Annotated in this window: 35 protein-coding genes, 1 pseudogene and 1 riboswitch; of the genes and pseudogenes, 23 read left to right on the top strand and 13 right to left on the bottom strand. The window is 63.5% G+C overall.

Going from position 1 to position 41,195, the window contains the following annotated elements:
* Positions 1-331: 331 nt before the first annotated feature.
* Together L630_RS0116385 and phaR are read right to left on the bottom strand one after the other, a co-directional pair.
* Positions 332-763 carry a heme-binding protein gene (locus L630_RS0116385; RefSeq protein WP_024849318.1) on the bottom strand — a complete coding sequence of 144 codons (432 nt, stop codon included), beginning with the start codon at positions 761-763 and terminating at the stop codon, positions 332-334.
* Between the two features lie 138 nt (positions 764-901).
* Positions 902-1,501: a polyhydroxyalkanoate synthesis repressor PhaR gene (gene phaR, locus L630_RS0116380; protein ID WP_024849317.1), complete on the bottom strand. Its 600-nt coding sequence runs from the start codon at positions 1,499-1,501 to the stop codon at positions 902-904.
* A 226-nt stretch (positions 1,502-1,727) separates the two neighbouring features.
* Between phaR and L630_RS0116375 the strand changes: the two genes are divergently transcribed.
* Both L630_RS0116375 and L630_RS0116370 read left to right on the top strand, forming a co-directional pair.
* Positions 1,728-2,906: an acetyl-CoA C-acetyltransferase gene (locus tag L630_RS0116375; protein WP_024849316.1), complete on the top strand. Its 1,179-nt coding sequence runs from the start codon at positions 1,728-1,730 to the stop codon at positions 2,904-2,906.
* Between the two features lie 115 nt (positions 2,907-3,021).
* On the top strand, positions 3,022-3,744 hold the full coding sequence (locus tag L630_RS0116370; protein ID WP_024849315.1) for a beta-ketoacyl-ACP reductase: 723 nt from the start codon (positions 3,022-3,024) through the stop codon (positions 3,742-3,744).
* Positions 3,745-3,958: 214 nt separating this feature from the next.
* On the opposite strand, the gene aqpZ is transcribed toward L630_RS0116370, so the two are convergent.
* Entirely contained in the window at positions 3,959-4,648 is a 690-nt protein-coding gene (gene aqpZ, locus L630_RS0116365) for an aquaporin Z (protein ID WP_024849314.1), read from the bottom strand.
* 711 nt (positions 4,649-5,359) lie between these two features.
* On the opposite strand from aqpZ, the gene L630_RS0116360 reads away from it, so the two are divergent.
* The 5 genes and pseudogenes from L630_RS0116360 to L630_RS0116340 all read left to right on the top strand — a co-directional run bounded on the left by L630_RS0116360 (position 5,360) and on the right by L630_RS0116340 (position 11,233).
* Positions 5,360-8,443 (top strand): helicase-related protein, encoded by a 3,084-nt coding sequence (locus L630_RS0116360; RefSeq protein ID WP_024849313.1) that lies wholly within the window; start codon positions 5,360-5,362, stop codon positions 8,441-8,443.
* Positions 8,444-8,707, top strand: a pseudogene (locus L630_RS21635) (RNA-binding S4 domain-containing protein); the annotation flags it as partial.
* A gap of 149 nt (positions 8,708-8,856) precedes the next feature.
* The gene (gene fdxA, locus L630_RS0116350) at positions 8,857-9,195 is read left to right on the top strand and encodes a ferredoxin FdxA (RefSeq protein ID WP_024849312.1); all 339 of its coding nucleotides are present in this window, start codon (positions 8,857-8,859) and stop codon (positions 9,193-9,195) included.
* A 386-nt stretch (positions 9,196-9,581) separates the two neighbouring features.
* Positions 9,582-10,154, top strand: a complete 573-nt coding sequence (locus L630_RS0116345; protein WP_024849311.1) for a CarD family transcriptional regulator — start codon at positions 9,582-9,584, stop codon at positions 10,152-10,154.
* A gap of 221 nt (positions 10,155-10,375) precedes the next feature.
* The gene (locus L630_RS0116340; RefSeq protein ID WP_024849310.1) at positions 10,376-11,233 is read left to right on the top strand and encodes an RNA polymerase factor sigma-32; all 858 of its coding nucleotides are present in this window, start codon (positions 10,376-10,378) and stop codon (positions 11,231-11,233) included.
* Between the two features lie 11 nt (positions 11,234-11,244).
* On the opposite strand, the gene L630_RS0116335 is transcribed toward L630_RS0116340, so the two are convergent.
* The 4 genes from L630_RS0116335 to thiB form a co-directional block, all read right to left on the bottom strand.
* Positions 11,245-12,657: a M48 family metalloprotease gene (locus tag L630_RS0116335; RefSeq protein WP_051473310.1), complete on the bottom strand. Its 1,413-nt coding sequence runs from the start codon at positions 12,655-12,657 to the stop codon at positions 11,245-11,247.
* A 248-nt stretch (positions 12,658-12,905) separates the two neighbouring features.
* Positions 12,906-13,616 (bottom strand): thiamine ABC transporter ATP-binding protein, encoded by a 711-nt coding sequence (gene thiQ, locus L630_RS0116330; RefSeq protein WP_024849308.1) that lies wholly within the window; start codon positions 13,614-13,616, stop codon positions 12,906-12,908.
* Positions 13,613-15,256: a thiamine/thiamine pyrophosphate ABC transporter permease gene (gene thiP / locus L630_RS0116325; RefSeq protein ID WP_245263771.1), complete on the bottom strand. Its 1,644-nt coding sequence runs from the start codon at positions 15,254-15,256 to the stop codon at positions 13,613-13,615. Before thiP ends, thiQ begins: the two co-directional genes overlap by 4 nt.
* Positions 15,232-16,233 (bottom strand): thiamine ABC transporter substrate binding subunit, encoded by a 1,002-nt coding sequence (thiB, locus tag L630_RS0116320; RefSeq protein ID WP_024849306.1) that lies wholly within the window; start codon positions 16,231-16,233, stop codon positions 15,232-15,234. The genes thiP and thiB overlap by 25 nt, the downstream gene beginning before the upstream one ends.
* 35 nt (positions 16,234-16,268) lie before the next feature.
* Positions 16,269-16,394, bottom strand: a riboswitch (TPP riboswitch).
* Positions 16,395-16,468: 74 nt separating this feature from the next.
* Between thiB and L630_RS0116315 the strand changes: the two genes are divergently transcribed.
* A complete protein-coding gene (locus L630_RS0116315; protein WP_024849305.1) occupies positions 16,469-17,128 on the top strand; it encodes a thiamine diphosphokinase in 660 nt (219 codons plus the stop codon).
* 3 nt (positions 17,129-17,131) lie between these two features.
* Entirely contained in the window at positions 17,132-18,943 is a 1,812-nt protein-coding gene (locus tag L630_RS0116310) for an ABC-F family ATP-binding cassette domain-containing protein (protein ID WP_024849304.1), read from the top strand.
* 186 nt (positions 18,944-19,129) lie between these two features.
* On the opposite strand, the gene L630_RS0116305 is transcribed toward L630_RS0116310, so the two are convergent.
* Both L630_RS0116305 and L630_RS0116300 read right to left on the bottom strand, forming a co-directional pair.
* Positions 19,130-19,501, bottom strand: coding sequence for a cell division protein ZapA (locus tag L630_RS0116305; protein WP_024849303.1), 372 nt, complete (start codon positions 19,499-19,501; stop codon positions 19,130-19,132).
* A gap of 11 nt (positions 19,502-19,512) precedes the next feature.
* Positions 19,513-19,785 (bottom strand): DUF4164 domain-containing protein, encoded by a 273-nt coding sequence (locus tag L630_RS0116300; RefSeq protein ID WP_024849302.1) that lies wholly within the window; start codon positions 19,783-19,785, stop codon positions 19,513-19,515.
* A 249-nt stretch (positions 19,786-20,034) separates the two neighbouring features.
* Here L630_RS0116300 and tkt point away from each other — a divergent pair, with 249 nt between their 5' ends.
* From tkt to L630_RS0116275, 5 genes are all read left to right on the top strand, one after another.
* Positions 20,035-22,026: a transketolase gene (gene tkt / locus L630_RS0116295; protein WP_024849301.1), complete on the top strand. Its 1,992-nt coding sequence runs from the start codon at positions 20,035-20,037 to the stop codon at positions 22,024-22,026.
* A gap of 153 nt (positions 22,027-22,179) precedes the next feature.
* On the top strand, positions 22,180-23,190 hold the full coding sequence (gene gap, locus L630_RS0116290) for a type I glyceraldehyde-3-phosphate dehydrogenase (RefSeq protein WP_024849300.1): 1,011 nt from the start codon (positions 22,180-22,182) through the stop codon (positions 23,188-23,190).
* Positions 23,191-23,282: 92 nt separating this feature from the next.
* Positions 23,283-24,188 carry a bestrophin family ion channel gene (locus tag L630_RS0116285; protein WP_024849299.1) on the top strand — a complete coding sequence of 302 codons (906 nt, stop codon included), beginning with the start codon at positions 23,283-23,285 and terminating at the stop codon, positions 24,186-24,188.
* 80 nt (positions 24,189-24,268) lie between these two features.
* Complete coding sequence (locus L630_RS0116280; RefSeq protein ID WP_024849298.1) at positions 24,269-25,465, top strand: phosphoglycerate kinase; 1,197 nt, start codon at positions 24,269-24,271, stop codon at positions 25,463-25,465.
* A gap of 647 nt (positions 25,466-26,112) precedes the next feature.
* Positions 26,113-27,021 carry a fructose bisphosphate aldolase gene (locus L630_RS0116275; RefSeq protein WP_024849297.1) on the top strand — a complete coding sequence of 303 codons (909 nt, stop codon included), beginning with the start codon at positions 26,113-26,115 and terminating at the stop codon, positions 27,019-27,021.
* 76 nt (positions 27,022-27,097) lie between these two features.
* Here L630_RS0116275 and L630_RS23200 read toward each other — a convergent pair whose 3' ends face one another.
* A complete protein-coding gene (locus L630_RS23200) occupies positions 27,098-27,259 on the bottom strand; it encodes a hypothetical protein (protein ID WP_186441313.1) in 162 nt (53 codons plus the stop codon).
* Positions 27,260-27,384: 125 nt separating this feature from the next.
* On the opposite strand from L630_RS23200, the gene L630_RS0116265 reads away from it, so the two are divergent.
* The 4 genes from L630_RS0116265 (at position 27,385) to L630_RS0116250 (ending at position 32,715) form a co-directional block, all read left to right on the top strand.
* Positions 27,385-29,292 (top strand): propionyl-CoA synthetase, encoded by a 1,908-nt coding sequence (locus L630_RS0116265; protein ID WP_024849296.1) that lies wholly within the window; start codon positions 27,385-27,387, stop codon positions 29,290-29,292.
* A 326-nt stretch (positions 29,293-29,618) separates the two neighbouring features.
* Positions 29,619-30,515, top strand: a complete 897-nt coding sequence (locus tag L630_RS0116260; protein ID WP_024849295.1) for a DMT family transporter — start codon at positions 29,619-29,621, stop codon at positions 30,513-30,515.
* Between the two features lie 161 nt (positions 30,516-30,676).
* On the top strand, positions 30,677-31,936 hold the full coding sequence (locus tag L630_RS0116255; protein ID WP_024849294.1) for an Hsp70 family protein: 1,260 nt from the start codon (positions 30,677-30,679) through the stop codon (positions 31,934-31,936).
* An 89-nt stretch (positions 31,937-32,025) separates the two neighbouring features.
* Positions 32,026-32,715: a YafY family protein gene (locus L630_RS0116250; protein WP_024849293.1), complete on the top strand. Its 690-nt coding sequence runs from the start codon at positions 32,026-32,028 to the stop codon at positions 32,713-32,715.
* A 3-nt stretch (positions 32,716-32,718) separates the two neighbouring features.
* Here the strand turns inward: L630_RS0116250 and L630_RS0116245 are convergent, their stop codons facing one another.
* The 3 genes from L630_RS0116245 to L630_RS0116235 all read right to left on the bottom strand — a co-directional run bounded on the left by L630_RS0116245 (position 32,719) and on the right by L630_RS0116235 (position 34,977).
* Positions 32,719-33,408 (bottom strand): DUF1013 domain-containing protein, encoded by a 690-nt coding sequence (locus L630_RS0116245; RefSeq protein WP_024849292.1) that lies wholly within the window; start codon positions 33,406-33,408, stop codon positions 32,719-32,721.
* A gap of 128 nt (positions 33,409-33,536) precedes the next feature.
* The gene (locus L630_RS0116240; RefSeq protein WP_024849291.1) at positions 33,537-33,959 is read right to left on the bottom strand and encodes a GFA family protein; all 423 of its coding nucleotides are present in this window, start codon (positions 33,957-33,959) and stop codon (positions 33,537-33,539) included.
* A 13-nt stretch (positions 33,960-33,972) separates the two neighbouring features.
* Positions 33,973-34,977: an NAD(P)H-quinone oxidoreductase gene (locus tag L630_RS0116235; protein ID WP_024849290.1), complete on the bottom strand. Its 1,005-nt coding sequence runs from the start codon at positions 34,975-34,977 to the stop codon at positions 33,973-33,975.
* Positions 34,978-35,050: 73 nt separating this feature from the next.
* Here L630_RS0116235 and L630_RS0116230 point away from each other — a divergent pair, with 73 nt between their 5' ends.
* The 5 genes from L630_RS0116230 (at position 35,051) to L630_RS0116210 (ending at position 41,063) form a co-directional block, all read left to right on the top strand.
* Positions 35,051-35,242 carry a DUF1192 domain-containing protein gene (locus tag L630_RS0116230; protein ID WP_024849289.1) on the top strand — a complete coding sequence of 64 codons (192 nt, stop codon included), beginning with the start codon at positions 35,051-35,053 and terminating at the stop codon, positions 35,240-35,242.
* A 342-nt stretch (positions 35,243-35,584) separates the two neighbouring features.
* Positions 35,585-36,613 (top strand): putative 2-aminoethylphosphonate ABC transporter substrate-binding protein, encoded by a 1,029-nt coding sequence (locus tag L630_RS0116225; RefSeq protein ID WP_034330607.1) that lies wholly within the window; start codon positions 35,585-35,587, stop codon positions 36,611-36,613.
* A gap of 187 nt (positions 36,614-36,800) precedes the next feature.
* On the top strand, positions 36,801-37,928 hold the full coding sequence (locus L630_RS0116220; protein WP_024849287.1) for a putative 2-aminoethylphosphonate ABC transporter ATP-binding protein: 1,128 nt from the start codon (positions 36,801-36,803) through the stop codon (positions 37,926-37,928).
* Positions 37,925-39,640: a putative 2-aminoethylphosphonate ABC transporter permease subunit gene (locus tag L630_RS0116215; protein ID WP_024849286.1), complete on the top strand. Its 1,716-nt coding sequence runs from the start codon at positions 37,925-37,927 to the stop codon at positions 39,638-39,640. The genes L630_RS0116220 and L630_RS0116215 overlap by 4 nt, the downstream gene beginning before the upstream one ends.
* A gap of 229 nt (positions 39,641-39,869) precedes the next feature.
* Positions 39,870-41,063, top strand: coding sequence for a 2-aminoethylphosphonate--pyruvate transaminase (locus tag L630_RS0116210; RefSeq protein ID WP_024849285.1), 1,194 nt, complete (start codon positions 39,870-39,872; stop codon positions 41,061-41,063).
* The last annotated feature ends 132 nt before the right edge of the window (positions 41,064-41,195 follow it).

The raw sequence follows: 41,195 nt of genomic DNA, 5'->3' as shown, positions 1-41,195 counted from the left end.
GTTCCTGCTGGTGCAACGCGCGACGTCGTCGCTGTTCTTCATCCTGATGACGATCGCCTTCGTTGACGTGCTGGCGGGCTTCGTCGTCTCGTTGCGCGCCTCCTCACGCGACATCAATCTCCGCTAGTCAGAAAAAGAAAGAGCCCGGAACCCGGGCTCAGACTGCTGACAAAGTTCCGCGAGCCTTCAAATCAGACTTGTTGATTCCGATCCGTTCTCACTTTGAATCTGAGACGTTCCGTGAATCTCGGTCTCCGGAAAGGTGCGTCGAGGGTTTGTCAACAAACTGAGCCCGGAACCCGGGCTCTTCTTGTGTCTGCTCGCGGCAGGATCAGGCGTTGTCGCTGACGAAGCCGGCTGCCTCGATGCCGACCTTGGCGACGAGCTCGTCATTGTCGGATGTGTCGCCCGACACGCCGACCGCGCCGACAAAATCGCCGTCCTTCGTCTTGATGGCTACGCCACCTGGCACCGGGATCATGTTGCCGCCCGTCAGCGCGACAAAGGCGTTGACGAAGTGCGGGCGCTCGATCGCCGCCTGGTTGAGCTTGCGGGTATCGGCACCGGTTGCGGCTGCCCCGAACGCCTTGCCGCGGGCAATTTCAATTCGCATGAAGGGCGAACCGTCCTGGCGCTGCGCCGAGATGGTGTGGCCACCGGCGTCGACGACGACGACGCAGAGCGGATTGAGCTTGAGCTCGGCAGCCTTCGCCAGGGTTGCCTCGATGATGGTGTTGGCCTGAGCCAGCGAAATTTGCGTCATGCGGGTGATCCTCCTCATTCCATCGCGGCTCTGACTTAAGGGAACATTGCCGCTTTGGTAATGGGCTGCGTGGATGCGGACGCGCAAAAGGCCGCGCCATTCACAGGTTGCGAACAGGGGATTGAGGCTTCGGTCGGATCAGCTGCTCAGCTGGTCGAGCTTGCGCTGCATCGCAGCGATCTGCTCCTTGAGCTCCTGCAGGTCGTCCTTCTGGCTGGACTCGGAGCGCGGTGCCGGCTCCTCGCGCTGCGGGGGCTGCGGCGGGAACGGCGTGAACATACGCATCGCGTTCTGGAACAGCTCGATGTTGCGGCGGGTCTGCTCCTCGATCGCCTTCATCGGCATCGCGGCTTGCATCATCTCCATCGGCGTCTTGCCGATCGCTTCCTTCATCTGCTCGCGGAAGCGCTCCTGCTCCTTGGCAAAGGCGATCATCGATTGCTCAAGGAAGCTCGGTACGACCATCTGCATCTGGTCGCCATAGAAGGAAATCAGCTGCCGCAGGAACGAGATAGGCAGCATGTTCTGCCCTTCCTTGTTCTCCAGCTCGAAGATGATTTGCGTCAGCACCGGGTGGGTGATGTCCTCGCCCGTCTTGGCGTCCTGCACGGTGAACTCCTCGCCGCGCTTCACCATCTGGGCCAGGTCTTCCAGCGTCACATAGGTACTTGTCCCTGTGTTGTAGAGCCGTCGGTTGGCGTATTTCTTGATGACCACAGGGTCCTGTTTTGCTGGCATTCGTGACCTCCCGGTTGGGATGCTGCGTAAGCGGGCAATTACCCTCGGCCTCTCCCCCGACGCCGAAGCCTGAGGATATGCCCAAACGGCAGATGATGGGAAGGGGTTTGGTGCAGTGCAGTGAAACTATACCGCTTTGCACTTTGGGGTTTGACTCGCTCGCGCGAAAGGGGACAACATCGCCTCAAGCACCCCAACTCCCAAAGCTTCACAGCGAGGAAACCCGATGTCCGAAATTGTTGTCGCGAGTGCCGCTCGCACTCCCGTTGGCTCCTTCAATGGAGCGTTCGCCGATACGCCGGCCCATGTGCTTGGTGCGACGGCCATCAAGGAGGCGCTGGCTCGCGCGGGCGTCGCCGGCGAGGAAGTCGACGAGGTCATCATGGGCCAGATCCTGACCGCTGGTCAGGGCCAGAACCCGGCACGCCAGGCGGCGATGGGCGCCGGCATCCCGCAGGAAGCGACCGCATGGGGCCTCAACCAGCTGTGCGGCTCGGGCCTGCGCGCGATTGCGGTGGGCATGCAGCAGATCCTGACCGGTGACGCGAAGATCATCGTCGCCGGCGGTCAGGAATCGATGTCGCTCGCGCCGCACTGCCAGCACCTGCGCGCCGGCACGAAGATGGGCGACCTCAAGTTCATCGACACAATGATCAAGGACGGCCTGACCGACGCCTTCTTCGGCTACCACATGGGCAACACGGCGGAGAACGTCGCCCGCAAGTGGCAGCTGACCCGCGACGAGCAGGATGCCTTTGCGGTTGCTTCGCAAAATAAGGCCGAGGCCGCTCAGAAAGCCGGCCGCTTCAAGGACGAGATCGTTCCGGTGACGGTGAAGACCCGCAAAGGCGAGGTGATCGTCGACCAGGACGAGTACATCCGCCACGGCACCACGCTCGAGGCGGTGCAGAAGCTGCGCCCGGCCTTCGACAAGGAAGGCACCGTCACCGCGGGTAACGCGTCGGGCATCAATGACGGCGCCGGCGCGGTCGTCCTGATGACCGAGGAAGAGGCCGTACGCCGCGACATCACCCCTCTGGTCCGCATCGTCTCCTGGGCGACCGCCGGCGTTGATCCGCAGGTGATGGGCACCGGTCCGATCCCCGCTTCGCGCAAGGCGCTGGAGAAGGCCGGCTGGTCGGTCGACGATCTCGATCTCGTCGAGGCCAATGAGGCCTTTGCCGCGCAGGCTTGCGCGGTCAACAAGGAATTGGGCTGGAACCCCGACATCGTGAACGTCAATGGCGGCGCAATCGCGATTGGTCACCCGATCGGTGCATCGGGCGCACGCATCTTCAACACGCTGGTGTACGAGATGAAGCGTCGCTCGGCGAAGAAGGGCTTGGCCACCCTCTGCATCGGCGGCGGCATGGGCGTCGCCATGTGCGTTGAGGCGATGAACTAGTTTTCCTGATCACCAATTTGAGGCAGATACGCGCGGCCGGACGCCAGGGGCAGACAGAACAAGGGGAACCTCCTGTCGGCCCGTCCGTGCGATCAGAGAAGGGGGGACAGCCCTTATGACAAGAACTGCACTCGTGACCGGCGGGTCGCGCGGTATTGGCGCTGCAATCTGCGTGGCGCTGAAGAACGCCGGATACAAGGTTGCCGCTAACTACGCCGGCAACGACGAGGCCGCGCGCAAGTTCAACGAGGAGACGGGCATCCCTGTTTACAAGTGGTCGGTTGCCGACTACGAGGCCTGTGCGGAAGGCGTGAAGCAGGTCGAGGCCGACCTTGGGCCAGTAGACGTGCTGGTAAACAACGCTGGCATTACCCGCGATGCCATGTTCCACAAGCTGACGCCGCAGCAATGGCGCGAAGTGGTCGACACCAACCTCAACGGCATCTTCAACATGAGCCACCAGGTGTGGCCGGGGATGCGCGAGCGCAAGTTCGGACGCATCATCACGATCTCGTCGATCAATGGCCAGAAGGGCCAGGTCGGCCAGGCGAACTATGCCGCCGCCAAGGCAGGCGAGATCGGCTTCACCAAGGCGCTGGCGCTGGAAGGCGCGCGCTTCGGCGTCACCGTCAACGTGATCTGCCCGGGCTACATCGCGACCGAGATGGTGATGGCGGTGCCGGAGAAGGTGCGGGAGTCGATCATTGCCCAGATACCCGTCGGCCGTCTCGGCGAGCCTGAAGAGGTCGCGCGCTCGGTGCTGTTCCTCGCCTCCGACGAGGCGGGCTTCATCACCGGCTCGACGCTGTCGGCGAATGGCGGGCAGTACATGGCCTGAGCTTGAGGCTGAGAGCGGAAACGGAACGGCCCCTTTTCGGGGCCGTCAGACTGCTGACAAAGTTCCGCGAGCCTTCAAATCAGGCTTGTTGATTCCGATCCGTTCTCACTTTGAATCTGAGACGTTCCGTGAATCTCGGGCTCCGGAAAGGTGCGTCGAGGGTTTGTCAACAAACTGACGGCCCCTTTTCGGGGCCGTTTTTATCGGTGCGTCACTATTCGTCGGTAAGCAGCGCCTTGTAGACGACACCCGCAATCGCAGCGCCGACGATTGGCGCGACCCAGAACAGCCAGAGCTGAGCGAGCGCTGGCCCCTCGGCAAAGAGGGCGACGCCGGTGGAGCGCGCCGGATTGACCGAGGTGTTGGTCACCGGGATCGAGATCAGGTGTATCAGGGTCAGCGCAAGGCCGATTGCGATTGGTGCAAAACCGGCCGGGACGCGCCCGCTGGTCGAACCCAGAATGATCAGCAGGAAGAAGAAGGTCAGCAATACTTCAGTAATCAGCGCCGAAGTCATCGAATAGCCGCCGGGCGACGCCTCGCCATAGCCGTTCGAGGCGAAGCCGCCGACCGAAGTGAAATCGGCCTTGCCACTGACGATCAGGTAGAGCGCTGCGCCAGCAAGTACCGCACCCACCAATTGCGCGATGACATATGGAATGAGGTCTTTACCGTCGAAGCGGCCGGCGACCAGCAGGCCAACGGATACCGCCGGGTTGAAGTGGCCGCCCGAGATGCCACCCGCTGCATAAGCCATCGTGAGGACGGTCAGTCCGAAGGCGAGCGCTACGCCTGAGAAACCGATACCAAGTTCCGGAAAAGCCGCGGCGAAAATCGCGGAGCCGCAACCACCAAACACCAGCCAGAAAGTGCCGAAGAACTCGGCCACAAGGCGCCTTGTCATGAAAATCCCTCCTAAGACGCACGAGCCCCCACGCTGGAAGATGTGCGCCCAAGCTTCGGCGGTTGACAATCCGACTGGTTGCAGTCGGCGAGCCACTGCAGGGAAAACTTGCGGGAATTTCCGCTCAACTGGCGGAAATTGTTAACGCGAGCGCGAAAAAGTCTGTGCGATTCGCTGTGCGTAACCTGTGGATTAGTTGTGGGGAGGTTGGGGATAATACCAGATGTTGTGGAGAACAAACCGGGAAACTGGGCGCGGCAGTGATTCGTCGCTGATTCGTTCCGGCTTTGGCCTGAATGTTAACAGGGATGAGCGGTGCGGCCGCAACAGGTAAATTTCACGTAAATGAAACCCTAATGAATTCTTAAAGTTGAAGGGCGGAGGGGAAGGCCTTGTTGGTGGCCTGCAAAGGGCGAAGGTTGGCGTCGTTAACGATTCCAGCCGCTCCCTGCGGTTGTTCCCTGCGCGGTCGCACGAATGCGCATGCATATGGTGGTTAATATCGCCAAGGATCTACATATAGCGGTGAACGCAACGGGAACGACGCCGAGTCAGCGATTCGTCGCTGATTCGTTCCAGACTCGTTCCGTTGATTAACAGCGGTAGTTTCCGCCGCCCTTTTTGCTACAAAACACTGCGGTATCTTCCGCTTGTGGGGTGGGGTGTGCTAACGGAGGCATCCGCCGCGCCGAGGAGAGCGAACCCCGCATTATGAGCCTCCAGAAAAGACACGACGCTCCGCTCGTCCTATCCGGCCGGGACGTGACCGCCGTGCTCGGTCCGACCAACACCGGCAAGACGCATCTGGCTATCGAGCGCATGGTGGCGCATTCGAGCGGCATCATCGGCCTGCCGCTGCGCCTGCTCGCGCGCGAGGTCTATACCCGGGTTGTCGAAAAGGTGGGTGCCGCCAACGTCGCCCTCATCACCGGCGAGGAAAAGATCGTCCCGCAGGGTGCGCGCTATTCGGTCTGCACCGTGGAGGCGATGCCGCGCGAGGCGGACGTCGCTTTCGTCGCGATCGACGAGGTGCAGCTCGCCGCCGACTTTGAGCGCGGCCACATCTTCACCGACCGCCTGCTGCATTTGCGTGGGCGCGAGGAGACTCTGCTGCTTGGTGCCGCCACCATGCGCGGCATTCTCGAAATGCTCCTGCGCGGTATTTCGGTCATCACCCGCCCGCGCATGTCGCACCTTGCCTATGCGGGGCAGAAGAAGCTCACCCGCCTGCCTCGCCGCTCGGCCATCGTGGCCTTCTCGGCTGACGAGGTCTACGGCATCGCCGAGCTGGTACGCCGTCAGCGCGGTGGCGCGGCGGTGGTGCTGGGCGCGCTGAGCCCGCGCACCCGCAATGCGCAGGTCGAGCTCTACCAGTCCGGCGACGTCGACTATCTGGTCGCGACCGACGCGATCGGCATGGGTCTCAATCTCGACCTCGACCATGTCGCCTTTGCCCAGAACCGCAAGTTCGACGGCCACCAGTACCGCGAGCTGACGGCAGCCGAGATCGGCCAGATTGCTGGCCGCGCCGGCCGTCACGTTCGCGACGGCACCTTTGGCGTCACCGGCCAGGTCGATCCGTTCCCGGATGAGCTCGTCGAGCGGATCGAGTCGCACACCTTCGATCCGGTGAAGGTGTTGCAGTGGCGCTCGGCAGCGTTCGATTTCTCAAGTCTTGATGCGCTTCGCCGCTCGATCGACGTGACGCCGCCGGTCGAAGGGCTGACGCGCGCGCTTCCGGCTGTTGACCAGCGGGCGCTCGAGCATCTGGCGCAGGATGAGGCCGTCCGCCGCCTTGCCACGACGCCCAAGCGGGTCGAACTTCTTTGGGAAGCATGCGCTCTGCCCGACTACCGGCGTATTGCTCCGGCACAACATGCCGACATAATTGGCAGTATCTATTTTGATCTGGCCCGGAAAGGCCATGTCGATGAAGATTACATGGCCGAACAGGTGCGACGGGCCGATACGACAGAAGGCGATATCGACACGCTGTCGCACCGGATTGCGCAGATTCGTACCTGGACCTTCGTTTCACACCGCCCTGGCTGGCTTGCCGATCCGGCACACTGGCAAGAAAAAACACGCGAGATAGAGGACAGGTTGTCCGATGCGCTTCACGAGCGATTGACGAAACGCTTTGTAGATCGCAGGACTTCCGTGCTCATGAGGCGCCTGAGAGAAAATGCAATGCTTGAAGCTGAAATAAATCCGTCCGGCGACGTTACTGTCGAGGGGCATCATGTTGGCTCCCTTCAGGGCTTCCGTTTTACGGTTGACCAGACAGCGGCGGGCGAAGACGCAAAGGCGATGAAGGCGGCTGCGCAGAAGGCGCTGGCTGCCGAGTTCGAGGCGCGTGCCGAACGGTTCGCCAACGCCCCGAATGGCGACTTCGCGCTTGCTTCGGACGGGCTGCTGCGCTGGATCGGTGCTCCGATCGCGACTCTGGTTGCTGGCGATGATCCGCTTGCACCGCGCGTAATCCTGCTCGCCGACGAGCAGCTGACGGGCCCGGCTCGCGAAAAGGTCGTGGCGCGTGCCGAGCGCTTCGTGCGCTTCCAGATCGAGACGCTGCTCAAGCCGCTGTTCGACCTCAAGGCTGCCGACCAGCTGACGGGCATTGCGCGCGGCATCGCGTTCCGCCTCGTCGAGAATTTCGGCCTGATCAATCGCCGCGAGATCTCTAACGACGTCAAGTCGCTCGATCAGGAGGCCCGCGCCGCGCTGCGCCGCCTGGGCGTGCGTTTTGGCGCCTTCCACATCTTCACCCCGGCGCTGATCAAGCCGGCTCCGGCGGGTCTCCTGACGCTGCTGTGGGCGCTGGTCAATGACGGCAAGGAAAAGCCGGGCTTCGGCGACGTCGTCACCGCCCTTGCCTCGGGCCGCACCTCGATCGTGGTCGATCCGTCCTTCGAGCCGATGTTCTATAGCCTTGCCGGCTACCGCGTCCTTGGCCGCCGTGCGGTGCGCGTCGACATCCTCGAGCGCCTTGCCGACCTGATCCGTCCGGCGCTTGCCTGGCGTACCGGCTCCGGCCAGCGTCCGGACGGCGCCTTCGACGGGGCGTCGTTCTACGTAACGCCCGCGATGATGTCGATTCTCGGCGCCACTTCTGAGGACATGGAAGAGACGCTGAAGGGCCTCGGCTACCGCGCTGAAGCGAAGCCCGCAGCGGAAGTCGCTGCGAAGCTTGCGGAGTTCGACGCTGCTGCTGCCGAGGCCAAGGCTGCTGCCGAGCAGCCGGCTGAGGCACCTGCTGAAGCAGCTGTCGAGGCTGAGGCTGGCGAAGCCCCCGCTGCAGACGCAGCTACGGACGATACCGCCACGGATGCCGCAAGCGAGGCGCAGGAAGCTGCTCCTGAGGCTCCCGCCGCCGAGGCCGCACCGGTTGAGGCCGCTGCGGAGGAAGCTCCTGCTGCAGAGCCGGCCGAAGAGCCGAAACCAATCCTGCTGTGGCGTCCGGCGCGCTTCGAGGGCCGCCAGCAGCGCCAGCACCAGAACCGCAACCAGCACAGTCGTGGGCCGCGCCGCGAAGGTGAGAGCCAGGAACGCGGCGAGGGCAGGGGCGAGCGCCCCGCTCGCGGCAAGTTCCAGGGCAAGCCTGGAGAGCAGCGAGGTGAGGGCAAGCCGCGCCGCGAAGGCGGCCGTGGTGACCGTCGCGAAGGTGGCAAGCCGCAGTTCGCCGACAAGCAGGCACGTCCGCAGAAGCCGCGCGAGGAGCGCCCGGTCAAGCTCGATCCGGATTCTCCGTTCGCCAAGCTCGCGGCCCTGCGCGAGCAGCTGACCAAGAAGTAGATGAACGGCGTCGAGCGGCAACGCATCGACAAGTGGCTGTTCTTCGCGCGCGCGGTAAAATCCCGCTCGCTAGCAGCAAAACTGGTTCAGGCGGGGCATGTCCGCCTGAACCGCGAAAAGATCGACCAGGCCGCGCAGCTGGTGAAAACCGGCGACGTGCTGACGATGAAGCTGGAACGCGGCGTGGTCGTCTGGCGGGTGCTTTTGCCCGGCAAGCGGCGCGGCCCGGCCGAAGAAACGCGTACTCTCTACGAAGACCTGACGACGCGCGAGGAACCGCCAGCCTGAGGCGCGATGCGCAAATGCATTCCTGCATTGCGCACTTGCGCGGATTGGTCACCCTTGCGCACATCCGGCGAAGGGTTTACCTCACCGCCGGACCCTAGCAGACTGAAAGCCGGGCGGAGCCACTCATGACCTATGTCGTCACAGACAACTGCATCCGATGCAAATACACCGACTGCGTGGAAGTATGCCCGGTCGATTGCTTCTATGAAGGCGAGAACATGCTCGTCATTCATCCGGACGAGTGCATCGACTGCGGCGTTTGCGAACCGGAGTGCCCTGCAGACGCTATCAAGCCGGATACCGAGCCCGGCCTCGACAAGTGGCTGCAGATCAATGCCGAATATGCGGCAAAATGGCCCAACATCACGGCGAAGAAGGACGAGCTTCCGGAGGCCAAGGAATTCGACGGCGTTCCGGACAAGTTCGACCAGTACTTCTCGCCCGAACCCGGCTCAGGTGACTGAAATCCGAGGATTTTTAGGGCTTCCTTACGCAAGGTAAGGTTGTGCCGCCCGACCTGCGATTGATTCGCCCTATAGCGCGAAATGCGGCAACGCAAGTTCGCGCATGCGGCAAATTGTTGAATCTCGCGACTTTTTATGCTACATATCTAGCAACATGCCGATGACAAATTGTCGATTCATGGCGCTAGCGCTTTAATCTCGAAAGGCTGCAACTCATCCGAACCAGGGCGACCCTGGGTCGGGCCGGTTCTTTGACCTTGCCCGACACAAAGGCTTCCTTCGGATGATGCGGCCTTTTTGTCATGCGTGGCAGTTGGCTGGCCGGCTTGTCGGCCGCGAATCCACGCGCTCTCGATAGCGCGTGATAAAGAAGGAGTACAGGGCGTATGGCAACCCAGCAGAAGAAAACCGCGACTAAGCACGGCTTCAAGACCGGGGAATTCATCGTATACCCGGCTCACGGCGTCGGTCAGATCACTGCCATCGAAGAGCAGGAAGTCGCGGGACACAAGCTGGAACTCTTCGTCATCGACTTTCAGAAGGATAAGATGCGCTTGAAGGTGCCGGTGGCCAAGGCCGCCACGATCGGCATGCGCAAGCTCTCCGAGACCGACTACGTCGACCGCGCGCTCAAGGTTGTTCAGGGACGTGCCCGCGTGAAGCGCACCATGTGGTCGCGCCGGGCCCAGGAGTATGACGCGAAGATCAATTCGGGCGACCTCATCTCGATCTCCGAGGTTGTCCGCGACCTGTACCGCGCCGAAAACCAGCCCGAGCAGTCCTATTCCGAACGCCAGCTCTACGAGGCCGCCCTTGACCGCATGGCGCGCGAGATCGCTGCCGTGAACAAGATGTCGGACACCGAGGCTATCCGCCTGATCGAGCTCAATCTCGCCAAGGGCCCGCGCCGCGGCGCGAAGGCGGACAACGAGGAGTCCGAGCAGGAAGAAGCCGCATAAGCTTTCCAAAGCTTCAAGTACTTCCAAAAGACCCGGTCGCTCACGGCCGGGTCTTTTCTTTTGCTCCTGCTGCGCCACCTTTGGAACTTATGGACCGGGATCTGCGTATTTACTGACGCAGCATCCGGCCACCCCTCATGCTGCGCTGGCCGATCTCCCGATCGGTCCCATTTCCTGTGCGCGAGCTTTTCCCCGCTCGCCCGCGACGAATGGAGCGCGACATGGACGATTCCGCACGCCGCAGCATGGTTCGCGAGGCCATGAAGGCCCCCTATCTCGAACGCGAGCAGGAACACCAGTTGGCCCTGCGCTGGCGCCAGGGCGACCAGAACGCCATGCATCAGATCGCCACCGCGCACATGCGGCTGGTCATCTCCATGGCTGGGAAGTTCCGCCACTTCGGGCTACCGACTGCAGACCTGATCCAAGAAGGCCATGTCGGCCTGCTGGAGGCAGCCTCCCGATTCGAACCAGACCGGCAGGTCCGCTTCTCGACCTATGCTACCTGGTGGATCCGTGCCTCGATGCAGGACTTCATCCTGCGCAACTGGTCGATCGTGCGCGGCGGCACCTCATCGGCGCAAAAGGCGCTGTTCTTCAATCTCCGGCGCTTGCGGGCTCGGCTCGCGCAGGACAATCGCGAGCTGACCGGCGAGGCGCTTTATCGCGAACTCGCAGAAGCGCTCGGTGTGCCGGTGAGCGACGTCGAGACGATGGACGCGCGGCTGTCTGGCTCCGACACCTCGCTTAATGTGCAGGTGGGTTCGGAAGGTGAGGGCACGGCAGAGCGCCAGGATTTTCTGGTCTGCGATAAGCCGCTACCGGATGAGGTTGTCGGCGACACGATCGACACCGAGCGGCGGCTCCAGTGGCTGCAGCGGGCGCTGAAGACGCTCAACCCGCGCGAGTTGCAGATCATCCGCGAACGCCGGCTGCGTGACGAAGGAGCTACACTCGAGTCGCTCGGCACGACGCTTGGGATTTCCAAGGAGCGTGTGCGGCAGATTGAGGGTCGCGCCATCGAAAAGTTGCGGTTTGCCCTGAGCCACAACGAGCCGCGCAACCGCAACGCTGCCTAGGCAGCGCCCCGCTACCTGTCCGTGATGATCTTCACCTTGCCGCCGGCTGAAACGGTGGCGCTTTCGCTCATCCCGTTGATCAGGCGGAACATGTCGACCTTGCGATCGACGCCTTCCATGCGAGCCGCGAGCGTTGCCACCGTATCGCCCGGGCGGACCGTCACGATCCTCACCCGCAGCGGGTTGAGCGACTGGCGCTCGGCCGCGCTGAGTACGCGGAAGCTGTTGCTGACGGCGCTTGCCGTTGACTCCAGCCGGGTGCTGGCGGCCGGGGCAGCCGTCAGGAGGCGGTAGACCTCGCCCTCGGCCCGGATCACGGTCACGTCGAACTGCCAGCCCTCGGCGCGCGCGCGGGCGGAGACGGCTTCGTTGCCGTTGATGGAGCGCTTGCGGATGCTGCTTGGATCGAGCCCCGCCACCCAGCCGGACTGGATGTAATCGGTAAGCGGCACGCGCCGGTCGATCGACACGCCGTCGAAGCGGATGGCGATGTCGCCAGGGCCGGCCGCCGTTACCGCTGCCGCCGAATTGTCGATGACGAAGCCTTCTGGTACCGAGAATGAGATGCCCAGTTTCGGATGCAGGAAGGTGCGGCCGCGCACGAACCCTTCCTGCGGCGTGTCGCCGAAGAGCATGCCGTCGATGCCGGCAAGGAAGGAGTCGCGGTCGCGGTTGCCGGTTCCGGGCGGCGCATACTGGCGAGCATGGCGAAGCGCCAGTTCAATGCGCTGCGGCGCGGTCGGGTGACTTGCAAGGAAGTCGAGACCCTGGTCCTCCTGGCCGGTTACGCTGCGCGAGGCGCTATAAGCGGCCATGGACTGCAGGAAGCGGGCTGCGGCGAACGGATCGTAACCGGCGCGAGCGATGGAGCGGATGCCAACGGCGTCGGCCTCGAGTTCCTGATTGCGCGAGAACTGGGCAAGGCGCAGCTTGCCGCGCACCAGCGCCACGCGTGCAGCCGGGTCACCGCCAAGCACTTCCGTCGCTACCTTGGTCGCAAGAACTTCCTCGGCCTCGCGCTGCTGGCGCTGGACGCCGTGATTTGCGGTCACGTGCGCCATCTCGTGCGCCAGCACCGCCGCGAGCTCGGCCGAGTCATTAGCGAGCGCGAGCAGGCCGCGCGTAACATAGAGATAGCCGCCGGGTAGCGCGAAGGCGTTGATGTTCGGCGAGTTGAGAATGGTGATCTGGTAGGTCTGGTTCGGGTTTTCCGGATCGAGCGTCAGCGACCCGACGACCCGCGCGACCATGCGTTCCAGCTTCGGGTCCGAATACTCGCCGCCATAAGTGGCAAGGATGCGTGGATGCTGCTCGCGCGCCAGCGCCGTCAGGCGGTCGCCGCGGGTGACGGTGTCCACGGTGACGGGATTAGCGGATGGCTTGAAGGCGCTTTCGTCGCCGCTCAGGACTTGGCAGCCAGCCATGCTGACGCCAAGCGCAAGGGCAATCAGCCCGCGCCGCAGGAGGCGGGCCGGCGACTGCGAAGTCCGGTCCCTCATCGGATCAACCAATGCTGTCGGCAGATTCCAGCCCTTTCCTCTAACCATCATGAAACGAAGCGGATCGGGAAGGGTTGCTCCGTTTCCAAGCCAATTTCGCAAACGCACACATACCATGTAGTCAGCGAGCAATGCGTGGCAAATATGTCCGCATCCGGGCGAAATGGATGCAGTCAGGCACCAATGTAGGCACGGAAAGCGTCAGGCGCAGCGCGCGAGAACATGGTGGTGGTGTCCTCGAATGCCACGATGCGACCCGCCTCGATGAAGGCGATTCGATCGGCAATCAGCTGCGCATCTTCGGGGTGGTGGGTGACCATCAGGATCGTCATCCCATGGTCGAAGTGGAGCTGACGGACGAGCGCCAGCATCTCGCGTCTAAGCGCAGGCCCAAGCGAGGCAAAGGGCTCGTCAAGCAGTAGCACCGGGCGGTCGCGAACCAGCACGCGCGAGAGCGCCACGCGCTGGCGTTCGCCGCCCGAAAGCTCCGACGGCAGACGGCGCTCCTTGCCGGCAAGCCCAGTCTGCGCCAGCGCCTGGGCGATGTCGGCGCGGTCAGCATCGGTCAGGCGCAGGGAGGGCGAGCGACCGAGGCCGACATTGTCCTCGACGGTGAGGTGGGCAAACAGGTTGTTTTCCTGAAACACCATCGAGACGGGGCGTTCAGCGGGCTCGAGGCCGGTGACATCCCTGCCGTCGATCAGCACCTTGCCAGAGACAGGCTTCTCGAAGCCGGCAATCAGGTTGAGCAGGGTGGTCTTGCCCGATCCGCTCGGCCCCATGATCGCGATCACGGAAGATGCGGGAACTGAGAGGTCGAACTCCATGCGCGTCTCGTCGTAGCTGAAGACGAGATTGCGGAGTTCGATCGATGCGCCACTCATGCGCTTCTCCGTGTGCGGTCAACGAGCATCATCAGCGCAAGGCAGACGATGCCGAGAAAGAGGGCAATGCCGGCGGCATCGGCGGTGCGATAGCTGCCCATGCGCTCGAACAGCAGATAGGGCAGGGTCTTCACCACGTCGCTGCCGAACAGCGCAATGACGCCAAGATCGCCAAGCGACAGAGCCATGGCGAAGGCAAAGGCGGTGAAGGCCGGGCGGCGGATCGACGGCCAGTCGATCAGGCGCAGGCGGTTGAAACCGGAAATGCCAAGCGAGGCGCAGAGCCGGTCGTGGCGCTCGGCTGCACCGTCCCAGGCGGGGCGGATGGCGCGGAGGGCAAAGGGCATCGCCATCACGGCGTTGACGGTCACCACCATCACCGGTGCGAGCGAAAAGACGCTGCCGCTGTCGATGAGGAGGATGAACCAGCCAGCACCTACCACGACCGGTGGCACGACAAGGACGAAGCCGGCGCCGGTGTCGAACAGTCGCTCGAGGAAGGATGGCGAGGCCGTGCGGTTCCGGCTGTGCTCCATGGCGCTGCGGGCCATGGTGAGCGACAGCGACAGCAGCAAGCTGAGCGCTGCGGCAATGAAGGCAAGGCCAAGACTGGTGAGCGTGGCGCGATGGACAGCCGGATCGCTCGCCAGCCGGACAAGGTCAGCCTGAACGCCGGAAATGATAGTCGAGACGAAGGGACCTGCGACGAAGGCGAGGGCGGCGATGATCACCAGCGCGTTGAACACGGTCTCGGGTGCGCGCGCCATATTGGGGCGCCGGCGCGCGACCGGCATGTTGGCGTCGGCAACCATGTCGGCGCCCGCGCGCACCAGCAGGATTACGACGACAACGGTTAGGGCGATCTGCAGCGCGGTCAGCGCCACGGCCCGCGCCGGGTCGAAGTCGAAGCGCAAGGCCTGGTAGATCGCGACTTCCAGCGTCGTTGCCCGCGGACCGCCGCCGAGAGTCAGCACGATCGTGAAGGAGGTGATACAGAGCATGAAGATGAGCCCTGCAACGCCCGGCAGCGCCGCGCGCATCACCGGCCATTCGATCAGGCGGAAGGTTGTCCTAGGCCCCATGCCAAGCTGGGCGGCGAGCCGCCACTGATCTGTCGGCACCGTCTCCAGCGCATGCAGCAGAAAGCGGGTGGCAAGCGGCAGGTTGAAGAAGACGTGGGCAACCAGAATGCCGGAAAGGCCGTAGATGCCCTGCCACGGCTCGCCGGTAAGCCAGGCGAGCGCATCGGCGAAGATGCCGGCGCGGCCGAGCAGAGCAAGGATGCCGAGCGATGCAACGATCGCCGGCACTGCCAGCGGCAGCGCAAACAGCCGCAGGATAAAGCTGCGGCCCCAGAAGACTGGGTGGCGTGCAAGAGCGCGGGCGACGAGGATTGCCGGGCAGACCGACAGCAGCGTCGACAGCAGCGCCTGCCACAGCGTGAAGCGGGTGATGCGGAAGAGGTAGGAGTCAAACGCAGAAGCAGCGCCCGACCAGTCGTCGAGCGCCTCGCTGATCAGCCCTGCGAATGCCCCGCCAATCAGCAGCCCGACCGCCGCGAGACCGGCGATGCCGGCAAGGACGCGGCTGTCGCGGTAGACTCCCATCGGCGCGCTCAGCGGCTCATGACGTCGAGCCATTCCCGGATCCAGGCATCGCGGTTGGCCGCGATCTCCTCGGGCGAGAAGGCGAGCGTCTTCGCCGGTTTCACCGCGCGGTCGAAAGCCGGGTTGAGCGGGCCGGACGTCTCGCCGGCCGGGAACATCCAATTGGTCTTGGGGATCGCGTCCTGGAAGCCGGGGCCAGTCATGAATTCAAGGAACTGCTTCGTCAGCGGGTTCTCCGCGCCTTTGGTGGTCGCGGCGGCGACTTCCACCTGCAGGTAATGGCCTTCCTCGAAGGCCATCGCCTTATAGCGGGTCGAGTCTTCGTTGATCTCATGATAGGCGGGCGAGGTGGTGTAGGACAGCACCATCGGCGCCTCGCCACTGGTGAACAGGCTGTAGGCCTCACTCCAGCCGGGGGTGACGGTCAGCACGCGCGAGCTGAGATTCTCCCAGGCTTCGATCGCCTTGTCGCCATAGACCGCCTTCACCCACAGGAGCAGGCCAAGGCCCGGCGTCGAGGTGCGCGGGTCCTGGATGACGATCTTCTGTTCCGGATAGCCGTCGACGAGGTCCTTCAGGCTCTTGTAGGGCGTCGAAAACGCCTCGGTGTCCTGGATGATGGCGAAATAGCCGTAGTCGAAGGGGACGAAGGTGTCGTCGCTCCAGCCGCCGGGGACGTCGACCTTGTCGAGCGAGATACCGTGCGTCGCGAACAGACCGGTTTCCTTCGCCTCGTGGGTGAGGTTGGTGTCCAGGCCGAGCACGATGTCGGCTGAGGTGCTCTTGCCCTCGAGCTTGACGCGATTGAGCAGCGCAACGCCGTCCGCCACGGCGACGAAGTCGACGGTGCAGTTGCAGATTTCCTCGAAGTTCTTCTTCACCACCGGGCCGGGACCCCACTCAGAGGTGAAGCTTTCGTAGGTGTAGATGGTGAGCTTGTCCTGCGCCGCGGCCGGAACGGCCACGAGAGCGGTCGAAAGAGCAAGTAGCGAAAGAAACTGTCTGCGCATCGGCGCCTCCTCTGGTTGTTGCAAGGGAATTGGCGCCATGTCGAGCGTCTAATCCCTCCGCCGGTACGAGCCGGATCAGGTTCAGCGGGTTGGCTGGACTTGCGTCCCTTGCCTCTCAGCCCGGACACGCCTTCGCGTACCGGGCACCCCGTTAGAGCAGGGAAAGAGATAGAGCGGGTCCTGTGCACATGCAAGCGGTTTAACTTCCGCTGCGTGGCGTGGTAGAGGCGAGCCCATGACGCATCCGACCACCCGTTTCGCGATCCTCCTTGGCGGCGATCTCGTCGTGACTCCGCGCCTGCTTGCGCAAGTGGAGGGCGCGCGCGTAATCGCAGCAGATTCCGGCATGCGGCATGCGGCGGGGCTGGGTGTTGCGCCGGAACTGTGGACCGGAGACTTCGACTCCGTCGACGAGGCGATGCGCGCCGAGCATTCGGCAACGCCAGTCGAAGAGTTTCCGCGCGACAAGGACAAGACCGACGGCGAGATCGCGGTGCAGGCGGCGCTGAAGCGCGGCGCGCGCGAACTCCTGCTGGTAGGCGCGTTCGGCGGCGCGCGGGCCGACCATGCTTTCCTGCATCTGGCGGCCGCGATGCGTCTTGCCGAAAGCGGCGTTGGCTGCCTGCTTACCAGCGGCGTGCAGGAAGGCGTGCCGTTGCTTGTGGGCAAGGACCGCAGCTTCGACTACGACGACGGCACGCTGTTCAGCGTGCTCCCCTTTTCCGAGCTCAACGGGCTCACCATATCGGGCGCGAAGTGGCCGCTGACGGACCATCACGTTCCGTTCGGTTCGTCGCTTACCCTATCCAATGAAGTGCGCGGTACCCTCACTGCGCGTCTTGCTTCCGGCAGGGCCCTGCTGGTCGCTCATCCCGTTTCCTCCTTCTCGATGTGACCCATGGCACCACCGCTTCTTTCCCTTGACGGCATCAGGCTGACCTTTGGCGGCACGCCGCTTCTCGACGGCGCCGATCTCGCGGCTTCGGCCGGCGACAAGATCGCGCTGGTAGGGCGCAACGGCTCCGGCAAGTCCACCCTGCTGAAAATCGCGGCGGGGATGGTCGAGGCGCAGGACGGCGAGATCTTCCGCCAGCCCTCGGCGACGATCCGCTACCTGCCGCAGGAGCCCGACATGGAGGGCTTCGATACGGTCCGCGCCTATGTCGAGGCGGGGCTGGGGCCGGCGGATGACGTCTACCGTGCAGCCTATCTCATCGAGAATCTCGGCCTCACCGGCGACGAGAACCCGAAGACGCTGTCGGGCGGCGAGGCGCGCCGCGCCGCGCTTGCGCGCGTCATGGCGCCGGAGCCGGACATCCTTCTCCTCGACGAGCCGACCAACCACCTCGACCTCACCACAATCGAGTGGCTGGAAGGCGAGTTGCAGCGCACCAAGTCGGCGCTGATCATGATCTCGCACGACCGCCGCTTCCTCGAGCGCGTCTCTCGCGCCGTCATCTGGCTCGACCGTGGCGTCACCCGCCGTCTCGAGAAGGGCTTTGCGCATTTCGAGGAGTGGCGCGACAAGATCCTCGAGGAAGAGGAAAAGGAGCACTTCAAGCTCGGTCGCCAGATCGTTCGCGAGGAGCACTGGCTGCGCTATGGCGTGACCGCCCGGCGCAAGCGCAACATGCGCCGTCTCGGCGAGCTGCAGACGATGCGCGTGCAATACCGCCAGCGCAAAGGGCCGGAGGGTCTCGCAACCATGACGGCGGCGGATGCGAACGAGTCCGGCAAGCTGGTCATCGAGGCGAAGAACATCGAGAAGCGTTTCGGTGACATGGTGGTCGTCCAGGGCTTTTCGACCCGCATCCAGCGCGGCGACCGCGTCGGCTTCGTGGGACCGAACGGAGCAGGCAAGACGACGCTGCTCAAGATGCTGATCGGCGAGCTTGCGCCCGACGGTGGTACGGTGCGCCTTGGCGCCAACCTAGAAATCGCCACGCTCGACCAGAAGCGCTCGCTCGATCCGCAGGAGACGCTGACGCATTACCTCACCGACGGACGCGGGGAGAACCTGATCGTCAACGGCGAGCAGAAGCACGTCGTCTCTTACATGAAGGATTTTCTGTTCAAGCCGGAACAGGCGCGCACGCCGGTGCGGGAGCTTTCGGGCGGCGAACGGGCAAGGCTGGTGCTGGCCAGGCTTCTGTCGCGGCCGGCGAACCTTCTGGTGCTCGACGAGCCCACCAACGACCTCGACATGGAGACGCTGGACCTTCTGCAGGAGCTCGTCGCGAACTTTCCCGGCACGGTGCTGCTGGTCAGCCACGACCGCGACTTCCTTGACAGGACCGTGACGAGCACGATCGCGCCGGCGGGCGATGGCCGCTGGATCGAATATGCCGGCGGCTACACCGACATGCTCGCGCAGCGCGGCGGCGAGAAGCTCGACGAGCGCGCTCCGCGTCAAAAGAAGGAAGAGCCGGCGGCGAAGAAGGAAGCAGCCGCGTCCGCAAAGCCGGCATTGGCGAAGAAGCTGTCCTACAAGCAGAAGTTCGCGCTCGAGAACCTGCCCAAGCAGATGGCGGAACTCGAGGCGAAAATCGCCGGGCTTGAGCAGAAAATGGCCGATCCGAATTTCTACAACCGCGACCCGAACGGCTTTGCCAAGGTGGCGGCTGAGATCGACGCCCACCGCGCCAAGCTGGCGGCCATGGAAGAGGAATGGCTGGAACTCGAGATGCTGCGCGAGGAGATCGAGGGCTGACGGCCGTGCTAAAGGCCGGTAAGATTCGCCGCGATCGAGTGCATCATGTCCGGCAAAACTCGCTCAACTGACCGAGACGAACACGCAAAGCGGTGGGTTGAGGAAAACCGCGATGCGTTAGAAAGCTGGAACAAGTGGACGAAAGAGGAATGCATTCCTCTTTCCCACTACCGCTACTTCTGACTGTCAGCTTCCCGCGCGGTCGGCGTTGAGCCGGGCTGCGAGATTTTCCATCCGCTCGGCGAGGTTGGCCAGCGCGCCGGTGAGTGCCGCATCGTTCTTGTCGGCCTTGGCGAGCGCGTCGTCACGCGTCTTGCGTAGCGTCGCGATCTCGGTCTCCATGCCCTTCACGCGCTTCTGCAGCTCGACAAGCTCGTCCATGACCATAATGCCGGCCATGACGGTCAGTCGCTGGTCGCCGATCTCGCCGAACGAGTTGCGCAGGTGGGACACGTAACGGTCGAAACTGGCGGCGAGGTCCATCAGGTGCTGTTCCTGGCCCTCGTCGCAGGCCATCCGGTAGGCCTTCCCGTCAATGCTCACCGTGACCTGTGGCATCTTGCGTGTTCCTATCTGTCGAGCACGGCCCGGATGGTTTCCATCGCCGTCACGAGCCGGCGTGAAACTTCCTTGTTCGCTTCCTCAAGTCTCTCGGCACGTGCTTCCGACGCGTCAAGTTCCTGCGCAAGGCGTGCGCGGTCAGCGTTCATCCGCTGAACCTCCGCCTCTGCCTCGCCGTAGTCCTGATCACGCTCAAGCCTTGCCGCCACAGCGTCTTCCAGCAGGTCGATCGCCTTCCCGAGGCGGGCAATTACTTCCTTGAGGGTAGCTTCCCCAGTCATGGTCTTCGCTCCAGCGCCGATCCGGTGCCGAATCGCACGCTTTCCCAGCGTGTTTAAAGTGAAACATTAGGCAGCGCGCGGAGGAACCGTCAACGCGTGACCTTAACTGTCCCCTTGAAAGCGTAGCGACCACATTCCTTCGACTGAGGCTCTCCGTTGACTCGCGCGGCACGCCTGCTATGTGTCCCATCGCTCTTTCAGGGTTAAATTTGCCCTTTCCCTTTCGCAGGAACGACAAGCGAGCCACTCATGACTACACGTGAACAGCATGACCGCATGGCCAATGCGATCCGCTTCCTTTCCATGGATGCGGTCGAGAAGGCCAACTCAGGCCACCCCGGCCTTCCGATGGGCGCAGCCGACATTGCCACCGTGCTGTTCAGCAAGTTCCTGTCGTTCGACCCGAAGGCTCCGAACTGGGCCGATCGCGACCGCTTCGTGCTGTCGGCGGGCCATGGCTCGATGCTGCTCTACTCGCTCCTCTACCTGACCGGGTACGAGGACATGACGATCGACGAGATCAAGAACTTCCGCCAGCTGGGCTCGAAGACCGCTGGTCACCCCGAGTGGGGCCACGCGTCCGGCATCGAGACGACGACCGGCCCGCTCGGCCAAGGCATCGCCAACGCGGTCGGCATGGCGATCGCGGAGCGCATCCTCAATGCGCGCTTCGGTGATGACCTCGTCAATCACTACACCTACGCCCTCGTCGGCGACGGCTGCCTGATGGAAGGCATCAGCCAGGAGGCGATCTCGCTCGCTGGCCACCTGCGGCTCAACAAGCTGATCGTCATCTGGGACGACAACAACATCTCGATCGACGGCGCGATTTCGCTGACCGACTCGACCGACCAGCGCGCCCGTTTCGCAGCTTCCGGCTGGAATACGCTGAGCGTCGACGGCCATGATCCGGAGCAGATCGCGACCGCGGTCCAAACCGCGAAGAAGTCGAACCGCCCGACCCTGATCGCCGCAAAGACTACGATCGGCTTTGGCGCCCCGACCCGCGCCGGCACCAACAAAGCACACGGTTCGCCGCTCGGCGCAGAAGAGATCGCCGGTGCACGTGCCAAGCTGCACTGGGAATATGCGCCGTTCGAGATCCCGAGCGACATCCTCGAGGCATGGCGCGCCACCAGCGCACGCGGTGCCGAGAAGCGCGAGGCCTGGGAAGCGCGTCTTGCTGCTGCCGATGCAGCAACCCGCGCCGAATTCGAGCGCCGCATGCGCGGCGAGCTGCCGGAAGGCCTCGATGCAGCGATCGAGGAGTACAAGCGCAAGCTTTCCGCCGACAAGCCGAAGGTCGCGACCCGCAAGGCTTCGGAGATGGCGCTCGAGGTCATCAACGGCGTCGTGCCGGAGACCATCGGCGGCTCGGCTGACCTGACCGGTTCCAACAATACCAAGACCAGCCAGACCGGCCCGATCAAGGCAGGCGACTTCTCCGGCCGCTATGTCTATTGGGGCATCCGCGAGCACGGCATGGCTGCTGCCATGAACGGCATGGCGCTGCATGGCGGTGTCATCCCCTATGGCGGCACCTTCCTGACCTTCTCGGACTATGCACGCCCGTCGATGCGCCTTGCCTCGCTGATGGGCATCCGCTCGATCTTCGTCATGACGCATGACTCGATCGGCCTTGGCGAGGACGGCCCGACCCACCAGCCGGTCGAGCACCTCGCCGTTCTGCGCGCGATTCCGAACCACATCGTGCTGCGTCCGGCAGACGCCGTCGAGACGGCGGAAGCATGGGAAGTTGCGCTGAAGTCGACCCGCACTCCTTCGACCCTGGCGCTCACCCGTCAGAACCTGCCGACGCTGCGCACGGAGCACACCCCGGAAAACCTGACCGCCCGCGGTGCCTACGAGCTCGCTGGCGCGGAAGGCGAGGCCAAGGCGACGATCTTTGCTTCGGGCTCCGAGGTCGAGATCGCACTCGCTGCCAAGGCCGAGCTCGACAAGCGCGGCGTTCCGGCTCGCGTCGTCTCGGTTCCGTCGTTCGAGCTGTTCTTTGCGCAGGACGAGGCCTACCGCCAGGCAACGATCGGCAATGCGCCGGTCAAGATCGCCATTGAGGCCGGCCTGCGTCTCGGCTGGGATGCCATCATCGGTTCCGACGGTCTGTTCGTCGGCATGACCGGTTTCGGCGCCAGCGCCCCGATTGATGCCCTCTACAAGCACTTCGGCATCACAGCCGAGGCGGTTGTTGAGGCCGTTGAAGGTCGCCTGAACAAGGCGTGAGCCGCGTTCCTGTGACCTTCATCCTGTACTAATCGGTTTTATCCCAAAGGGCCGCTGGATTCTTATCCAGCGCCCCGCTATGGGAGGCCTGACCCGGCGAAAGCTGCGGAGTTTCCGCCGGATAGCTAGTTTTAGCCCTCGGGAGACCGCTCTATGACCGTGAAAGTCGCTATCAACGGATTTGGCCGTATCGGCCGGAACATCGCCCGCGCCATTTATGAGAGCGGCCGCAAGGACATCGACATCGTTGCCATCAACGATCTCGGCCCGGTCGAAACCAACGCCCATCTGCTTCGCTACGACAGCGTCCATGGCCGCTTTCCGACGGAAGTAACCGTCGAGGGCGACACGATCCGCGTCGGCGATGAATCGTTCAAGGTGTTTGCCGAGCGCGATCCGTCCAAGCTGCCGTGGGGCGACCTCGGCATCGACATCGTGATGGAGTGCACCGGCATCTTCACCTCGAAGGAAAAGGCTTCGGCGCACCTTGCCGCCGGCGCCAAGCGCGTCATCGTCTCGGCTCCGGCCGACGGCGCTGACCTGACGGTCGTCTACGGCGTCAACCACGACAAGCTGACGAAGGACCACATCGTCATTTCGAATGCGTCGTGCACGACGAACTGCCTTGCGCCGATCGCCAAGGTCCTGCACGAGGCCTTCGGCATCGAGAAGGGCTTCATGACGACGGTCCACGCCTACACGGGCGACCAGCCGACCCTCGACACGATGCACAAGGACCTCTACCGCGCCCGCGCTGCGGCACTGTCGATGATCCCGACCTCGACCGGTGCCGCCAAGGCCGTCGGCCTGGTGCTGCCGGAGCTGAAGGGCAAGCTGGACGGCGTGTCGATCCGCGTCCCGACCCCCAACGTCTCGGTCATCGACTTCAAGTTCGTGCCGAGCCGCAAGGTCACGGTCGAGGAGGTCAACAACGCGCTCATTGCTGCCGCCGATGGCTACCTCAAGGGTATCCTCGCCTACACCAAGGACCCGCTGGTCTCGATCGATCTCAACCACAACCCGGCCTCGTCGACCTTCGCGCTCGACCAGACCAAGGTCATTGAGGGCGACCTCGTCCGCGTCATGTCCTGGTACGACAATGAGTGGGGTTTCTCCAACCGCATGGCCGACACGGCCATCGCGCTTGCGAAGACCATGGCCTGATGCGCAAGGCATAACCCGAACGAAACGCCCGGCTTCGTCCGGGCGTTTTGCTAGGGCAGTACGGCCGCCACGGCCGTAAGGGATCCAGCAAGATGATCATTCGGCCAAGGCCCGGCTTTCTCAGCCTGTTCTTCGTGATGCGCGGCTCGATCGTGCCGCGCACGCTGCCGCAGATCATCGGCATGACGATCTATGCGGTGGCTGTGGTCATTGCCGTGCAGATGTCGGGGCTGAGCTTCGAGAAGTTCAACATCACCCCGTTTGGTCTCGTCGGAATCTCGCTGTCGATTTATCTCGGCTTTCGCAACAACGCCGCCTACGACCGCTGGTGGGAAGCGCGCAAGCTGTGGGGCCAGCTCGTCTATGACATCCGCAATCTGGCGCGCGTGTCGAACTCGCTGGTCGCGGACAAAGCACGACGCCGGTCCTTCCTGATCGACGCGCTGCTGTTCTGCCACTTCCTACGCGCGCATCTGCGCCGGACGGACGCGATGGACAAGGCGCGCGAACTCGCCGGCGATCGCGCGGAGGAGCTTGTCGATTACCGCAACAGGACCGACGCCGTGCTGCGGCGCATGGGCGAGCAGGCCGGCGCGTTGTTGCAGGAAGGCGCGATCGACCCCATCGGCTACCGCATCCTCGATGAGCGCCTGTCGTCGCTGGCAGCCGTGGAGGCGGGATGCGAGCGCATTTCAGGAACACCGTTGCCGTTCGCCTATTCGCTGCTTCTGCGCCGCACCGCCTATATCGTCTGCCTGCTGCTGCCGTTCGCCCTGGTATCGGCGACGGGCTGGGCAACGCCGCTGTTCACGGCGCTGATCACCTACACCTATTTCGGACTCGACGCGCTGTCGGAAGAACTGGAGGATCCGTTCGGCACCGAAGCCAACGACCTTCCGCTCGACGGCCTGTGCCGGGTCTGCGAGATTTCCGTCTTCGAGGCACTCGGCGAGAAGGCCCCGCCGCCGCTCGAAGGCGACCGTTACCTCTATACATGATTGCAACCCGGGGCCTGACGCGCTTGGAATTTACACGATGACTGGCGCAACGGTCTGGCAACTTCTGGAAAGGGCAGGAAATGAGCGGCTTCAAGACACTCGACGACATTGGCGAGATCAGCGGCAAGCGCGTCCTGGTGCGCGTCGACCTCAACGTGCCGGTAAAGGATGGCGAAGTGACCGATACAACGCGCATCGAGCGCGTCGCGCCGACGATCAGCGAGCTTTCGGACAAGGGCGCGAAGGTCGTGCTGCTCGCGCATTTCGGCCGCCCCAAGGGCGAGGCGAACCCGGAATTCTCGCTGAAGCAGATCGTGGACGCGACGTCGAAGGTGCTCGGCAAGCCGGTCGCCTTTGCCGAGGATTGCATCGGCGAAAAGGCGGCTGCCGCGATTGAGGCTCTCCCGGCGGGTGGCGTGCTCCTCCTTGAAAACACCCGCTTCCACAAGGGCGAGGAGAAGAACGACGCCGAGTTTACCAAGGCGCTTGCTGCCGATGGCGACATCTATGTGAATGATGCCTTTTCGGCCGCGCACCGCGCGCATGCTTCGACGGAAGGGCTCGCCCACCTGCTCCCGGCCTATGCCGGCCGCACCATGCAGGCTGAGCTCGAAGCGCTGGAGAAGGGCCTCGGCAAGCCGGCAAAGCCGGTCGTCGCCATCGTCGGCGGCGCGAAGGTGTCGACCAAGATCGACCTCCTCATGAACCTTGTGAAGAAGGTCGACGCGCTGGTGATCGGCGGCGGCATGGCCAACACTTTCCTCTCAGCCCGCGGTACCGATGTCGGCAAGTCGCTGTGCGAGCATGACCTTGCCGACACCGCCAAGCAGATCATGATCGAGGCGGCTTCGGCCGGCTGCGCCATCATCCTGCCGACTGACGCCGTCGTCGCGCGCGACTTCAAGGCCAATGCCGAGAACGAGACCGTCGGCGTCGAGGCTGTACCTGCCGACGCGATGATCCTCGACGTCGGTCCCAAGACCGTCGAGACCGTTAAGCAGTGGATCGATCGCGCGCAGACGCTTGTCTGGAACGGCCCGCTCGGCGCGTTCGAGCTCAACCCCTTCGACAAGGCAACAGTTGCCGCCGCGCAATTCGCCGGCGAGCAGACGAAGGCCGGCAAGCTGGTGTCGGTCGCCGGCGGCGGCGACACGGTCGCCGCTCTCAATCATGCCGGTGTTGCCGACGACTTCTCCTATGTCTCGACCGCCGGCGGCGCCTTCCTCGAATGGATGGAAGGCAAGGAGCTGCCGGGCGTTGTGGCGCTGATGAAGTAGTCTTCGCTGGCTAGTTTTTGTCACCGACGGCGCGGGACCCCCCGCGCCGTTTTTGTTTGGCGTCTGGTTGGGTTTGGTCGTCCACTAAGACCGTAGTGCCTTCGAGCCCCCTCCGGCGCTTTGCGCCACCTCCCCCGCGCCGCGGGGGAGGATCCGGGGTGTGCAGGTTGGAATTTTGGCGGATCAACTGTCCCGCGGCGCAGGAAGTGGCGCATCTTGTCATGACGTCCTCACCCTCAGGATCTTCCCCCATTTATGGGGGAGGGAGACCATGCGAAGCATGGTGGAGGGGGCGTCATGGAGCGGAGGGCATCAGGTACGTTCGAGAAAGTTGCCCACTGGCATCTCGTTGTCGCTTGCTACTGGTCGATCGCGAGCGTGGCGCCTCCGAACCCACCGAGGGCGCCGGCATGGCCGCGTAGGTCCTCCGACAACCGAAACATGTCTCATCGCAATGGTGTCTCTGGCGGCTGCAAGAGCCCCCGAACGACGCATGGTTCCCTCCTGCGGGTGGGGCAACTGCCCTTGCGTCGCCGTCACTTAAACATTTGAAATTGCTTTAAACCGATTCGACCGGGGCGGTCGCATTCCGTTCGTTCGCCGCATCTGGTAAGCGGCCTGCATAGTCAAGTTCAGGAGGCAGGTGAATGAGCGAACGTTCCCAGGACATGGCGGCAATGGCCGCTCAGGCGGCAAACAAGGATGGGTTCATTGCGGCACTTGACCAGTCGGGCGGCTCGACCCCGAAGGCGCTGAAGCTCTACGGCATCGACGAGGGCGCCTGGTCGAGCGAGGCCGAGATGTTCGACCTCATCCACCAGATGCGTGCGCGTATCATCAAGTCGCCCGCCTTTACCGGTGACAAGGTGATGGGCGCGATCCTGTTCGAGCAGACGATGGATCGCGACATCGACGGCACGCCGACCGCGGAGTACCTCTGGAAGAACCGCGGCGTCGTGCCCTTCCTCAAGGTCGACAAGGGCCTTGCCGATGCCAAGGATGGCGTCAAGCTGATGAAGGACATGCCGCAGCTCGACGCGCTGCTCGATCGCGCGGTCGAGAAGGGCATTTTCGGCACCAAGATGCGTTCGGTCATCGACGCCGCCAACCAGGCTGGCATCGAGGCAATCGTCGCGCAGCAGTTCGAGGTCGGCAAGCAGATCCTCGCCAAGGGCCTGATGCCGATCATCGAGCCGGAAGTGACGATCTCGATCGCCGACAAGGCTGAGGCCGAGGATCTGCTGCTCGCCGAGATCCTGAAGCAGCTCGACGCGCTGCCGGAAGGCCAGCAGGTCATGCTGAAGCTGACGCTGCCGACCAAGGCCAACCTCTACAAGCCACTGGTTGACCACCCGCGCGTCATGCGCGTCGTGGCGCTGTCGGGCGGCTACACCCGCGACGAGGCAAACGCGAAGCTGATGGAAAACGACGGCGTGATCGCCTCCTTCTCGCGTGCCCTGACCGAGGGCCTGTCGGCACAGCAGAGCGACGAGGAATTCAATGCGGTCCTCGCTTCGGCGATCGACAGCATCTTCGAGGCGTCCCGCGCCCGATAAGGACGGGATTTTGCGGATGCTGAGGCGTCCGCAGCCATCGGCTCCATGCACCCGGTCCGCTCGCGGACCGGGTTTTTTATTTGCCGTGGCTGAGGCCTGCGGTGATGACGATGAGGCCGAGCGCAATGATGGCGAGCTTCCAGAAATCGGCGCGGCGTTTGAGGCCCGGAAGGCCGAGTGGCTTGATGATCTGGATGATCATGAGGCCGATGATGATGATCGAGAGAATCTTTGTCATGCTGGTCTTCTTTGATCAGCATAGTTGATCTCTGTCAAAGCATGACGATTGTGTCACATAGTTGAGTGGACTCGGGAGGAGATCGGCTCAATAAAGCAGGCCGGCGAGAAATGGAGGAAGTTAAATTGACGTCACGTTATGCCGAGGTCTATGCAAGCTGGAAGTCTAACCCGGACGCTTTCTGGGCTGAGGCTGCAAAAGCGGTAGACTGGATCAAGGCGCCGACCAGGATATTCGACGCCAATAGCGGTGTGTTCGGTCGCTGGTTCCCGGATGCTGTATGTAACACCTGCTACAACGCGATCGATCGGCATGTCGAACGTGGCCGCGCCGACCAGCCGGCAATCATCTACGACGGCCCGATCACGGGCGCGAAGCGCACCTACACCTACGGCGAGTTCAAGGAAGAGGTCGAGGCGCTCGCCGCGGTGCTTCGTCAGCAGGGCGTCGAGAAGGGCGACCGCGTCATCATCTACATGCCGATGATCCCTCAGGCGATGTTCGCTATGCTCGCCTGCGCGCGCCTCGGCGCCGTGCACTCGGTCGTCTTCGGCGGCTTTGCAGCGCGCGAGCTTGCCACCCGCATCAATGACTGCCAGCCCAAGCTGATCGTCTCCGCCTCCTGCGGCATCGAGCCAGGCCGCGTCATCGCCTACAAGCCGCTGCTCGACGAAGCGATCGAGATGTCGACGCACAAGGTCGAGAGCTGCGTCATCTTCCAGCGCGAGCAGCAGGGCTGCGACCTGATCGAGGGGCGCGACGTCGACATGGCCGAAGCCGTCGCGAAGGCCAAGGCCGAGGGTGCGAAGGTTGAATGCGTTCCGGTCGCAGCGACCGACCCGCTCTACATCCTCTACACCTCCGGGACGACCGGCCAGCCCAAAGGCGTCGTGCGCGACAATGGCGGCCATCTCGTCGCGCTGACCTGGACCATGGAGAACGAGTACGGCATCAAGCCGGGCGAAGTATTTTGGGCCGCATCGGACGTCGGCTGGGTCGTCGGTCATTCCTACATCGTCTATGCGCCGCTCTTTGCCGGCTGCACGACGGTGCTGTTCGAGGGCAAACCGGTCGGCACGCCCGATGCCGGCACCTTCTGGCGCGTGATCTCCGAGCATAATGTCGTCGCGCTGTTCACTGCGCCGACCGCCTTTCGCGCCATCAAGGGCCAGGACCCGCAGGGCGAGTTCATCGGCAAGTACGATCTTTCGACGCTCCGCACGCTGTTCCTCGCTGGCGAACGCGCCGATCCCGAGACGGTGAAGTGGGCCGAGACGCGGCTGCGCGTTCCGGTCATCGACCACTGGTGGCAGACCGAAACCGGTCACCCGATCAGCCATAACCCGGTTGGTCTTGGCATGCTGCCGATCAAGTACGGCTCGCCGGCTGTTCCTATGCCGGGGTTCGACGTGCAGGTCGTTGACGATGGCGGTCAGCCTGTCGCCCCGGGCGGGCTCGGCAATGTCGTCATCAAGCTGCCGCTTCCGCCAGGCTGCCTGCCGACGCTCTGGAACGCCGAGGAGCGCTTCCGCAATTCCTACCTCGACGAGTTCCCCGGTTACTACAAGACGGCCGACGCGGGCTACATCGATGAGGACGGCTATCTCTTCATCATGGCGCGCACCGACGACATCATCAATGTCGCCGGCCATCGGCTGTCGACGGGCGGCATGGAGGAGGTAGTCGCGCAGCACCCAGACGTCGCCGAATGCGCGGTGATCGGTATCCATGACGAGATGAAGGGACAGATCCCTTGCGGCTTCGTCGTGCTGAATGCGGGTGTCAGCCGCGATCCAGCGCAGATCGAAAAGGAAGTGATCGCGCTGGTGCGCGAGAAGATCGGCCCCGTGGCTGCGTTCAAGTCGGTGGTGACAGTCAAGCGCCTGCCGAAGACTCGCTCCGGCAAAATCCTGCGCAGCACGATGCAGAAGATCGCCGACAAGGAGCAGTGGAACATGCCGGCGACCATCGACGATCCGGCAATCCTAGGCGAAATCGGCGATGCGCTGAAGGAGAAGGGAATCGGCGTTTAGAGGGAATAGGTGAGTAGGAGAGGAGGGGGTATTAAAGGCTCCCGCGCCTCAGGATGCAGAGCGTAAGTCACTATTTACTGACTCGCCTCCTCTACCACCTGTGTAACGCCTCTTCATTGCCATAACATCTTGGGGCACTGCCCATCACGCCCTCCGCAGCCTTCGCCGCACTTCCCCAAATAACGGGGGCCCGCGAAGCATGGCGGAGGGGCGTGACGGGCTGCCGGACGCTGCTGAATAAGTGCTGCGCAACAAGTCTGGCCCACGATTTCGCATGCGCGCTGGCTGCGGACCCGCTATGCATTGCGGGCAATGAGCCCGCATTCATGATCGAACCTTCCCCCCGAGATTTTCATCTGCTCCATCCGAAGCTGCTCTGGCCGCTGATGGTGGCGCTGCTCGTCATCACCTGGAGCTCGGGTTTCGTCGGCACTCGTTATGCCAATCAAGATGCCGGCGTTGCCATGATGCTGTTCTGGCGCACGCTGTTGTCGGGTCTGCTCCTTCTTCCCTTCGCGCTGCTGCGCGGCCCGAAGATGTCGCTCCGCGCAGTTCTATCGCAGGCTGCCTTTGGCATCCTCGCGGTGTTCATCTACCTCGGCGGCTTCGCGCTTGCGATCGAGCAACGGGTCCCGACCGGACTGGTCGCGCTGATCTCCGACCTCGTGCCGCTGGCAATCGCCGCCATGTCTCAGCCGCTGCTTGGCGAGCGGCTTTCGCCGAGACAGTGGCTCGGCACGTCGGTCGCGGTCGCCGGGGTGCTGATTGTTACGTTCGACAGCCTCAGCATCGGCACCGCGCCTTTGTGGGCCTATGGGCTCACGATCGGGGCGATGCTGGTTTTTGCGTTTGCATCAGTATTGCGCCGTGGCAGCAAGGCCCTCGACATGCCGGTGCACCAGAGCCTCTGCATCCATTCGCTGACCGGCGCCGTGCTGTTCGGCATCTGCGCCCTGGCGCAGGATGGTCTGGCGCCGCCGCTCACGCGTGAGTTTGCGATCGGCATCATCTGGCTGGTGCTGATTGCCACCTTCGCCTGCTACTCGATCTACTACTGGATGCTACGCATGTACCCGGTGGCAAAGGTCAGCGCAGCGATCTACCTCAGTCCGCCGGTCACCATGATCTGGGCCTGGGCACTGTTTTCCGAGCCACTGACCCTGCCGATGATGATCGGTTTGGTCGTGACGCTCGCGGGCGTCTGGCTGACCACAAAGGACTGACGTCATAGCCGTGCCCCCATCATCCGGTCGGATTGACGCGGGAAGCCGCTTTGCGGTTTTCAAGCCGGGCGGGATGCGGTAGAGGGGCGTCCCTTTCCAAATCACACCCCCTTCGCCTTCGCGCGTTTTCGCGCCGGCGGCGAAGCCATGCGAGCACACAAATGTCCGTTCTTCATTGTGGCGTCGACTTCGGCACCACCAACTCCACCGTTGGCCTTTGCGCAGCCGGTGGCGCGCCGTACCTGATCCCGGTCGAGGGAAATGATGTCACGATCCCGTCGGCGATGTTCTTCAGCCTCGAGGATGGCAGCGTGCACTTTGGCCGCTCCGCCGTGCATGAATATATGGACGGCGCCGAAGGCCGGTTCATGCGGGCGCTGAAGTCGATCCTCGGCACCAGTCTGATGAAGGAAACCACGCAGGTCGGCCGCGACCGCATGACCTTCCAGGGACTGATCGGCCGGTTCCTGCGCAATTTGCGCAAGCAGCTGGAGGCGCATCACGGCAGCATGCCGGAGAGCGTCGTGCTCGGCCGGCCCGTGTTCTTCATCGACGGCGACGAGGCTGCCGACCGCACGGCGCAGGACCAGCTCGAGGCTGCCGCACGCGAGGAAGGCTTCAGGCACATCGAGTTCCAGTTCGAGCCGGTGGCGGCCGCGCTCAACTTCGAGCGCGAGCTCAACGACGAGGTGCTCGCACTGATCGTCGATATCGGCGGCGGCACGTCCGACTTCTCGGTGCTGCGCCTGTCGCCTGAGCGTGCCCAGTCGATAGACCGGCGCGACGACATTCTTTCGACTTCAGGCGTTCATGTCGGCGGTACAGACTTCGACCGCCAGCTCAACATTGCACGCGTCATGCCGCACTTCGGCCTCGGCAGCAGCACCAAGGACGGCAAGCGCCAGCTGCCAGTCTGGTACTTCAACGACATGGCCACCTGGCACAAGATCAACCTGCTCTACACGCCGAAGATCGTGCGCGACATTCACTCGCTCCAGCGTGAGGCGGCGGAGCCGGAAAAGCTCGATCGCTACATGCACCTGCTTGAGAACCGTTCGGGCCATCGCCTGGCGGCTCAGGTCGAAAAGGCGAAGATCGAGCTTTCGGACGCCGAAGAAACAGCGGTTCGGCTGAAGGAGCCGGGACTACACCTTGAGGTGCCGGTGACGCGCGGCGAGTTCGAGACGGCGAGCGACGACCTCGTGCGCAAGATCAGGGGCGCGATCGACGAGGCGCTGGTGGCGGCAGGCGTGACCGCCGAACAGATCGACACCGTCGTCATGACCGGTGGCGGCGCGCAGGTGCCACTCGTTCGCCGCGCCTCGACCGAGCGTTTTCCGCACGCGCGCGTCGTCAACACTGATCGCTACGGTGCGGTCGGATTGGGGCTCGCGCTCGACGCCGCCCGCCGCTTCGCCTGAGGCTTTTCCTCCTGCCGTCCTCCTGACAGAATGGTGTCAGGAGGATGCTGGCATAGTGCCCCCGAAATCCTTCTCGAGGACCCTTTGCCATGCGACGCGCAGATCGCCTGTTCCAGATCGTCCAGCACCTGCGCGGCGGGCGCCTTGTGACGGCGCGTATGCTCGGGGAGCGGCTCGAGGTCTCCGAGCGCACAATCTATCGCGACATCGCCGATCTGCAGGCGACAGGCGTGCCGATCGACGGCGAGGCCGGCGTCGGCTACCTGATGCGCGAGGGCTTTGAACTCCCGCCGCTGATGTTCACCCGCGACGAGATCGTCGCCCTCGTTGCGGGCGCACGCATGGTGCGCGCCTTCGGCGGCGCGCAGATGGCGCGCGCGGCGGAGGAAGCGCTGGTGAAGATCGGCGCCGTATTGCCGGAACCTGAAAAGGCCCGGATTGCGCGCAACGAGATCCACATGCCCGACTGGGTGGTGAGTGAGGCCGAGCGCAAGCTGGTCGACATGCTCGAGCGCGCCATCGAAACGCGCGACGTGCTGACGCTCGACTACCGGGACGAAGCCGGCAACTCGACCATCCGCGACGTTCGCCCGCTCGGGCTCTGGTTCTGGGGGAAGGTGTGGACGCTGGTCGCCTGGTGCGAAATGCGCAACGATTTTCGCGCGTTCAGGCTGGACCGCATTTCGGAAGCAAAGTCTGCGGGCCGGACGTTCCGGCCCGAGAGGGGCAAGCAACTTGCCGATTTCTACCGCTGCTGGGAAGCGCGCGGCAACGCGTGAGGATTACTCCTCGTCTTCGTCCTCGTCCTGACGGGTCGACTTCAGCGAGGACAGCTTCGCGAAGACGGCATCTGCGTCCAGTTCTTCGTCTTCCTGGTTCTCGTTGATGTCGAGATCTTCCGTCATCGAGGCGGGCAGCAGGGTGTCGCCGGTCGGCGGTGCCGGCGGCAGGCCGCGCGACGCACGCTGGACTTCGAGATCAAGGTCGATCTGCGAGCACAGGCCAAGCGTGACCGGATCCATCGGAACCAGGTTGGCCGAGTTCCAGTGGCTGCGGTTGCGGATCTGCTCGATCGTAGACTTGGTCGTGCCGACGAGGCGCGAGATCTGCGCGTCCTTGAGCTCCGGATGGTTCTTGACCAGCCACAGGATCGCGTTCGGGCGGTCCTGGCGCTTCGACAGTGGCGTGTAGCGCGGCGTGCGGCGCTTCGACTCCGGCACGCGAACCTTCGGGTCGGACAGCTTGAGGCGGTAGTTCGTGTCCGCTTCGCCGCGGGCAATCTCCTCACGCGTCAGCTGACCGGTGATGATCGGATCGAGACCCTTGATGCCCTGCGCGGCTTCACCATCGGCGATAGCCTTGACCTCAAGCGGATGCAGCTTGCAGAAGGTGGCGATCTGGTCGAACGACAGTGCCGTGTTGTCAACCAGCCAGACGGCGGTCGCCTTCGGCATCAGCAGTGTGTTGGCCATAGGATAAATCCTCTCGTTCGCCCGCGTCCCTGTCGCGGGCGGTGGCAAGCCACCAATTTATGGGAAATCAGTGACGCATATAGCGGCATTTTGTTCCGTCCGCAACGAAAAGCGGCAGAAAAGCCGAGTTACCCGTCGTTACGCACAAAGTGCAGCGTTCCGGCTATGCGCGGGCCCTTTTGCTCCTTGTCGTCGGCCGGGTGGTTGATCCCGTCTATGACCAGTACTTCCTCGAAATCGAACGGGCTTATGCCTTCCAGGCACGCGACATTGACGCCGTACTCATTCTGGTTCGAACGACGAAGGTGATGGGTGTAGATGCCGCACTGCGAGCAGAAATAGTGCTGCGCGGTGCCGGTGTTGAAGGTGTAGGTGGATAGCTGCTCAGCCCCCTCGACGATCTCGAACTCGTCGCGAGCCGCACCCACGGCGATCGCCCCGCGCATGCGGCACAGCGAGCAGTTGCAACGGCGCGCGCTGGCAAGACCGTTCTTGAGTTTCGTGCGGAAGCGCACCGCACCGCAGTGGCACGCGCCGTTGTAGGTGGTCATTGCTTCTTTCCTCTCAGAATACGTCGAGCACGATCTTGCCGATGTGCTCGCCTTCCTCCATGCGCTCGTGCGCGCGCCAGGCCTCGGTGAGCGGGAAGATCATGTCCATGACCGGCTGCACCTTGCGGGCGGCAAGCAGCGGCCAGACCTTCGCCTCGAGTTCGGCGGCGATCTTCGCCTTGAACTCGACCGAGCGGGGCCGCAGCGTCGAGCCGGTATGGGTGAGGCGCTTGACCATCAGCCGCGAGATGTCGGCGGTGGCCTTGGCACCGCCAAGCGTGGCGATCTGGACGATGCGGCCCTCGACGGCGGCGGCGTGGTAGTTGCGGTCGACATAATCGCCACCAACCATGTCGAGGATTACCTCGACGCCCTTGCCGCCGGTCTCCTCCTTGACGACGCGGACGAAATCTTCCTCCCGGTAGTTGATGGCGCGGGTGGCGCCGAGGCTGACGCAGGCGAGGCACTTCTCCTCGCTCCCCGCCGTTGTGAAGACCCGCGCGCCGAAGGCGTTGGCGAGCTGGATCGCGGTGGTGCCGATGCCGGACGAGCCGCCGTGGACGAGAAAGTCCTCGCCCGCCTTCAGCCCGCCGCGCTGGAAGACGTTGTGCCAGACGGTGAAGAAGGTCTCCGGGATTGCTGCCGCTTCGGTGAAAGTAAATCCGTGCGGGATCGGCAGCGCATTGGTTTCGTGGACGACGACATATTCGGCATAGCCGCCGCCAGCCGTGAGTGCAGCAACACCGTCGCCGACGCGCCAGCGGGTGACGCCGTTGCCGACCGCAGCGACTTCACCAGCGGCTTCCAGACCCGGAAGGTCGGATGCGCCGGGCGGCGGCGGGTAGGCGCCCTTGCGCTGCAGGACGTCCGGCCGGTTGACGCCGGCGGCGCGGACCCGGATCAGGATCTCGCCTTCGCCCGGCTGCGGCACCGGCCGCCGTTCGGGCTTCAGCACCAACGGGTTGCCCGGCTCGCTGATGGCAATCGCGGTCATCACCTCGGGAATCATCTCTGCCACCTCATCCCTGCGTTTCCTTCATTGTGGTCCTTATGTAGACTTGTTTCCGCCAGGGCAATTGAAGGAGTTCAAAATGGCACTGTTCGATGATGAACCCTTGAGGCCGAAGAAGGTCCACGAGATCGGGCAGGACCTTTCATTGCTCTCGGTAGATGAACTGCGCGAGCGCATCGAACAGCTCAAGGCGGAGGTGAAGCGCCTCGAAGCAGAGCTTGTCAGCAAGGGAAGCAGCAGGCTCGCCGCGGAGTCCTTGTTCCGACGCTGATCGGCAAGATCAGTATATAAGGTAGACTTTCAGGTGCATTAAAATTATCGATTATTCAAATGTCTGGGTTGCACCTACGGTCGGAAAGACAAGGCTCGGTCGAAGGAAGTTGGATGCCGGAAATGAACAGGTCCGCATGGTATGGCTCTGTCGCTGGCAATCGCCTTCACACGGCTGTCATCTACACACATCAAGGAGAGTGAAAAGACTTTGGCCGTCGGTCAGATGGGAGGCCGACGCGCTGACGTGTAACAGGACACATCGGAGCGCAGTGATGCGCAAAACGACAAGGGCATGGCCGTCGCATGGAACCGGCGGCGTAAAGAAGAGGGAGCACTACGCATGAGATCACTGTTTAAGGCCGGTCTTGCGGCCGCCGTTGCGCTTGCAGTCACCGGCATGGCCGAGGCGCAGCAGCGCACACCACTCACGATTTACACCGCAGTCGAAAACGACCAGCTTGAGCCGTTCAAGCAGGCGATCGAAGCTGCCGTGCCGGAAGTCGAGGTCGTCTGGGTCCGCGACTCCACCGGCGTCATCACCGCCCGTTTCCTTGCCGAGGCAGAGAATCCCCAGGCCGACATGGTGCTCGGCCTCGCACTGTCGAGCCTGCTGATGTTCGACGAAAAGGGCCTGCTCGAAAGCTACAAGCCGGCCGCCCAGGATGGCCTGCGCGAAAAGTTCCGCGACCGTCGCGACGCCCCGACCTGGACTGGGATGGACGCCTATGTCGGCGTCGTCTGCTTCAACAGCGCCGAAGCTGAGGGCGCAGGCATCGCGCAGCCGACCTCGTGGAAGGATCTGCTGAAGCCCGAGTTCAAGGACAAGATCGTCATGCCGCACCCGGCCTCGTCCGGCACCGGCTACCTGATGGTGGGCGGCTGGCTGCAGATGATGGGCGAGGAAGAGGGCTGGAAGTTCATGGACGGCCTGCATGAGAACATTGCGGCCTACCTCCACTCCGGTTCGGCTCCTTGCGTCCAGGCTGCCCGCGGCGAGCGCGTCGCTGGTATCGCCCTCGACATGCGCGGCGTCTACGAGCGTTCGCAGGGCGCGCCGCTGGAGATCGTCGTTCCGGAAGAAGGCTCCGGCTGGGAAATGGAAGCGACGGCGATCGTGAAGGGCTCGAAGAACCTCGATCTCGCTAAGAAGGTCGCGGACTGGGGCGCCTCGAAGGAAGCCAACGAGGTCTACTCGCAGACTTATGCAGTCGTTGCTCATCCTGAGGTGCAGAACACTCCGGACGGCTATCCGGAGAACATGGAAGCGAAGCTGATCGACAACGACTTCGCCTGGATGGCTGCGAACCGCGAGCGCATCCTCGCCGAGTGGAGCAAGCGCTACGAGTCCAAGGCGGCTCCGAAGAACTGACGGACCGGTCCGTCCCGCGGGCAGCCTCCGGGCTGCCTGCTGCTCCGGCCCCACACGGGGGCGAGCCAACGCCAGCCGCCTCTCCTTCGTGCCACCCCGATGCGGTTGTTCGAAGTGACCTGCGGCGCGGGCTAGGCGCTCAAAATGCGCCTTTCCTCGGAACTATCGTGCCCGTCAGGAGAGAAGTTTGAATATCCCGTCCAAAGACCCCAGTGTTCGCTCCTCGTCGCTGCGAGTTCGCGGCCTTTTCAAGAGGTTCGGCGCCTTTACGGCGCTGCATGGCATCGACCTCGATGTGGCGAGCGGAGAGTTTGTCTGCTTCCTTGGCCCCTCGGGCTGCGGGAAGACGACGCTGCTGCGGGCCATTGCCGGCCTCGACCGGCAGGATCAAGGCAGTATCGAGATCGGCGGAGTCGATGTCTCCAATGCGCCGCCTTCCGAACGGGATTTCGGCATCGTCTTCCAGTCCTATGCGCTGTTCCCGAACCTGACAGTCGCCGACAACATCGCCTATGGCCTCGTCAACCGCCGCACGCCGCGGGCCGAGATCGAAACGCGCGTTTCCTCGTTGCTCGCGCTTGTTGGCCTGCCCGACCAGGGCAAGAAATTTCCGATCCAGCTTTCCGGCGGCCAGCAGCAGCGCGTGGCGCTCGCCCGTGCGCTCGCAACCTCGCCGGGCCTGCTCCTTCTCGATGAGCCGCTGTCGGCACTCGATGCGCGCGTGCGTTTGCACCTTCGCGAGCAGATCTGCGACCTGCAGCGGCGCCTTGGCGTGACCACTATCATGGTGACGCACGACCAGGAAGAGGCGCTCACCATGGCCGACCGCATCGTGGTGATGAACCACGGTGTCATCGAGCAGATCGGCACGCCCAACGAGATCTACCGCCGGCCGGCGACCGCCTTCGTGGCAGATTTCGTCGGCAAGATGAACTTCTTCCACGGCACGCTGTTCGAGAAGGGCAAGGTCAGCTTCGCGGGCATCAACGTCGCGTGCGACGACTGCCGCGGCTTCTTGCCCGGCAGTCCGGTTTCGGTTGGTCTGCGCCCCGAAGAGGTGCGCGTGCGCAACGTCAGCCCCGATGACGTCAACGCACTGCACGCCGAGGTCGAGGAGCTCGAATTCATGGGCGCGTTCTGCCGCGCCAAGCTCGGAATTGCCGGCGTGAAGACGCCGCTCTTTGCCGATTTCTCCGCCAACCTGATGCGCGACCTCGCGGTCGAGCGCGGCCAGAAAATCTGGGTGGCGCTGCCGCCCGAGGCGCTGCGCGTCTTCCCGAACGGTGAGGCGCATGCGCAGGAGGTCGCGGCATGAGCATCGCCGCGTCGCCTGAACATGCCACGGCGGTTGCCGCACGTCCGGCACGCCGCCTCCTCAGCGAGGAGCGGATAGCAAACGGCCTGCTGCTAGTCCTCTGCCTTGCGCTCGTTGTCGGCATTGTGCTGCCGCTGTGGACGTTGTTGTCGAAGGCGTTTCTGAACGCCGCGGGGCAGTTCGTCGGCCTTGCCAATTTCGGCGCCTATTTCTCGAACCCGATCCTGATGGACTCGCTGTTCAACAGCGTCTGGGTCGCGGTTCTGTCGACGGCGATCGTCATACCGCTCGCCTTTACCTATGCCTATGCGCTGACGCGCACCTGCATGCCGGCCAAGCCGTTCTTCTACGCGCTGGCGCTCTTGCCGCTGTTTGCGCCGTCGTTGATGTCGGCGCTGTCGCTGGTCTACATCTTCGGCAACCAGGGCTTCGCCAAGGGCCTGTTGTTCGGGCATTCGATCTATGGCCCGATCGGCATCGTCATCTCGCAGGTGACCTACACCTTCCCGCACGCGATGCTGATCCTCGTCACCGCGCTCAGCATCTCTGACGGCCGCCTCTATGAGGTTGCCGATGCGCTGGGCACGCCGAAGCGCCGCATCTTCTTCACCGTGACGCTGCCGGGTGCGCGCTACGGTCTCATCAGCGCCGCTTTCGTGGTCTTTACCCTCGTCATCACCGACTTCGGTATCCCGAAGGTGATCGGCGGCCAGTTCAACGTGCTCGCAACTGACGTTTATCGTGCTGTGGTCGGCCAGCAGAATTTCGAGATGGGCGCGGTTGTCGGCATGATCCTGCTGGTGCCGGCGATCCTCGCCTTCGTGGTCGATCGAGCGACCAACCGCCGTCAGGTGGCGCTGCTTTCGGCGCGCGCGGTGCCCTACCAGCCGAAGCCGTCGTCGCGGCGCGATCTCGGCTTCACCGCCTATTGCCTGTTCGTCGGCCTGCTGCTGGCCGTCGCGCTCGGCATCGCGATCTGGGCGTCGTTCATCAAATACTGGCCGTACAATCTCAGTCTCACGCTGAACAACTACAACTTCCAGCGCTACGAGCCGATGGGCTGGGCTCCCTACTTTACCTCTCTGCAGATGGCGGCGCTGACGGCGATAATCGGCACGGCGATCATCTTCACCGGCGCGTATCTGATCGAGAAGACGCAGGCCTCGCCTGTCATGCGCGCGTTCGCGCACTTCCTGGCGATGATGCCGGTGGCGGTGCCGGGACTGGTGCTCGGCCTCGGCTACATCTTCTTCTTCAATGCGCCGTGGAATCCGCTCAACTTCCTCTATGCGACGCTGGCGATCCTGGTGATCAACACGGTGACGCACTTCTACACCGTCTCGCACATCACCTGCCTGACGGCGCTGAAGCAGATCGACCGCGAGTTCGAGGCGGTGTCCGCGTCGCTCAAGGTGCCGTTCTGGCGCACCTTCAGGCGCGTGACGGTGCCGATCTGCATGCCAGCGATCCTGGACGTGGCCGTCTACATGTTCGTCAACGCGCTGACGACCGTCTCGGCAGTGATCTTCCTCTATGGCGCCGGCACCAAGCTCGCCTCAATCTCGATCGTTCACATGGACGAGGCAGGCTTCATCGCGGGCGCCGCGGCGATGGCGACGCTGCTTGTCGGAACGGCCATCGGCGTGAAGGCGCTGCACATCGTGCTCGACCGGTTCGTGTTCGGACGCCTGCAGGCCTGGCGCCAGCGCTGAGGGCGGTTCAACGCCCTCGCCTTGTTGGGGAAAAATTTACGCCCAGACGGGACTGCGGGACGGAGATTACTCCGTCCCTGCGGCGGCTTCCCGCATCTGCGGACGAGCAATCCGCACAGGCGGATAGTTAATCGGAAAAATCGTTAGGTCCAATAGGAATTAACGATTTTACATATGATCTGGGGCGCATCAGTGTCGCCTCAAATACCGTTCCCGGAGGTTCTGGAAAATGTCGAACGATGCAGCTGCATCAGCCTTTGAAGATCCGCGTCTTGGCGAGCCGTTCCTGCTGACGCCTGGCCCGCTTACCACCTCCTGGGAAGTGAAGCAGGCGATGCTGAAGGATTGGGGCTCGTGGGACGGCGATTTCCGCGCCATGACCAAGGCCCTGCGCACTGGGCTGCTTGAGCTGATCGACGACAAGAACGGCGAGTACGACTGCGTTCCCATGCAGGGCTCGGGCTCCTACTGCGTCGAATCGATGCTTGGCACCTTCGTGCCGAAGGATGGCAAGGTCCTCGTGCTCGCCAACGGCGCCTACGGTCTGCGCGCCGCGCAGACGATGGAGTATCTCGGCCGCGCCTATACGCTGATCGACAAGGGCGATTACCTGCCGCCGCGTGGCGATGAGGTGGGTGCCGCGCTCGACGCCGACCCGGCGATCACCCACGTGCTTGCGATCCATTGCGAGACGAGCTCGGGCATTCTCAACCCGGTTCCGGAAATCGCCGAAGCCACCTTCGCGCGCGGCCGCAAGCTGCTGATCGACTCGATGAGCGCGTTCGGCGCCGTTCCGCTTGAGGTCAGCAAGATCCCGTTCGAGGCAATGGTCTCGTCCGCCAACAAGTGCATCGAGGGCGTGCCTGGCTTCGGCTTCGTCATCGCCAAGAAGTCGGCGCTTGAGGCCGCCAAGGGGAATAGCCACTCGCTGTCGCTCGACATCCACGCGCAGTGGGCGGCAATGGAAAAGACCGGCCAGTGGCGCTTCACGCCGCCGACGCATGTCGTGGCCGCTTTCCTCGAAGCGCTGAAGACCCACAAGGCTGAAGGCGGGGTGGCCGGTCGCGGCGCCCGCTACGCCCGCAATCGCGACGTGATGGTCGCCGGCATGCGCGAGCTCGGCTTCGAGACCCTGCTCGACGACCGCTGGCTGTCGCCGATCATCGTCACCTTCTTCTGCCCGGCGGACGAGAAATTCGAGTTCAGCCGCTTCTACGAGCTGATGAAGGAAAAGGGCTTCATCATCTATCCGGGCAAGTTGACTGTCGTGGATTCGTTCCGCATCGGCTGCATCGGCCGCATGGACGAGCATGTCATGCGCCGCGTGGTTGCTGCCGCCAAGCAGTCGCTCGAAGAAATGGGGGTCGCCACCGCCGCCCCGCCGGCTGCCGCGCTCGCCGAACGTTCGCGCCTTGCCGCCTGAGAATTTTTTAGGAGACTTTTCAATGAACCAGCACACTCCCGTCAGCGTCACTGCCAATGGCCGGGACTATTCATGGCCGCGCGTCTGCGCGATTGCGATCTGCCTTGACGGCTGCGAGCCGGCCTATCTCGA

This window comes from Aminobacter sp. J41 (assembly GCF_000526635.1).
GTDB lineage: Bacteria > Pseudomonadota > Alphaproteobacteria > Rhizobiales > Rhizobiaceae > Aerobium.
This window is presented reverse-complemented; position numbering and strand designations above follow the sequence as displayed.

Bases quoted from the DNA above. Each gene is read 5' to 3' on its own strand.
- L630_RS0116285 (WP_024849299.1), top strand. From the start codon at position 23,283: ATGATCATTCGGCCAAGGCCCGGCTTTCTCAGCCTGTTCTTCGTGATG.
- L630_RS0116230 (WP_024849289.1), top strand. From the start codon at position 35,051: ATGGCACTGTTCGATGATGAACCCTTGAGGCCGAAGAAGGTCCACGAG.
- L630_RS0116210 (WP_024849285.1), top strand. From the start codon at position 39,870: ATGTCGAACGATGCAGCTGCATCAGCCTTTGAAGATCCGCGTCTTGGC.
- thiP (WP_245263771.1), bottom strand. From the start codon at position 15,256: ATGGCTCGACGTCATGAGCCGCTGAGCGCGCCGATGGGAGTCTACCGC.
- tkt (WP_024849301.1), top strand. From the start codon at position 20,035: ATGACTACACGTGAACAGCATGACCGCATGGCCAATGCGATCCGCTTC.
- phaR (WP_024849317.1), bottom strand. From the start codon at position 1,501: ATGCCAGCAAAACAGGACCCTGTGGTCATCAAGAAATACGCCAACCGA.
- L630_RS0116275 (WP_024849297.1), top strand. From the start codon at position 26,113: ATGAGCGAACGTTCCCAGGACATGGCGGCAATGGCCGCTCAGGCGGCA.
- L630_RS0116340 (WP_024849310.1), top strand. From the start codon at position 10,376: ATGGACGATTCCGCACGCCGCAGCATGGTTCGCGAGGCCATGAAGGCC.
- L630_RS0116225 (WP_034330607.1), top strand. From the start codon at position 35,585: ATGAGATCACTGTTTAAGGCCGGTCTTGCGGCCGCCGTTGCGCTTGCA.
- L630_RS0116255 (WP_024849294.1), top strand. From the start codon at position 30,677: ATGTCCGTTCTTCATTGTGGCGTCGACTTCGGCACCACCAACTCCACC.
- L630_RS0116215 (WP_024849286.1), top strand. From the start codon at position 37,925: ATGAGCATCGCCGCGTCGCCTGAACATGCCACGGCGGTTGCCGCACGT.
- gap (WP_024849300.1), top strand. From the start codon at position 22,180: ATGACCGTGAAAGTCGCTATCAACGGATTTGGCCGTATCGGCCGGAAC.
- L630_RS0116310 (WP_024849304.1), top strand. From the start codon at position 17,132: ATGGCACCACCGCTTCTTTCCCTTGACGGCATCAGGCTGACCTTTGGC.
- L630_RS0116305 (WP_024849303.1), bottom strand. From the start codon at position 19,501: ATGCCACAGGTCACGGTGAGCATTGACGGGAAGGCCTACCGGATGGCC.
- fdxA (WP_024849312.1), top strand. From the start codon at position 8,857: ATGACCTATGTCGTCACAGACAACTGCATCCGATGCAAATACACCGAC.
- L630_RS0116375 (WP_024849316.1), top strand. From the start codon at position 1,728: ATGTCCGAAATTGTTGTCGCGAGTGCCGCTCGCACTCCCGTTGGCTCC.
- L630_RS0116385 (WP_024849318.1), bottom strand. From the start codon at position 763: ATGACGCAAATTTCGCTGGCTCAGGCCAACACCATCATCGAGGCAACC.
- L630_RS0116345 (WP_024849311.1), top strand. From the start codon at position 9,582: ATGGCAACCCAGCAGAAGAAAACCGCGACTAAGCACGGCTTCAAGACC.
- L630_RS0116315 (WP_024849305.1), top strand. From the start codon at position 16,469: ATGACGCATCCGACCACCCGTTTCGCGATCCTCCTTGGCGGCGATCTC.
- L630_RS0116240 (WP_024849291.1), bottom strand. From the start codon at position 33,959: ATGACCACCTACAACGGCGCGTGCCACTGCGGTGCGGTGCGCTTCCGC.
- thiB (WP_024849306.1), bottom strand. From the start codon at position 16,233: ATGCGCAGACAGTTTCTTTCGCTACTTGCTCTTTCGACCGCTCTCGTG.
- aqpZ (WP_024849314.1), bottom strand. From the start codon at position 4,648: ATGACAAGGCGCCTTGTGGCCGAGTTCTTCGGCACTTTCTGGCTGGTG.
- L630_RS0116260 (WP_024849295.1), top strand. From the start codon at position 29,619: ATGATCGAACCTTCCCCCCGAGATTTTCATCTGCTCCATCCGAAGCTG.
- L630_RS0116300 (WP_024849302.1), bottom strand. From the start codon at position 19,785: ATGACTGGGGAAGCTACCCTCAAGGAAGTAATTGCCCGCCTCGGGAAG.
- L630_RS0116370 (WP_024849315.1), top strand. From the start codon at position 3,022: ATGACAAGAACTGCACTCGTGACCGGCGGGTCGCGCGGTATTGGCGCT.
- L630_RS23200 (WP_186441313.1), bottom strand. From the start codon at position 27,259: ATGACAAAGATTCTCTCGATCATCATCATCGGCCTCATGATCATCCAG.
- L630_RS0116245 (WP_024849292.1), bottom strand. From the start codon at position 33,408: ATGGCCAACACACTGCTGATGCCGAAGGCGACCGCCGTCTGGCTGGTT.
- L630_RS0116360 (WP_024849313.1), top strand. From the start codon at position 5,360: ATGAGCCTCCAGAAAAGACACGACGCTCCGCTCGTCCTATCCGGCCGG.
- L630_RS0116250 (WP_024849293.1), top strand. From the start codon at position 32,026: ATGCGACGCGCAGATCGCCTGTTCCAGATCGTCCAGCACCTGCGCGGC.
- L630_RS0116280 (WP_024849298.1), top strand. From the start codon at position 24,269: ATGAGCGGCTTCAAGACACTCGACGACATTGGCGAGATCAGCGGCAAG.
- L630_RS0116335 (WP_051473310.1), bottom strand. From the start codon at position 12,657: ATGGCTGGCTGCCAAGTCCTGAGCGGCGACGAAAGCGCCTTCAAGCCA.
- thiQ (WP_024849308.1), bottom strand. From the start codon at position 13,616: ATGAGTGGCGCATCGATCGAACTCCGCAATCTCGTCTTCAGCTACGAC.